Annotated in this window: 46 protein-coding genes and 1 pseudogene; 21 read left to right on the top strand and 26 right to left on the bottom strand. The window is 45.4% G+C overall.

The genetic code is table 11. The features are described from left to right. Positions 1-131 precede the first annotated feature (131 nt). From WKT20_RS07280 to argR, 5 genes are all read right to left on the bottom strand, one after another. Complete coding sequence (locus tag WKT20_RS07280; RefSeq protein ID WP_340417107.1) at positions 132-1,256, bottom strand: aspartate aminotransferase family protein; 1,125 nt, start codon at positions 1,254-1,256, stop codon at positions 132-134. 87 nt (positions 1,257-1,343) lie between these two features. After that, the gene (gene argC, locus WKT20_RS07285) at positions 1,344-2,312 is read right to left on the bottom strand and encodes an N-acetyl-gamma-glutamyl-phosphate reductase (protein WP_007564378.1); all 969 of its coding nucleotides are present in this window, start codon (positions 2,310-2,312) and stop codon (positions 1,344-1,346) included. Further along, positions 2,309-3,517 carry an argininosuccinate synthase gene (locus WKT20_RS07290; RefSeq protein WP_007564380.1) on the bottom strand — a complete coding sequence of 403 codons (1,209 nt, stop codon included), beginning with the start codon at positions 3,515-3,517 and terminating at the stop codon, positions 2,309-2,311. Before WKT20_RS07290 ends, argC begins: the two co-directional genes overlap by 4 nt. A 77-nt stretch (positions 3,518-3,594) precedes the next feature. Next, positions 3,595-4,164, bottom strand: coding sequence for a GNAT family N-acetyltransferase (locus tag WKT20_RS07295; RefSeq protein WP_117670237.1), 570 nt, complete (start codon positions 4,162-4,164; stop codon positions 3,595-3,597). A 16-nt stretch (positions 4,165-4,180) separates the two neighbouring features. Continuing rightward, positions 4,181-4,663: an arginine repressor gene (argR, locus tag WKT20_RS07300; RefSeq protein ID WP_007564383.1), complete on the bottom strand. Its 483-nt coding sequence runs from the start codon at positions 4,661-4,663 to the stop codon at positions 4,181-4,183. A gap of 172 nt (positions 4,664-4,835) precedes the next feature. Here argR and WKT20_RS07305 point away from each other — a divergent pair, with 172 nt between their 5' ends. After that, positions 4,836-5,561 carry a class I SAM-dependent methyltransferase gene (locus WKT20_RS07305; RefSeq protein WP_117702643.1) on the top strand — a complete coding sequence of 242 codons (726 nt, stop codon included), beginning with the start codon at positions 4,836-4,838 and terminating at the stop codon, positions 5,559-5,561. Here the strand turns inward: WKT20_RS07305 and WKT20_RS07310 are convergent. The 12 genes from WKT20_RS07310 to WKT20_RS07365 all read right to left on the bottom strand — a co-directional run bounded on the left by WKT20_RS07310 (position 5,551) and on the right by WKT20_RS07365 (position 25,517). After that, positions 5,551-6,675: a PepSY-associated TM helix domain-containing protein gene (locus WKT20_RS07310; RefSeq protein ID WP_118441350.1), complete on the bottom strand. Its 1,125-nt coding sequence runs from the start codon at positions 6,673-6,675 to the stop codon at positions 5,551-5,553. The two genes, WKT20_RS07305 and WKT20_RS07310, sit on opposite strands and share 11 nt — an antisense overlap. A 9-nt stretch (positions 6,676-6,684) precedes the next feature. After that, the gene (locus tag WKT20_RS07315; protein ID WP_118244085.1) at positions 6,685-8,106 is read right to left on the bottom strand and encodes a DUF4374 domain-containing protein; all 1,422 of its coding nucleotides are present in this window, start codon (positions 8,104-8,106) and stop codon (positions 6,685-6,687) included. 29 nt (positions 8,107-8,135) lie between these two features. Then, positions 8,136-10,559 carry a TonB-dependent receptor gene (locus tag WKT20_RS07320; protein WP_182425043.1) on the bottom strand — a complete coding sequence of 808 codons (2,424 nt, stop codon included), beginning with the start codon at positions 10,557-10,559 and terminating at the stop codon, positions 8,136-8,138. A 179-nt stretch (positions 10,560-10,738) separates the two neighbouring features. After that, the gene (locus WKT20_RS07325; RefSeq protein ID WP_340417108.1) at positions 10,739-11,521 is read right to left on the bottom strand and encodes a Cof-type HAD-IIB family hydrolase; all 783 of its coding nucleotides are present in this window, start codon (positions 11,519-11,521) and stop codon (positions 10,739-10,741) included. 84 nt (positions 11,522-11,605) lie between these two features. Next, positions 11,606-13,354, bottom strand: coding sequence for a DUF6377 domain-containing protein (locus tag WKT20_RS07330; RefSeq protein ID WP_340417109.1), 1,749 nt, complete (start codon positions 13,352-13,354; stop codon positions 11,606-11,608). Between the two features lie 180 nt (positions 13,355-13,534). After that, complete coding sequence (locus tag WKT20_RS07335) at positions 13,535-15,775, bottom strand: glycoside hydrolase family 3 N-terminal domain-containing protein (protein WP_340417110.1); 2,241 nt, start codon at positions 15,773-15,775, stop codon at positions 13,535-13,537. 32 nt (positions 15,776-15,807) lie between these two features. Then, the gene (locus tag WKT20_RS07340; protein WP_340417111.1) at positions 15,808-17,325 is read right to left on the bottom strand and encodes a fimbrillin family protein; all 1,518 of its coding nucleotides are present in this window, start codon (positions 17,323-17,325) and stop codon (positions 15,808-15,810) included. A 12-nt stretch (positions 17,326-17,337) separates the two neighbouring features. Continuing rightward, positions 17,338-19,137, bottom strand: a complete 1,800-nt coding sequence (locus WKT20_RS07345) for a fimbrillin family protein (protein ID WP_340417112.1) — start codon at positions 19,135-19,137, stop codon at positions 17,338-17,340. A 12-nt stretch (positions 19,138-19,149) separates the two neighbouring features. Continuing rightward, a complete protein-coding gene (locus WKT20_RS07350; protein ID WP_340417113.1) occupies positions 19,150-20,058 on the bottom strand; it encodes a hypothetical protein in 909 nt (302 codons plus the stop codon). A 19-nt stretch (positions 20,059-20,077) separates the two neighbouring features. Further along, complete coding sequence (locus tag WKT20_RS07355) at positions 20,078-21,028, bottom strand: glycoside hydrolase family 16 protein (protein ID WP_340417114.1); 951 nt, start codon at positions 21,026-21,028, stop codon at positions 20,078-20,080. A gap of 11 nt (positions 21,029-21,039) precedes the next feature. Then, positions 21,040-22,356, bottom strand: a complete 1,317-nt coding sequence (locus WKT20_RS07360) for a carbohydrate binding domain-containing protein (RefSeq protein WP_340417115.1) — start codon at positions 22,354-22,356, stop codon at positions 21,040-21,042. 29 nt (positions 22,357-22,385) lie between these two features. After that, entirely contained in the window at positions 22,386-25,517 is a 3,132-nt protein-coding gene (locus tag WKT20_RS07365; protein WP_340417116.1) for a glycoside hydrolase family 2 TIM barrel-domain containing protein, read from the bottom strand. A gap of 813 nt (positions 25,518-26,330) precedes the next feature. Between WKT20_RS07365 and proB the strand changes: the two genes are divergently transcribed. Then, positions 26,331-27,422 (top strand): glutamate 5-kinase, encoded by a 1,092-nt coding sequence (gene proB / locus WKT20_RS07370; RefSeq protein WP_007564403.1) that lies wholly within the window; start codon positions 26,331-26,333, stop codon positions 27,420-27,422. 11 nt (positions 27,423-27,433) lie between these two features. Here proB and WKT20_RS07375 read toward each other — a convergent pair whose 3' ends face one another. Both WKT20_RS07375 and WKT20_RS07380 read right to left on the bottom strand, forming a co-directional pair. Beyond that, a complete protein-coding gene (locus WKT20_RS07375; protein WP_278454618.1) occupies positions 27,434-28,570 on the bottom strand; it encodes a Gfo/Idh/MocA family protein in 1,137 nt (378 codons plus the stop codon). 34 nt (positions 28,571-28,604) lie between these two features. Beyond that, positions 28,605-28,994 (bottom strand): hypothetical protein, encoded by a 390-nt coding sequence (locus WKT20_RS07380; RefSeq protein ID WP_118243723.1) that lies wholly within the window; start codon positions 28,992-28,994, stop codon positions 28,605-28,607. A 93-nt stretch (positions 28,995-29,087) separates the two neighbouring features. Here WKT20_RS07380 and WKT20_RS07385 point away from each other — a divergent pair, with 93 nt between their 5' ends. Beyond that, positions 29,088-29,642, top strand: coding sequence for a helix-turn-helix domain-containing protein (locus tag WKT20_RS07385; RefSeq protein WP_118243722.1), 555 nt, complete (start codon positions 29,088-29,090; stop codon positions 29,640-29,642). Between the two features lie 21 nt (positions 29,643-29,663). After that, positions 29,664-31,319 (top strand): AMP-binding protein, encoded by a 1,656-nt coding sequence (locus WKT20_RS07390; protein WP_117702630.1) that lies wholly within the window; start codon positions 29,664-29,666, stop codon positions 31,317-31,319. Positions 31,320-31,399: 80 nt separating this feature from the next. On the opposite strand, the gene WKT20_RS07395 is transcribed toward WKT20_RS07390, so the two are convergent. Next, entirely contained in the window at positions 31,400-32,284 is an 885-nt protein-coding gene (locus WKT20_RS07395; RefSeq protein ID WP_022054607.1) for an NAD kinase, read from the bottom strand. Between the two features lie 108 nt (positions 32,285-32,392). On the opposite strand from WKT20_RS07395, the gene WKT20_RS07400 reads away from it, so the two are divergent. The 8 genes and pseudogenes from WKT20_RS07400 to WKT20_RS07435 all read left to right on the top strand — a co-directional run bounded on the left by WKT20_RS07400 (position 32,393) and on the right by WKT20_RS07435 (position 41,076). Next, entirely contained in the window at positions 32,393-33,106 is a 714-nt protein-coding gene (locus WKT20_RS07400) for a pyridoxine 5'-phosphate synthase (protein ID WP_007564416.1), read from the top strand. Positions 33,107-33,109: 3 nt separating this feature from the next. Further along, positions 33,110-33,829 carry a MotA/TolQ/ExbB proton channel family protein gene (locus tag WKT20_RS07405; RefSeq protein WP_007564418.1) on the top strand — a complete coding sequence of 240 codons (720 nt, stop codon included), beginning with the start codon at positions 33,110-33,112 and terminating at the stop codon, positions 33,827-33,829. Between the two features lie 6 nt (positions 33,830-33,835). Further along, positions 33,836-34,252, top strand: a complete 417-nt coding sequence (locus WKT20_RS07410; RefSeq protein ID WP_072541576.1) for an ExbD/TolR family protein — start codon at positions 33,836-33,838, stop codon at positions 34,250-34,252. Between the two features lie 12 nt (positions 34,253-34,264). Beyond that, positions 34,265-35,104 carry a TonB family protein gene (locus WKT20_RS07415; protein ID WP_340417117.1) on the top strand — a complete coding sequence of 280 codons (840 nt, stop codon included), beginning with the start codon at positions 34,265-34,267 and terminating at the stop codon, positions 35,102-35,104. Between the two features lie 26 nt (positions 35,105-35,130). Beyond that, positions 35,131-35,679: a DJ-1 family glyoxalase III gene (locus WKT20_RS07420; protein WP_022054611.1), complete on the top strand. Its 549-nt coding sequence runs from the start codon at positions 35,131-35,133 to the stop codon at positions 35,677-35,679. Then, a complete protein-coding gene (locus WKT20_RS07425; protein WP_340417118.1) occupies positions 35,679-36,347 on the top strand; it encodes a 2-C-methyl-D-erythritol 4-phosphate cytidylyltransferase in 669 nt (222 codons plus the stop codon). The genes WKT20_RS07420 and WKT20_RS07425 overlap by 1 nt, the downstream gene beginning before the upstream one ends. Further along, entirely contained in the window at positions 36,347-38,446 is a 2,100-nt protein-coding gene (gene recG / locus WKT20_RS07430) for an ATP-dependent DNA helicase RecG (RefSeq protein ID WP_340417119.1), read from the top strand. The genes WKT20_RS07425 and recG overlap by 1 nt, the downstream gene beginning before the upstream one ends. A 336-nt stretch (positions 38,447-38,782) precedes the next feature. Then, positions 38,783-41,076: pseudogene (locus WKT20_RS07435) on the top strand (beta-galactosidase). 73 nt (positions 41,077-41,149) lie between these two features. On the opposite strand, the gene WKT20_RS07440 reads toward WKT20_RS07435, so the two are convergent. Continuing rightward, the gene (locus WKT20_RS07440; RefSeq protein WP_118026423.1) at positions 41,150-41,632 is read right to left on the bottom strand and encodes a GNAT family N-acetyltransferase; all 483 of its coding nucleotides are present in this window, start codon (positions 41,630-41,632) and stop codon (positions 41,150-41,152) included. A gap of 1 nt (position 41,633) precedes the next feature. Beyond that, complete coding sequence (gene menA / locus WKT20_RS07445; RefSeq protein WP_340417120.1) at positions 41,634-42,524, bottom strand: 1,4-dihydroxy-2-naphthoate octaprenyltransferase; 891 nt, start codon at positions 42,522-42,524, stop codon at positions 41,634-41,636. 88 nt (positions 42,525-42,612) lie between these two features. Between menA and WKT20_RS07450 the strand changes: the two genes are divergently transcribed. After that, a complete protein-coding gene (locus WKT20_RS07450) occupies positions 42,613-43,452 on the top strand; it encodes a metallophosphoesterase (RefSeq protein ID WP_445323270.1) in 840 nt (279 codons plus the stop codon). Here the strand turns inward: WKT20_RS07450 and nadD are convergent, their stop codons facing one another. From nadD to WKT20_RS07470, 4 genes are read right to left on the bottom strand one after another with little or no spacing between them, the layout of a single operon-like run. Continuing rightward, the gene (nadD, locus tag WKT20_RS07455; RefSeq protein ID WP_340417122.1) at positions 43,453-44,046 is read right to left on the bottom strand and encodes a nicotinate (nicotinamide) nucleotide adenylyltransferase; all 594 of its coding nucleotides are present in this window, start codon (positions 44,044-44,046) and stop codon (positions 43,453-43,455) included. It lies immediately after the preceding gene. After that, positions 44,025-44,210, bottom strand: coding sequence for a hypothetical protein (locus tag WKT20_RS07460; RefSeq protein WP_040313381.1), 186 nt, complete (start codon positions 44,208-44,210; stop codon positions 44,025-44,027). The genes nadD and WKT20_RS07460 overlap by 22 nt, the downstream gene beginning before the upstream one ends. 10 nt (positions 44,211-44,220) lie before the next feature. Beyond that, positions 44,221-44,787 (bottom strand): guanylate kinase, encoded by a 567-nt coding sequence (gmk, locus tag WKT20_RS07465; RefSeq protein WP_304210413.1) that lies wholly within the window; start codon positions 44,785-44,787, stop codon positions 44,221-44,223. An 8-nt stretch (positions 44,788-44,795) separates the two neighbouring features. After that, complete coding sequence (locus tag WKT20_RS07470; protein ID WP_007564443.1) at positions 44,796-45,671, bottom strand: YicC/YloC family endoribonuclease; 876 nt, start codon at positions 45,669-45,671, stop codon at positions 44,796-44,798. A gap of 205 nt (positions 45,672-45,876) precedes the next feature. Here WKT20_RS07470 and tsaB point away from each other — a divergent pair, with 205 nt between their 5' ends. From tsaB to WKT20_RS07510, 8 genes are all read left to right on the top strand, one after another. Beyond that, on the top strand, positions 45,877-46,566 hold the full coding sequence (tsaB, locus tag WKT20_RS07475; RefSeq protein ID WP_117702623.1) for a tRNA (adenosine(37)-N6)-threonylcarbamoyltransferase complex dimerization subunit type 1 TsaB: 690 nt from the start codon (positions 45,877-45,879) through the stop codon (positions 46,564-46,566). 57 nt (positions 46,567-46,623) lie between these two features. Beyond that, positions 46,624-47,226: a DUF4290 domain-containing protein gene (locus tag WKT20_RS07480; protein ID WP_007564447.1), complete on the top strand. Its 603-nt coding sequence runs from the start codon at positions 46,624-46,626 to the stop codon at positions 47,224-47,226. 15 nt (positions 47,227-47,241) lie between these two features. Further along, a complete protein-coding gene (gene murA, locus WKT20_RS07485) occupies positions 47,242-48,549 on the top strand; it encodes a UDP-N-acetylglucosamine 1-carboxyvinyltransferase (protein ID WP_249087535.1) in 1,308 nt (435 codons plus the stop codon). 2 nt (positions 48,550-48,551) lie between these two features. Then, entirely contained in the window at positions 48,552-49,064 is a 513-nt protein-coding gene (gene rimM / locus WKT20_RS07490; protein ID WP_340417123.1) for a ribosome maturation factor RimM, read from the top strand. Positions 49,065-49,077: 13 nt separating this feature from the next. Next, the gene (locus WKT20_RS07495) at positions 49,078-49,935 is read left to right on the top strand and encodes a M23 family metallopeptidase (protein WP_118026429.1); all 858 of its coding nucleotides are present in this window, start codon (positions 49,078-49,080) and stop codon (positions 49,933-49,935) included. 4 nt (positions 49,936-49,939) lie between these two features. After that, the gene (locus tag WKT20_RS07500) at positions 49,940-51,097 is read left to right on the top strand and encodes a 1-deoxy-D-xylulose-5-phosphate reductoisomerase (protein ID WP_304215869.1); all 1,158 of its coding nucleotides are present in this window, start codon (positions 49,940-49,942) and stop codon (positions 51,095-51,097) included. Between the two features lie 39 nt (positions 51,098-51,136). Further along, on the top strand, positions 51,137-52,477 hold the full coding sequence (rseP, locus tag WKT20_RS07505) for an RIP metalloprotease RseP (protein ID WP_304215870.1): 1,341 nt from the start codon (positions 51,137-51,139) through the stop codon (positions 52,475-52,477). Between the two features lie 109 nt (positions 52,478-52,586). Then, positions 52,587-54,604, top strand: a 2,018-nt coding sequence (locus WKT20_RS07510) for a S9 family peptidase (protein WP_340417124.1), incomplete at its 3' end; no start/stop codon positions are given.

Consider the following 54,604-nt stretch of genomic DNA (forward strand, 5'->3'; position numbering starts at 1 on the left):
CGTTTCTCCTGAACCGGAAAAATAAAATCTCCTTTAATGGAGAAAACTTATGGGTAATAAGAAGGATAACAAAAAACGCCTTGATGTAGAAATGCATCAAGGCGTAAATGTAAAAACGTGATACGTTTTTATTATTTGATAAGCCTATGTAAGCGAGTCAGGAATTCATCTGCGTCGTTCATGCTCAGGCAGAGCGGCGGAAGCAAACGGATGACATTGGTGCCGCTGACTCCGGTAAATACTTTTTCCTCGAAAAGTAATTTCTGGCGGAGTTCTTTGATGGGTTCTTCAAATTCCATTCCAATCATCAAGCCGCGACCGCGTACTTCTTTGATACCTTTGAAGCCTTTCAATTCTTCCAATAAGTGAGCACCTACTTTTGCGGCATTTTCAACCAGATTTTCTTCTTTCATCACGTCAAGTACAGCGATAGCTGCTGCACATGCCAGATGATTTCCACCGAAAGTAGTTCCTAGCTGTCCATATACCGGAGTGAATTTCGGATTAATCAGTACACCGGCCATCGGGAATCCGTTGCCAATGCCTTTAGCTACAGTAATCATGTCAGGGCGTACGTCATTGTACTGGTGAGCAAAGAATTTACCGCTTCTTCCGTAACCCGACTGGATTTCATCCAGAATCATGACGGTATTGGTTTCGTCACATGCTTGGCGAATGGCTTTCATGAACTCTGTAGTAGGAAGCTGAATTCCTCCTACGCCCTGGATGCCTTCAATGATGACTGCACATACATCGCCTTTGGCCAGTTCGGTTTTCAGCGCTTCTGTGTCATTCAGCGGCAGGTATGTCACGTGTCCGTTGTCATTGATAGGAGCAATGATTTTCGGATTGTTGGTTACTTCTACTGCCAGTGAAGTACGTCCGTGGAAAGCTTTGGCGAAAGAAATCACACGTGTACGTCCGTTATAGAAAGATGCCAGTTTCAATGCATTTTCGTTGGCTTCTGCTCCAGAGTTGATTAAGAAAAGCTGATAGTCATCATAACCGCTGATGGCTCCCAAACGGTCGGCTACTTCCTGCTGTAACTTGTTGATTACAGAGTTGGAATAGAATCCCAATGTAGCTACTTGTTTGCTGATGGTTTCCACATAATGGGGATGTGCGTGACCGATGGAGATAACGGCATGTCCTCCATAAAGGTCAAGGTATTCCTGACCTTTGTCGTCCCATACGTGGCAGCCTTTTCCTTTTACGATGTTTACATCGAACAAAGGATATACGTCGAATAACTTCATATAATTAAGAATTAAGAATGAATAATTAAGAGCAGCAATCAAGGAGTCCTGCCTGGTTATTCATTTTCATTATTCATTATTCATTAATTAAAATGCGCTCGGTTTCAGTTTCAGTCCTACTGTTTCTTCCAGGTTGAACATCAGGTTCATATTGTGTACAGCCTGACCGCTGGCTCCTTTCAGCAGATTATCAATGCAAGAAATGATAAGCAGCTTGTCGCCATGTTTCTCCAGATGAATCAAGCATTTGTTGGTGTTGACTACCTGCTTCAGGTCGATATTCTTGTCTACGATGTGGGTGAAAGAATCTTCTGCATAGTACTCTTCGTACATTTTCACAATCTCTTCCAGTTCTACCTTGGTCTTTACTACGATAGTGGCAAAAATACCACGGGCAAAGTCACCTCGGTAAGGAATGAAATCGATTTCTGAATGGAAACTGTTCTGCAGCTGTTTCAGTGACTGTTTGATTTCTGGCACATGCTGGTGTGAGAACGGTTTATAGATGCTGAGATTGTTGTTGCGCCAGCTGAAATGACTCGTAGCTCCCGGTTTTACACCTGCTCCGGTACTTCCGGTAATGGCGTTTACCATCACGTCGTCGTTCAACAGCAAATGCTTGGCCAATGGCAGAAGTCCGAGCTGGATACATGTAGCAAAGCATCCCGGGTTAGCCACGTGCTTGCTTTGGCAGATAGTCCGGCGGTTCAGTTCCGGCAGACCATATACAAAGTCATGGTCGTCCGATTTGATGCGGTAGTCCATGGACAGGTCGATGATTTTCAAATCTTCCGGTACATTGTGACTCTCCATGAATTTCTTTGTATCACCATGAGCTGTACAGAAGAATAATACATCGATGGTATCGAGTGGAAGCTCATCTGTAAACACTAAATCGGTTTCTCCGTACAGGCCTTCGTGTACGTCAGTAATCTTGTTGCCCGCATTGCTGGAGCTGTTGATAAATGCAATCTCTACATCCGGATGATTAAGCAGCAGGCGAATCAGCTCGCCTGCCGTATATCCTGCGCCTCCTATAATTCCTGCCTTTATCATACGTCAGCTTCGTCTTTATGGTTTGCATAATAGGCGCGAAGCGGAGTAGACAACACCTTGATGAAGCCTTTAGCGTCTTCTGCAGTCCATCCTTTCTGCATTTCTCCGTATTCGCCGAACTTGTTCTTCACAAGGTCATCTTTCGATTCTACTCCTACAGTAGAGAATCCGTACGGGCGAAGTTCCAGAATAGCTGTACCATTGACGTTACGCTGTGATTCGGTCAGCATGGCTTCGATGTCGCGCATTACCGGTTCCAGGTACTGGCTTTCGTGAAGGAACATGCCGTACCAGTTGGCTACCTGGTCTTTCCAGTATTGCTGCCATTTACTCAGTGTATATTTTTCCAGGAAGCGGTGAGCGCCGATAATCAGCATCGGAGCAGCAGCTTCGAATCCTACACGGCCTTTGATACCGATGATCGTATCACCCACATGCATATCACGACCGATACCGTAGGCTGCACCAATCTCTTCTACTTTCTGGATAGCCTTAATCTTGTCGTCGAACACTTCACCGTTTACGGCATACAACTCACCTTTCTTGAATTCCAGTTTCAGTTGTTCGCTGCCAGTTTTGGTTACCTGTTTCAGGTAAGCGCTTTCCGGCAATCCCTGTGCAGAATCCAGAATTTCACCACCGCAGATAGAAGTTCCCCAGATACCTACGTTGTATGAGTATTTCAGTTTAGTGAAATCTGCCTCAAAGCCATTTTCCTTCAGGTAGTTGATTTCATATTCACGGCTCAACGCCATGTCACGTGTCAGGGTAATGATTTCCACTCCCGGAGCCATTACCAGGAAAGTCATGTCAAAACGCACCTGGTCGTTGCCGGCACCAGTAGAACCGTGAGCAATGGCATGAGCTCCGATTTCGTTGGCATAACGGGCGATGGCCAATGCCTGGAAGATACGTTCAGAACTTACAGAAATAGGGTAAGTACCGTTACGCAGTACGTTCCCGAATACCATGTATTTCAGGCTCTTTTCGTAGTATTCCTGTGTTACGTCAAGAGTCACATATTTCACAGCTCCCAGTTTATACGCATTTTCTTCGTTCTTTTTTAACTGTTCCGGGCTGAAACCACCGGTATTGGCACATGCTGCATATACTTCATATCCTTTTTCCTTTGCCAGATACATTACGGTAAAGGAAGTGTCCAATCCGCCGCTGAAAGCAACGACAACTTTTTTCTTTTCTTCCATGGTGCTTTTCTTTATATCGTGAAGCTTTTCGCCTGCATAAGTTCAGGAGAAAACCTCGCTTGAGATTATTTTTGTATTTAGAAATTGTTTATTTTATCGTCTGTGTGCAAAGCCGGATCGTAAAGCATGGCTGTGCAGATACAGAATTTACGGTTTTTCGCCATCAGGATTTCGTGGTTGATACATCCTTCACATCCTTTCCAGAATGAGTCATCGTCGGTCAACTCGTTGAAAGTGACAGGTACGTATCCCAGCTCTGTATTCATTTTCATGACCGCAGCTCCTGAAGTCAGACTGAAGATTTTGGCTTTCGGCCATCGCAGACGAGCCAAAGTAAAAGAGGCATGCTTGATACGCTTAGCCAGTCCGCATCCTCTGTATTTTGGATGGACAATCAGTCCGGAAGTAGCTACGTACTGCTTGTTTCCCCATGATTCGATGTAAGTAAATCCGGCAAAATCATCTCCGCACAGTGCGATGATGGCTTTTCCTTCTTTCATCTTGGTAGCTACGTATTCGTGTGTACGTTCGGCAATACCCGTACCGCGAACTTTGGCTGCTTCTCTAATCGTGTCCAATATTGTGTCAACATAAACCTCGTGTGAGGCGTCGGCTACCATTACATCAATTTGTTTAGTAGGTTCCATTTTTTGTTCTTATCAGTTAGAGTTGGTTTATATTCGGGATAATGTTGGCAAGTGCATGCTTGACTTCTGTTCGCGTGCAATTTTCGCGAATCACCAGCATGATGGTGTCATCGCCGGCAATGGTACCGATGATTTCATGGAAATTGTGCATGTCAATGTCGTATGCCAGGCTGCTGGCATATCCCGGACGAGTCTTGATGACAGCGATGTTGTGGGAGAATTCAATGGAGATGAAGCCGTTGTGACGCAGCATTTCGCTGGCCTTTTGCGGTTCTGTCATGCGCTTGTACATGGTATTGTTGGGTAGTACATATACATAGTTCCCGTTCATGCTGGCAGCTTTGGCTACCTTCAGTTGCTTCAAGTCGCGCGACAGGGTGGCTTGTGTCAATTGGAATCCTTCTTTTGTCAACTCCTGCAAGAGTTCGTCCTGACTTCCAATCTCTTTGCTGGAGATAATCATTTTGATTGAATCAAGTCTGCTATTCTTGTTCTTCATTGTATAATTATTCTTTTACGGCTGCAAAAATACGGATATATTTTGAATGTCATGCATAAATTCTTACTTTTTTGTGTGTTTATTCTGAAAAATGCATGAATATAATGAATAAATAACCATTGTGAATTTTATTTTGTATTTTTGTGCACGTTAATTACAGAGACAAAGAATCATGAAGACCACATGGCTACAGGCAGAAAAGGATCCGATGGGAGCTGCCATATACGATTACTTCAAGAATGGAAAGGCTGGAAAGTTAAGAGTTTTTTCTTCGCAGTTTGAGGAAGATGAAATTCCAGTGAGTGAATTATTCCGTACGTATGAACACATGCCCTTGCTGGAACAGACTGCATTGGATATGGCTCAGGGAAAGATTTTAGATGTAGGAGCAGGCAGTGGCTGTCATTCCTTGGCTTTAAAGCAAATGGGAAAAAAGTCTGTGGCTATTGATATTTCTCCTCTGTCTGTAGAAGTCATGCAGGTACGTGGACTGGATGCCCGTCTGGTTAATTTGTTCGACACGCATTTCGTCGAACGCTTCGATACCATTCTGATGCTGATGAACGGCTCGGGAATTATCGGTCGGGTAGAGAATTTCGGTGATTTCTTTCAGCGGATGAAGCTGTTGTTAAATCCTGGTGGTTGTATCTTAATGGATTCAAGTGATTTGAGATACCTGTTTGAAGAGGAAGACGGAAGTTTTGTCGTTGATTTGGCGGGCGATTATTACGGTCAACTGGATTTCCAGATGCAATATAAACAAATAAAAGGAGAAGCATTCGACTGGTTGTATGTGGATTTCAACACCCTGAGTCTGTATGCTTCTCAATATGGATTCAAAGCAGAACTGGTGAAGGAAGGCAGTCATTATGACTATTTGGCTAAACTTACCTTGTAGCTCTTTGTTTCTTCTTCAACCATAAATAATACCCGCTGAGTGGAAGTACGCCTCCGATAAAAGCTGCCAGAAAATAAAGTATCTTTGTATAGATACCTCCCCAGCTTCCGGTGTGGAAGGCATAGAACCAGCCTTTCAGTTTCTGTGCGCGAGGCACTTCCGCATAGGTTGTGGCTTCTGTAATCTCTCCGCTTTTCGGATTGAATTTCAGGGTATCCGTACGGCGTAATTGCTGTCCCTGGATAACTTGTATCTTTTTCTCTTCTATACGGAGCGAAGTGTAGTCGGTGTATTTTGTCTGTACTTCCTGAACTGCCTTGTCCCAAGCCGTATAATCGGTTTGTTTCTTTTCTCCTTTCTTGGCACGTGCATCGTTTTCCTTTTGTGGGAGAGAAGTTTCGTGAGTTTGGGCCTGCTTCGAAGTGTTTCCTCCAAAAAGCCCGTAAGCAAACGAGCGATACCAGCCAAACGACCAGGTGAGCCCGGTAAGTGCCATGATCAGCAGGAAGAGGGTAGAATAAAAGCCCAAAGCTACATGGCTGTCATACCAGAAACGGCGCCATCCTTTGCGGCATGAAACCTTCAGCCGGTTATTTAACGCTTTTCGAGTTCGGGGCCACCAGATAACAAGGCCACTGACAAGAATCACGACCATCAGCAGGGTGGAGATGCCGACTATCATTTTCCCTACAGAGGAAGCTCCTTTCTGCGGTGGAGGATTCAGTAACCAGCGATGCAGTTTCCGCATGGTTTGAAAAAAAGCGTTTCCCTCTATCCATCCGTTCACCTCTCCCGTGTACGGATTCACACTCAGACTTTTTCTGCCTGCGTTTTTGAAAGTCACCGTAGCTGCCTCATCGGCTTTTCCCGAATATTGCAGTGAGGTTAGCTTGAGTGAATCGGCGGTCTGCTCTTTTATGCGTGCAATCAGCTGCGAAGGTGGAAGAACGGCAGCGTTCCCTTCCGGAACGCTTACCTTATATAAATGGGGCTTACATGCCTGAGTGATTTCCTTTTCGAATACCAGTGCAGCTCCCGAGAAACAAATAATGGAAAGAATAATTCCCACTGGAATAGAAAGCCAGAGGTGTATTTTCCCGAATAATTTTCTCATTTTCAAATGTTATTGTTGAGTTAATGCAATTTTACCTACTGTTGTAATTTCATCGGCTTCCACTTCCAGTCCTTTTACAGCTTCTCCTGTTTGAGGATTGATTTTATAGAATGTGGGAGTAGCACCTTCTTCGGTAGTTAGTACCGGAATATAAAAATATTGATTTTCCAGATAAGGAGAATTTCCGAAAGAAGAAATCAGGTTCATGTCAGGCAATCCTGTAATAGGAATCAGCTTCTTTTCGCTGGCTTTGAATATCACTAGCTCATTTTTAGGTGCATTGGTTCCCAGTGTGGCTACCTCTTCAATGCTGCATCCGTAATTATTGAGCAGGAAATAATCACTACCTACGTGCCAGCAGCGGAACAACGGATGGCCGCTCGCACCGCTCATCGTTTCCAGGTTGCAATAATATTCATCGAAGGTAGTACTTCCGGCAGGGATGCGCACGACGCCAGAAGGAAGTGTACCTTGTACCTTTGCCTTTAAGTTGGCATCAGCCGCAGGCTGGGTAGCCGTACGTCCATATCCTCCTGAAAATACATACAAGTTTCCGTCATCGTCGCTCCAAATGGTCTGATAGTACTGAGAACGCATGCGTCCGCAGGCAAAACCAATCTTGTCTGTTGTCGCAATAACCGGTTCTTCATCAAAGTTGCTGCCGCTATAAATGGCAATATAAGCATTATCCGGATATTGGGTAGAAGGAATCTGTCCGGCAGTATATTTACCGCTTCCTGAGCCGCCGGTACCGGTTGCTACATAGTCTTGACTCAACACTTTGTCGGGCCAGGTGTTCACTCCATAGTGACTCATACCCATGGGAATAATAGAGGTGTAGAGCTTTCCGTTGGCTTCCACAAATCCGGCCATAGTTACCTTTTCACCATTTCCTAAAAAGTTCTCGGCCAAAATATCCTGTTGGTTGGTACTGGTAGTACCATCTTTCGCATTCAAGTAGTTAAATAAAAAACCTTGTGCCGCATTACCCTGACTGTCCGTCTGCTTGGTGTCTCCGGTAGATACGGTAATCACATTGTCACCCCATGTGCCGTAGGTCGTAAAACGGTTGAATGTATAAGTGTATTTTTTCTGCGGCACATTGTTGGCATCCAGATAGTAACATCCTCCGGTGCCTTGTGAGCCGTCGTTATATTTGATTCCGAAAAAATAATTCTGGTCGTAGAAAATCCAGTAAGAAATCTGGTCCTGAAATTCTTTCCCGTTTTCAATGACTGAGATTTTGCCTTCGTTCAGACTTTCGGCCGTAAGCAGATAAGAAGTACCTCCTGCGGTAACCGGAATGACGTAGTTTCCCTTGAAGTTGTTGTGATTGCTGAAGGTTGGGTCATTTTCTTCGTTCTGACACCCCATGAACAGGCCTCCCATGCAGAAAGCACCCAGTCCTAACATAAAGTTCTTTTTATTCATATACTTGTATTTATATTTTTATTGGTTTATTACTTTCCAAAATACACTCGAAATTTTCCATAAAATGCCCGTCCGGCTTTTTGCAGACTAAAGTTGTCATACAGTTTCTCATCGGTGAGATTCCGGCATTCAAATGAAATGTTGTAACGTCCGTTTCGGATACTGTACCCTAAAGAGAGATTGTGCGAAATCTGCTGCGGTACCCGAATCTTAGTAGACGGGTCACCAAAGTTTTCCCAATACAAAGGGAAGTCATGCTGGTAGAAACAATCCCATCCGAATGTGAGGGTATTCCCTTTCGCAAACAGATTATGCCAGTAGAAGTTCATGTCTACGTTTGCATACTGGTAAGGAATGTTCGGGATACGTTGTCCGTATGTCAGTGCATTCTGTCCGCTGCTTGCTGCCCGTTTCTTTTCCTTGTCGCGGGTGTCAAGGTTGTTGAACGTACCTCCCATATTGAACCAGTTGCTGTAACTGTATCGCAAAGACACATTGAATCCTTTTGTCTCTACCCGGCCATGATTGGTGTAGCTTCCATAGCTGGTACCTCCTACGGTCGACAGGTCACGTTTGATGTAGTCTTGGGTGTTACGGTAAATGATTCCTCCTTCCACATACAATCCGTGTTTGCCTAACTGCTTGTTGTAGCTGGCACTCAGGTTTACGTTGTCACTACGTTCAGGTTTCAAGTCAGCTTTTCCTGCTTCAAGGTCACCGTCACCAAACAGTTCCTGGGTGCTGGGCATGCGCAGTGCCTTTTCGTAAGAGAGTTTCAACTGAATGGCTTTCCCTAAGAAATAGGTTCCGGCAGCTCCATATCCGAAAGAGCTGACACTTTGCGACACTCTCGTGTCACTTCCTACATTGTTGTCGCTCAGCTGTACCGTTCCTTCACTGTAAGAATTGTAGTGCTTGCCGAAGACCGACAGATTCCATTTTTCAGAAGGCATCAGGCGATAAGATAACCCTGCAATGTTCTTCCGGCTTTTGGTAGGTTCATCATAATCTTCCAGTACGGAATTTTTCTCAATCAGACTTCGCCCTGTACGACGAAAAGTACTGAATACATTATTAAATGTAAACGAGTGCATTTTGCCCAGTCGGTATACCGCAGTAAGTGTGGTATTCCAGTTTGTATTGATTTGTTCACTGAACTGGTGATTCTGTTCGCCGGCAGTCGATCTGGGGATACGGTCACCCAGCCAGTTATATTTGTACATCGCTGTATCCACGTTTGTCGTCAGGTTGTGGTTGTAATTGGCCGTGACCGTCACATCCAATCCTTTGGTGAAAAGATTCTGCTTGCGATATTCTACCGAAGGAACGATGGAATAGCCGTGACGATGTTTCTCGCCGAATACGATTTCCTGGTACACTCCGTTCTGTATTTCTTTGTAGAAATGCGAGTAGGCCACATTAAACATCAGCCGGTCGGCCCAGCTTTTTCCGGTAATCCCGATTTTTCCGATGACCGCTTCGTTGTGGAATGTATCATTGAATCGTTTTACGCGCTGTATATTACTTTCATCGCTGACAGACGTATTGTTTTCGTGGTTGAACTCTTCCACCCAGTTGTTGATATAGTAATTATTGTCAGAGTAATTCTGATACGCATTGATTTCGTATGTCAGTCCGTTTTTGAAACTCTGCCCGAAGTTTACATACGATTTATGCGTGTTGAACGAACCGTATGAGTATGACGCATCCAGAAACCAGTTGCGTTTCTGTTTGTTGGTTACAATGTTGATAACTCCCCCTAAGGCATCGGTACCGAATCCTACGGGTACCACACCTTTATATACCTCAATGCGCTCGGCAAAGTTGACCGGAATGTTATTCAGGTCGAAAGCTGTTCCTGCCCCTTCCTGTGGCACCCCGTCGATAAATACCTTTACATGCTTGCCACTGAAGCCGTCGAGCATCAGCTGCATGTCCGAACCCACACCTCCAGACTCGCGCAGTTTCATTCCCGGAAGCTTCTGTAACGCTTCACTCAAGTTTTTGGTGGAATTCTGCAGTTCACGCGTATCTACAGCCACGGCATTAAAGGCCGAGCGCTTGATACGTCCGACTCCGTTGGAAACGACAACGACTTCATCCAGTTCGGTGACTGACGGCTTCAAGATTACATTTTGTTTGCTACGTCCGTCTGCCAGAATTTCCACTTCTTTTTCTACCGTTTCAAACCCGATGGCAGAAACGGTCAGTGTGTATTTCCCGGCGGGTGCTTTCAGATGATACAAGCCTTTTTCGTTGGTTGTACAGCCATATTGCGTACCTTTCAGGTACACCGTGGCGAAGTCAATGACACCCTTGTCCGAAGAAAGAACTTTTCCAGATAGTAGTGAACGGCCTTGTGCAGAAAGAGATAAGACACAAGCACCCAATAATATAAAAAGTACACCCCACTTCAAATTTTCGCTTCCCCGCGAAAAAGATAAATTTCTCATTTACTGTAACTCGTATTTTTTGTTCAGGACTAATTTTCTGTGTGCAAAATTAAGGCGATTGTCCGGGTGGGGCAATCGCCAAATATGGGTAATTTAGACTATGTATAAATACCTATTTGTAGGTATTCTGTAGTTTGTCCTATGAAATGTAACGAGTTACAGTTAGAGAATTTGGACTGTTACAGGAGATGGAAGTGCTTCAATGCCTTCATGATACCTTCCTCATCCACTGAGGTGGTGATATAATCGGCCGCAGCTTGTATGTGAGGAGCTGCGTTTCCCATGGCAATTCCCATACCTACATGTTTCAACATCGGAATGTCGTTGCCGCCATCGCCGAAAGCCATGGTATCTTTCAGGTCAATGCCGTAGTAAGCCAACATCTGGTCGATACCGTGACTTTTGCTGTTTCCCCGTGCAATGATGTCGGCAAAGAGCGGATGCCAGCGCATGGGTTCACAATGAGTCAGCACCTTCCCAAATATTTCTTCGTCTTTCTCTTCGGGGAAATATCCCATGATTTGCAGAATTTCTTTCTCTCTTGCAGTTTCTATGGGACGGATTTCCGGAATGTCAATTTGAATCAGACGGGCAATCTCTCTGACAGCCTCATCCTCATGTGTCAGGAACCAGGTATTGTCGTGTACAAAAACAAACGGTATTCCCGGATGGTCATGCTGGTACTGAATGAGTCGTTCAATGTCTTCCTGCGGCACACAACCCTTGTAAATGTCTTCATGATTTGCTGTGAAGCAATGTGCTCCGTTCAGCGTGACATAACCGTCGAAATCCAGGTCACCCACGGCATCCATCATCAATGTCTTTGGACGGCCGGTAGCAATGAATACCTTAATACCTTTTTCTCTCAAAAGTCGCAGGGCTTCGCGGGTAGACTCCGGCACGGTGTGAGTCTGGAAAGAAACTAATGTTCCATCAATATCAAAGAATATCGCTTTTACCATTTTTCGTGTATTAAAAGTCCGTGCAAAGATAATGAATAAAAGAGACTGGGGAAGAACAACTCTTCCTATTTATATTACGAAGTACTAACACTCTTTTCCGATATTCTGTACTAACTTCAGGAAGTCGTCCTTAGGAACAATCAGCTTGTTTCGTGTTTTCAGGCGTATGTTGTAAACCGTCTGAGTTGAGCAGTGCAAAAAGTCTGCAATCTTTACACTTTCACTAATTCCCAATCGTACAAGGGCATAAATACGTAGCGTGGTATTTAGTTTTTCATCTTCTGTCAGGACAATCCGTTCCTCCGGGACAAGTAACTGATTGAATTCTTCCACGAAAGAAGGATACACATGAAGAAAAATGGTATCAAAAGTGCGGTAGAACTCTTTTAGTTCGCTTTGTGTCATAGCTTGGTTGCTGGTTAAAGCTAAGGCCTCCTCATATTGATGTACTTTGAGCTTACATTTGAGTTTTCCTCTGAATTCATCGAGCAGGCTGATATAGTTGGAACAAATGGAGAGTACATAAGCGATGTATTCTTCCTTCAACTGGTTGGATGCCTGTAATTTTAGATTGGCTTCTTTTAAGCTGGTGTTTAGTTGCTGTTCTTTTTGATGGGCATGTTCCAGGTCTTTGTGTACTTTTGCCATCTCAGCAGCTTGTTCATTTAATTGTTTGTTCGCTTGGTTTATCTGGATACGTGAACTGTTTATTTTACCAATCTGTTTCCATAATATGAAAATAGTAATAATCAGTGCCAATGCGAGGAGGCCCAATAGTAATACAGAGGTCCTTAGTTTGGATTTCTGGGCTTTGTCGAGACTTTGATAGGCGGTCAATATATCATGCTGTGTCTTGGAAATACTCACCAGACGGACTCGGTTGCAATATGACTGGGCAAGCTCCAGACACTTGGAAATATAAAGGTATGCACGCTCAATATTTCCTTCCTGAAATTCTATCTGTGCCAGTTCTTCTAATGAGGCTATATCTTGATTAGCTGATTTTACATCTGCCAAAGCAGATAAAACAAGATAATATTTGGCTTTATCCTTGACTCCCTGTTTCTGATAGATTTTAGATAGCATATAGGCATTCATGGCATCGTGACGTGTGTCCATCTGTGACTGGCGGACTGCTGTTTCCAATGTATCTTTAATACAAGAAAGGTTATCCGAGTTAAACAGTGCCAAACCTTGGTACCACAGGGACATTTGTTCTTTCTCTGTTTGTAAACATAAAGCAAGTGAATCTCGGTACAATTGTTCTTGCCGGGCATAATAGTCCACTTGTTCACGTACTTCACGTACGCTTTGAGGAACGTGTTTGCTCCAGTCAATGGGAGCTGCCGAATATTGCAGTATGTGCCCGGCCAGGAAAATCTGGTGAGCATAATATTCTATTTTCAGGTTAGGTGTGGTAACGTACGGACGTAGCTGTGCCAAATCGTTGGATGCACTTAATACCAGTCCGGTGGAGGCAGCCATATACGTCTTATAGATTTTCCATAAGGTTTCTCGTTCTTTGTTTCCCATTTTTTGAGATAGCTCCAGATTTTTTTGTGCATAAATCAGAGCAGAATCTGCTTCAAAAGAGTTGTAGGCCTCGTAAAGCAGTTTGTTTATCCAGTATTTCTGCTCGTTGTCTCTGGTAGATGCTTCATATTTATGAAGTTCAAGAATCTGGGCCTTTTTCTGCTGTACATACTTGGGATATTTTAATAAAGCAGCATCCAATTCACGAAGGAGCTGCTCCTCATCTTGAATTTGAGGTTCAGAAAAGCAGGGAATAGTCCCTACGAAAAGTAGGGTGAACAAGATGAGGTATATTTTCATGTAGTATGGCATAGCGTAGGTTTGAACAGAGGCTAAAGTTACACAGATTTCTTGTAAGGCAAGAGGTTTTACGAGAAAAAGAATAAAAACGCTGTTTAAACATACTTGGAAGGCAGTTTAAACAGCGTGATAATGAGCTTTAATTCAGCTTTATGATAAACCTATGAAACCATTAGCAGATTATAACGCAGACACAGAGAAGTCTTTTGTCAACCCTTCTGCACTATTGGTCCCCACCCAAAGTGTGAAGTCCCCTGGCTCTACAGTATAATTCATATCGTATCCCCAGAAGGCAAGCTCAGAGACTGGAAGACTCAATGATACCTGTGTAGATTCTCCTGCTTTCAGTGTGACACGCAGGAAGCGTTTGAGTTCCTTCACCGGACGGGTGACTGACCCAACCTTATCCTGTACATAAAGTTGAACCACTTCCGTTCCATCGTATTTGCCCGTATTTTTTAGAGTGAAACTGATGGATAGAGTATCCTGTGCGGTTAATTTGTCTGATGCGAGACTCAGATTGCTGTATTCAAAAGTTGTATAGGAGAGACCGTAACCAAAGGGGAAGAGAGGTGAATTGCCTGCATCCAGATAGAAAGAGCGACATCCTACGGAGGTCTGTCCTGCTTCTACAGGAATTTCATCAATCAGCATTTCAGTCGGATTGGCAGGACGGCCTGTCTTGTGCTGTGCATAATAGATAGGCACTTGTCCACTCATACGGGGGAAAGTTACCGGAGTTTTTCCGCTTGGGTTTACTTTTCCGAAAAGAATATCGGCTATAGCCGGACCGCCCATTGTGCCCGGATGGAAACTGTAGAGCATTGCATCCGAAACTTTCACTTCATCGGCAATGACCAGCTGACGTCCGGCCATTACTACCGTAACAACTGGTTTCCCTGTGGCAGCCAGTTCTTTGATAAGCTGACTTTGGGCTCCCTGCAGATTCAGATTGGCCAGGGAATGTGCTTCACCGGAAAGAATCGATTCTTCTCCGACAAATACCACCACAGCATCGGCCTGACGGACTGCACTTACCGCGCGAGCGATACCTGCCGTGTTCTTGTCGCGACTGTAGTCGAGTCCTTTTTCAAAGATTACCTTAACTTTATTGCCATACATTTCTTTGATGGCAGTCAAAGGTGTTTGTGTATGTTCTTTTTCTCCGTCGAATACCCAGGTACCCATCTGCTCATAGGGCGCATCTGCCATAGGACCGATGATGGCCAGTGTTTTTATCTTATCGGTAAACGGTAATGTCTGGTTCTCATTTTTCAAAAGTATGACTGACTGCTCAGCGGCTGTTTTAGCTGTTTGCAGATGCTTCTCGGCGTATTTTACAGTTTGTGGAGTTACTACATAAGGATTGTCGAACAAACCTAAACGGAATTTCAGGCGTAGAATGTTTCGTACGGCATTGTCAATTGTCTCCATTGACACCTTGTTCTCGGCTATGGATTGTTTGAGGTTCTGGATAAATGTTTCACTCACCATTTCCATATCTACGCCCGCATTGACAGACTTTTCGGCAGCGTCTTTTCCGTCCACACAAAAGCCGTGGTTTACCATTTCAAGTGTAGAACTCCAGTCGGTTACCACCATTCCATCGTATTTCCATTCCTTGCGAAGCACATCCTTCAGTACAAAGCTGTTGGCTGTAGAGGGTACTCCGTCATTGTCATTGAATGAAGTCATGAAAGTGGCACATCCGGCATCTGCTGCCGCCTTGAAAGGAGGAAGATATACGTTTCTCAGCACGCGCTCAGGTATGAAGGTGGAGTTGTAGTCTCTGCCGCCTTCTGCTGCTCCGTATGCAACGAAGTGCTTCGCGCAGGCCGCAATAGCCGTAGGGTCATTCAGAGAATCTCCCTGATAGCCTTTTATCATGACCGTTCCCATTATGGCATTCAGGTAAGGATCTTCTCCACAACTTTCTGCAATACGGCCCCAGCGAGGATCACGCGCCACATCAATCATCGGGGCAAAGGTCCAGCGGATTCCATCAGCTGAGGCTTCAATGGCTGCTACACGAGCTCCTTCTTTTACGATTTCAGGATTGAAGGTGGCTGCCTGTCCCAGTGGAATAGGGAAGATGGTTTTGTAGCCATGAATAACGTCACGGGAAACAATCAATGGAATCCCCAGGCGTGACTCCTCTACAGCAATCTTCTGAATCTTGTTTACTTCTTCTGGATTTACTACATTCAGAATAGAACCTACTTCTCCTTTGCGTACACGCTTGGCCAGGTCTTCAAAATCCCATGGGCTGAGCTGGTTCATCTGACCTAATTTTTCTTCTAAGGTCATTTTATGAAGCAAGGTTTCCACCTTGTTTTCTATCTCTGTATTTTTGTCCTGTGGCTGACTGCATCCCATGAGGGAAGCAGCCAGAACCACGGCGTATAAAAGGTTCTTTTTCATTGTATGTGAGGTGTTAGTTTGTGAATAATTTTTTAGAAGGCGCAGATGGGGCGGAATGGTTCATTGGCAAGAGTAGTGCTCCAGGTACCGTTTGCATTGCCACCATTAGCTATTTCTGTCATTGCTATTATAAATTTTTCTCCAATAGTAAGTGACGTTATGTTTTGTTTAGTTCCCCAGTCTTTACCTGCTTTGGCCACTTGGTTTATTATCATATTCAGCCCGTTCTGAGATGAATTACTCATGCCGCTTCCCCATACCAAGTGTTTCAATTCTTGGAACGACGGAGCATACCATGTTGTGGCACCTACCAGTTGATTCTCAGTATAGCCATTCAAACCGGTAAAAGACCAACCTGTTTTTGTACCGTTAATTATAGCCTGAGTCAACTTATATCCATTCATCACATCTTGTGCTTTATAACTGCTTTCTTCAATGCCGGCAGTTGTGTATATGCCGGTAATGGTTGCTGCATCCGGTTCTGTACCATCATAAAAAGAGCCTCCTGCACTAAATCCGATTACTAATCCGTGCTTCTTATCCGAATCATCGCCATAGCCCGGATATTTATTATCTGCATTATCAATTCCGTTGGTTGTGCAGAAGCTAGAGAAATCATCCAGATAATGGAACACGATTCCGTGGCAAGTCAGTCCTTCCGGGAGGCTTGTGGCTGCTCCGGGGAAGATGACCACTTCGTTGCTTGTATTGGTGCAATAGAAGTCACCGGGGGCAGGTTGTGGAGTAAATGTGCCCTTTATCTCACAGAGGAATGTGTATTTCTTTCCGCTTACCATGGTAAGTTCCGAAGTCAATGCTTTCACGTACGCATTTCCTCCCAAAGTGTAGAAATAACGGAAGTTATTTGCCGGAATTTTTTCTCCTTCCTTCATCAGGAGCGAGTAAGTGCCGTTGAGGTTACACGGTGTATAAGTCTTGTCTCCTGAAACAATTTGGAAGTCCTCCAACTCCGCATTGTACTTGTAACCCTTGAAATCCAGTTCACTTGACTTGAACTGAATGAGTGAAAATGCATGGCTTAATGTAATTTCCAGTTTGCGCTTCGGTGCTGTAATCTCACTTATCAACAAGTCATTTTTCTTGAAGTCTTCCAGACTGCTTTGGTCTTCGGTGAGGGAGATGGCATTTTTCAACGCTTCTACTGAATTGACATCGTTGGCAAGAGTTTCATTGTAAGGGAAGTAAGCTATTATTTTCTTCACGTCACCGGATAAGTACTCTGCATTTCCATCTTGCGTCCATTTATTCTCATTGGCATTGTATGTAAAGCTGATGTGGCTCTTTCTTGTGTTATCTTCTTTTAGCAAGATAAGCCCCAACTTGTCATTTTGGACAAACACCGTGGCGGCATCCTGATTGTAGGAAGCGCGTGACGGGTTTTCAGCATCGAAATCTTTTAAGGTTACGTTCTCAAGTGTTAGCGGCATCGGCTCGTTGTCCTCGTTGCCGTAGTCCGGCATTTCCTCCTTGCTACAAGAGAATAGCAAGAGGGAGGAAACCGCCAGTCCGTATAATAAAGAATGTTTCATAATCTTCAGTGTTTAGAATGTTAGTATAAAAATTAGTTTGGCAGCATCCATATCCCAGCCACCTGATGCCGTTTTTGCTTTTATATTATATCGGAGAGCCCATGAATGGTTATCTGTAGCCCCCCATTTATTTTCTTCGGAATTGCTTGAATAAAAGATATTCGATGAGCAATAATTTCCATCCTCAAAGGTCACCTGGTCTGTAATATTAGCATTAGCAATTTCTTCTAATTGTGGAATAGAAGGTATATACCATCCGGAAGTACCATCTGGAGTTTCTAAATTTAGTTCAGTAAAGGCTTTCCAAATAGGGAAATTGTCGATTGTTGCATTCTGAAGTTTTGTTCTTATAGCCTGAGTATATATATATCCATGGTAGCTTTCACCAGCTTTTCTTTCGGCATTGTCCTCCCATGTAGCAAATTCTGTCGGGTTATTCTCTGTAGTCCATTTAAACTCTCCTTTCGGCAAATCAGCACCCACATACAACATATATCCGGTGATTGTGCTTAACAGATTATTGTTATCTGTACCTTTATAGTTATCTGGAGTATCTGTATCACTTGCTCCCATCTTATAAACTAAACCTACGGTCTTCCAACCTTCTGGATTTGGATTCGTACCGAAAGTACCGTTATCGTACAAGTATTTGCCTACCGCTATATAATTTTTGTCATACGTAATCTTGATGTCGGAAGCCACTTTCGAGATGGTGTATTTATGAACTGATCCTTCACCATTTGCTCGTGACAGGGAGGCAGACTGCACATTCGTCTCACGTTTCACTTCGCAATTACCCTCGATGTCCAGTCCTCCGTTCCCGGTTTCGGTATAAGAGATGGAGAAGCTCTTGTCTTCACCGGTTATCTCACCGGTCTCAGTGTTGATGCCTTCGTAGGTGAATTGAATGTCACTACCGTCTTCTACTTTAGGCAAACTGGTAAAGTAGTTCCCGTCTTTGATTCCCGCAACGGTTTCATCTTCCCAACCCACAGAAGATGATTCCATTGAAACTTCAATGCCTTTCTTACTTACCTTTAAATAATACCTCTGGTTGTATCCTTCTTTTAAGACTCCGGTCTGTCGTTCTTCGTCAGTAGCAACAGTATGCTTGGGTGTATATACATACGTATCTCCACCGATAACTACTTTTATGAAAGGTTTGTCCCACATCTCCCCAGGTACCAAAATGACCTCTCCGTGTCTGTCATCTATTTTACGAGGCAAAATTTCGAAGTTGGGCTCTCCTTCTTTATCTATAATGCCTTCCGTATATTTGATACTTGAATGGCCATAATATGAAATGACTGCATTATTGGCTTCTTCATCTGTATAACCAGGGAATTGCTGGAGTTCATACCACACCCGTGTCATTTTATGCTTGAAAGTAAGTTGCACGGATTTGGCATTGACGGTTGTATTACATTCCAACAAATCGCAGGCAAACATCTTTTCTGCATCCGATTGGTTGGTCAAAGAGATACTTTTGTCTGTGTAAGGGCTCCATGCATGCAACTGATATTCTCCTGATGTCCATGTATAAGGCTCATCGTCGGTAACCATTGCACCGGTTGCCGCATCTGAAATACGGTATGTCTTAACCGATTCACCCACTTGCATTCCTATCAATTCGCCACCTGTCCAACTGTTATCACCTCGACGGCTTGCCTGTCCAATGTTTGCTGAAAAGACTACTCCGTCAGTATCTGTCATGTCTATATCGGCTTCACGGGTACATGACATTCCACCCATACAGCTTAGAAGAATTAATCCGAAGCCGTAGTTCCGTATATTTGATGTTATTTTATTCATGGTTAAAAAAGTTTATTGCATTTCTGCGTCCACAAGTCCTTTATCTGAATCTGATGAACCGTTGTCTGTCCATTGCTCGAAACCGGATGTAACAGTTACCATATCCACATTAAAGCTTTTTTTGCTTACATGTAAATAATATCGCTGCCAGGCCCCTGGAACAAGAATTCCGGTTTTCTTTTCCACATCATTGGTATTGGTTTTACTTGGAGTGTATTCGAATTCATCGTTACCTATTTTCACCCTGATGAGTGGTTTTTCCCACATTTCGCCCGGCACCATCATGGCCTGGCCTTCCCAATAATAATCTCCTTTCCAGCAGAAGGTGTGTATCTCTTGATTTGCATCACCTTGTGGCTTGACTTCACCATCTTCAAATTTTACAGAGCCATATCCCAGGAAGGTGACTTTAGCTCCATTAATCTCTTCTGTTGTATATCCAGATGTCTCTGGGGTAATTTGAAGTTCCCACCACATCCTTGTCATCTGATGATTGAAGACAAGTCGTACACTTTTTGATTCTACTTTTGCCGAGCTTGCCAGTAAATCACAATCAAAGAATTTTTCGTCGGTAGTCTGGTCTGTCAAATTTATCGTTTCCGTTGTCAGAGGAGACCAGGCTTTTATTTCGTATTCGGTACCCTCCCAACGAAATGGAGTATCTTCTGTGGACATAGTTCCATCTGTAGCTACTTTGTAAGTCTTGACCGTTTCACCTGATTTTATTCCAATCAGTTCATCGCCATCCCAGGCACTTTCTGTCACTCTGCTATTGGAGGTATCTACTGATGCAAAGAACAACACGTTGTCATCTGTGTTTTGCAGGTCAGCTTCGTTGGAACAGGAAAGCAGGCTGACACATGCTGCAACGGCAATACCTAAACGGCATTTCTGTATAGTTACGATATTTGTTGTTTTCATTTTGCTTATAGTTTTTCAATTATTTCCTATCAAGTTCTAAAAGTCCTTTATCAGAATCTTCTCCATTAAAATCCCATTCGTTCACCAAGCCTCCTGAAGGAATGTCGCCATAGTTCGCACTCGGGTCTATGTCCGATTCTTTTTGATAAACTCTTACATAATCCACGTACATGCTTTGAGGAAAGTAGGTATTATCTGTTGGATTTCCGCCGAATGTTCCTCCTACAGCTACATTTAGGATGATGAAGAAAGGATGGTCAAATTTCCATTCTCCATCTGTCACTGCGCTTTTTTCCACCCGGTGATAGAGGGTACCGTTTACGGTAAAATCAATCTTTTCTTTATCCCATTCTACCGCAAACACATGAAAATCTGTATCGAATCGTTGGTCGGGGTATCCGAAAGTGCTGGTGACAGGATTACCTCCTGAACGTCCGGGCATGTGCAATGCGCTTGAAACAATATTGGGCTGATACCCTTTGTTCTCCATGATGTCTATTTCGCCACATGCAGGCCATGCGTTGGTCGTATAATCGGCGCCGAGCATCCAGAATGCAGGCCAGAGTCCTATACCATACGGAAGAACCAGACGGGCTTCAGCACGTCCGTATTGAAACTCAAACAATCCTTCTGTCTTGATACGTGCGGAAGAATAGGTTGCTCCGTCACCATCTTTCAAGGCTGTTATCTTCAGGCATCCTTCACCATTGTAAGTGGTATATGATGCATTTTTTTCTTTGTTCGTATAATTCTGCAATTCACCGTTACCGAATCCCGATGCTCCCAGTTCGTATGTCCATTTTGAAGGGTCGGGGCGATTATCTTCTGTAGGGGTATTGAATTCATCTGACCAGACCAGCACCCATCCGTTGTTTTCAGGATTGCCGCTGCCTTCAAGTGAATCTTCTTTTCCACAGCTTCCAAAGGACAATGCCAGAAAGCCGAGCAATATCGTTTTATAATGTTTCATGAGTCCGCTTTTTAATAGAAATAAATATTATCTACAAGTAAGTTCTGATATGCTATTGTATTTTCGGTTATAGCTAGTTGTAACTGATGTATAACGGTATAACCATTAAGGGGGATATCTACAGAAACCCATTCTCCTGTTTTTAGATTCACAGTCTCTTTTCCAGCTGGATCTCCGTTTGCATTGATGTCTGCAGAAATGTCGATTTGAGGATTGCCTTCTACATCATCTTGTAATAGAATATCTATATGCACGTATGTTTTGTCTGTAGTGTCTGCATCCTCGTCAAGTACGATACCGACAAAGTTGAAATTACCATAATGCATGATGTGATGATTTTCGCTTAATGTTATCTCATCGTTTGTTGTTGTCTGATATGGGGCCCAGTATCCGTTAAAAGGTGAGGACAGGGTGTTGGTGTAATTGTCGCAATATAAAGAAATTACATCTGCTTCATCTTTGTCCGGTTCTGGAGCGAAATCATACACGCCTGTGATTGTGATGCTTCCTTCAGCTTCCTTTGGAGTAAGTACAGCCCGATTTTTTATTCCATGGAAAGAGATTATGTTTCCTTCTACCGTTGCTACTTCCGGATTGGATGAATCGAAGGTGAAGTATTTAGAGGAAACAGTCATTTCTTGGTTTACACCATTGGGGAGATTAACGTATGCTGTGAGTTCATCTATTTCAATATTTCCGGTAGGGAACCCTGCCATGTTGACGTCTTTGATTCGCGTATGTGCTAAAGTGCCAAGTTTTTCATATTTGACTTCGTCAATCCAAAGTGTATATGCCTGCCCTCCTGTATCGTTTGTTCCGGCAGAGAAATTGAATAATCCCTTTTCAGCTGTCAGTTTTGACGGGTTAGGAATAGGAACAATCACTTTCCTCCAGTTGACATCGGCAGTTACGCCTGCTAAAGTTGCTGCATATTCTGCGTCGCCATAACTTCCTAATCCTACCTCAATTTTAGTTGAAGCGGAAGACTTTACGTAGAACGTCAAAGCATCATAATCGGACAGGTCTCTTCCTGCTTCCGTAAAGAATACTCCACCTGTCCAGTTGTCCAGAAAATCATCAGGTGTAGGTACTTCTATCTTCAAGGAGGTTGTGCCACTGTATTTGGTTTCATTGTCCTGGCTAAGAGCGGTGGTTTTACCCCATGCCTGAAAATCGACACCTGCTGCAAACTCATCAAGGAAGACTTCGGCCACTTTGGGGCTTGTGGCTAATACATATGTACTTATTTCTCTCTCACATCCAGCCAAAGTAACTAAGGCTGCCGAGAAAAAAAGACCTTTTGCTGTATTTAATATATGTTTGTTCATAAATCGCTTGTTAAATAGTTTGTAGGTAATTAGAAAAGACTGAAGCTGATATAAGTTCTTATTTCCCATTCATTTCCTTGGGGTGCACCGATAATATCCGTGCTTTCTGTGAACCCACCGTTTCCGTCGGATACATATCCGGCAAGATAGCGGTTGGAATATTGGTCTAGCGTACGGTATGTACCCCTGATTCCTACGCGTGTGGATAACGGACCGAGCCATTTGGGTTTGAAAAGATTAGTCGACAAGTCTACCATGCACTGGAACGGGAATGTCAGATTGAAATCTCTGTGATAGTCGTACGGCCCCCAGTCATTAAATTTCAGTGCGGCATTCAATCTGATTTTCTTATAAATCATCTGAAGGTCACCTCCTCCACGTCTGATGAGACGTTCATCGTCACCGTTGGCTTGTGCCGTACCAAGATAAGCACTGGCAATCAGTCCGAAGTCTTTTGTTACTCTGGATGTTATCTTCAAATTGCTTTCCCATAAATCATGTGCAGGAGCAGATGAAGCAAAAGCAAAGGTAGAACGTCCGTCAGCCAGAATACCAATGGCGGCATCTTGGGCAGTAGGAAGATGACGGTAAACAAAACCGAGTGAAGCGGCAAACGGAGCATCTTCTGTTTCATCGTTGTCCCAGTCATACATCCATGTGCCGGGAGTAGGGTCATAGGTCAGCAACAGCTCACCGGCTGTTGTTTCACGGTTGCTTCTTACGGCAAACGGATCATCCAGTATGTTTCTCAGTCTTCCCGGAGCATCGACACCGTTAGGCATCGGACCTACGAGAGGTTTCTGCCACAAGAAGTTTGGTGCAATCTGGAAGTTGCCTATCTGATAAGTGAATCCGGCCAGTACGTTCTGCTGGTTTCCGCTTCCGCTATCCTTTAAACTCCATCCGGTCAGGGTTTGTGTGTTGTCTGCACCACCGCTTGCCACTACTCCCATGATGGCGCCTTGTGCGTATGCGTTGAAATTGCCTCCGCTATATATCATTTTCAATTTACCCCCGAAGGTATCTGATGTCTTCACTCTGTCTTGGTAGACGGTAGCTGTAGGGCTATACTCTGTAGTAGCCTGAAATTCTCTGCCTACTAAGGTCGTTCCCGACCAAAGTCCTCCTAATGTGATGTCGAAACGTCCGAATTTTCTTTCTACCATTAAAGACGCACGGGTATTCTTTGGTAATGGAATAGCGAAAGAAGTGACAGTCTCTCTGCGTTGGTCAATGTCATAATGGAAAATACCTCCTAAATTCCATTTACCGAATGTGCGGTAGTATTTCACGAGTAATGCCGGATTGGCGCCCCACCACAATTCGGGCCCGAACGCTAATTTCAGTCCGGAGAACAATTTCTTTCCTTCAATCTCGCATCCCAACGGGGCCTCACCTCCGTAAATGTCCATGTTGTCGCCATAGCTTGCTTCTTGGTACAAACCAAAGAAGTCTCCTTCATATCCCCAGTGGTAGTGGGGTTTACGGAAAAATGCATTAAGATTGAAAAGGCTTCCGTCCCAATTAAAGCTGGCACTATAGACTTTCACACGTTCCAGTGGGCCTAAATCAATGTATTCTCCATTCTCGTTGATGTAGTTTGTGCGTCCTCTGTTTTCATAGAAGATTTCATCAATCGGATTTTCTGCTACGTTTCCGAGTACGTTCATTGTCACTTCCGCATGTACATTTTCTGCCGGTTTGGATTCTACACCTACATAGAAGGATTCCATGTGGTCAAATCCTTTTGAGCTCGGGAAACTTGTAGGAGCATCTGCTCTTGTTTCGGGAGTGCTTGTATGTTTTGCTCCTGTATAGAACGTGGTGAAATCACCTCTCAATTGACTCAGACCGATTAGCTTGGTTTTCTCTCCTTGTAAAGCAGCTTTGTTACTTCTTGCAGACAAGACAGAGGACATTACATTGACACCAGATACCTGACTTATGATGGACGAGGTTGTGCTGCCCGCAGCATACGGGTTGATTTTGTGAACGTCTTTCAATACATAATATGCGGCACGTGGATAAAGTTCATATATCCCTCTTGCGTCTGGAGTACCTTTTGCACATATACCGAACCATTCCTCATTCATGTTGTTGGCTCCTTCTACATAATCGAACTTGTAGCCCCCATTACTCCATGAAGCTCGTGTATCGTGAATGCTGAGATTTGTGCTCTGTCCTGTTTTCCACCATCCGTCTGTCCATTGGAAGGTGAATCCTCCGATGGCGTTTCCGTTGTTTCCAAGTCCTGCGGCATTCAGATAGATTTCCGTCCAGTTATGCAGTAAAATATCAGCCTGTTCTTTCTGGGCTTCTCCTTGGGTTACAGCATTGAATGCGTCTGAACCGAACTCTGTGAACAATACAGGTTTACCGTATTCCGTTTTTACTCTGCTGAATAAATCTCCGAACGATTCACCGCGATAGCAGTTTATCCCCAATATATCCACATTCTTACATTCTTTGGCGATGATGTCAAGAAACAGCAAGTCACCGTTGCAGATGGCTACCGGGCACGAAATATTCATTTGCTTCATTTCAACTGCTGCCTCATTGAAAATCCGGTACAGATGAATAGCCTGTTTGGTCGATTTCCGGTCTTCAATAGGGATGTCTTCTGCTTCCGCTCCTTGCCAGAATAAGCCATAGTTGTTCTCGTTTCCTAAAAGGTAAAGAAGTACCCCGGGAGTACCGTTGAACTTTTTCACCATGTTACGCGCTTCTGCAAGTAGGGCTTTCTGAACTTTCGGATCCGAATAGTCTGTATTACCTACCCAAGCTCCATTGATGGTCAGTCCGTAACGTCCGAACGTGGTATTGACCATGGTATAGATACCATATTGCTCATAAATGTAGCGTACCCATTGGGCTGGTACATCCGCATATAATCGGATGGCGTTAATTCCCATGTTTTTTAGTAAAGGCATATCTTGATCTAAGGCTGCCTTGATTACGTCATCTGATTGTGTCCATAAAGAGTAGGAGTAATTGGTCCCGATGGGGAAATAATCCCAGTTCATACCATTTACCATGAAAGGTTTTCCATTCACAATCAACCTGGACCCAGACTGGTCGTTGATTACTGAGACCTTTTTCTGCTGTGCCCATAGAGGAGCAGCTAACAGCAAAAATAGAAATACTTGTATTATATTTTTCATATATGTAGGAGTTATTAATTACATCGGATTAAAGACTTAGCCGACAGGGCTTAGGACAATCACATTGTGTGTTTGGTTATTCCATAAGGTTATGTTTTCATATTCATGTAAAATTAATGTTGTTGGGTTAGATTTATGTACACAAAAGTTTTAATATCAGGTGTTGTAAAAATTTCGTATAGCAAAGATATATTCTTTATTTATAAGGTGAATCTGTCGGTAAAGATGTAAAGTAAGATTGGGAAATATTTAATTTATTGATAATCAATTTATATATACTATCATAAAGTAAGTTTTATGTTTTGAAAAGTGAGTAAAAACGCATGCTTTCATTATGGGTTTATCCTAATTCCTGGGCAGATGTATTAGCCCTTATTGACCAGCTTCTTTTTTCACTTTACCTATTTCTGTATTCTTTTGCACATTCTTCCATACATCCTTTCATATTCTTCTGAACTCCACAAACAATTCTCTGTTTCACAGTGCGGGATTTGTATCCCACAGTGTGAAATATGTATCCCACACTGTGGTTTTTGTATTTCACAGTGTGAAACAGAGAATTTGCTTTGGAATTTCTCTTTTTATATCATGCGGATGATAAGAAATAGGTGCTGCTATTTTACTTTTATTTGTTTTTCATTTTGTGGATATAAAGAGCGGAAAAAGTTTTGTTTTGAATAAGAATGTGCATATAATTGTGATAAATTGTTTTGTTTCTGTGCGGTATTTATTACATTTGCCACTGAATATGATTAAATAATGTGTATTTGAAAGATTTTTCAGGTGTTCCCTGTGCAAAAGTGAGAGTGAATCATGGAAAACAAAACGTATCAGTATAAAAGAATCACGGTAAAGATAGGTAGTAACGTGCTGACTCGCCGTGACGGCACACTGGATATAACCCGCATGTCAGCATTGGTGGACCAGGTGGCCGAGTTGCATAAAGCAGGAGTGGAAATCGTACTGGTATCTTCCGGAGCGGTAGCTTCAGGAAGAAGCGAGTTGAAACCCTTGCGGAAACTGGACAGTGTGGACCAGCGGCAACTTTTTTCGGCAGTGGGACAGGCTAAGTTGATAAACCGTTATTATGAACTGTTTCGTGAGCACGGCATTACCGTAGGTCAGGTACTCACGACTAAGGAGAGTTTTTCTACCCGTCGGCATTACCTGAACCAACGTAATTGCATGAAGGTGATGTTGGAGAACGGGGTGATTCCTATCGTGAATGAAAATGATACGATTTCGGTGACCGAGCTGATGTTTACCGACAACGATGAACTATCGGGTATGATTGCTTCGATGATGGACATGCAGGCATTGATTATCCTTAGTAACATTGACGGCATTTACAACGGTTCACCTTCGCAGCCGGGTACTTCTGTGATACGTACGGTGGAGCGTGGAAAGGATTTGTCGGATTACATTCAGACGGAAAAGTCCGGATTCGGACGGGGAGGGATGCTTACCAAAAGCACCATTGCCCGTAAGGTGGCCGATGAAGGTATTGCCGTGATTATCGCCAATGGCAAGAAAGAGAACATCCTGTCGGATTTGTTGTGTCATCCGGATACGACAGTCTGTACCCGTTTCCTTCCAGCTATGGAGGGAGTGTCGAGTATGAAGAAGTGGATTGCGCACAGTGAAGGCTTTGCCAAAGGGGAACTTCATCTGAACCGTCAGGCAGTAGAGGCCGTCAGAGGAGTGAAGGCTACCAGCATTCTTCCGGTGGGAGTGACGCGAGTTGTAGGGGATTTTGAGAAAGATGACCTCGTGCGCGTGATGGACGAGCAGGGACGGCAGATTGGAGTGGGCCGTGTATCAGCCGACTCGGCAGAAGCACTTTCCATGGTGGGACAGCACGGGCAGAAACCGCTGGTACATTACGATTATCTGTATTTGGAATAAACCGGAATGGTTTACTCCATCGGTACGGTGCGTTGTTCTGCCACGGATTGTATGGACAGAGGGGTAACCGAAGTCCAAAGAGCCAGGTCGTGTATATCGGCCGGGTAAGGTATCTCCTGTTTCATTTCGGCTTCTAATGCTTTGAGCATGATGTAGTCCATTCCCTCATGGTGCGTGTCGATGCGCAGTGCTTCTTCTCCCCATTGTTGCCAATAAAGGTGTTCGTATTTTTGCAGGTAAGCGGTATCTGTCTCCCATGTTTCGTGCGGACTTTTTCCTTCCAGGTAAATGCGTCGCTGTTCTCCCTGCCAGATTCCTTTGGTGCCTTGTATTTCGAAGTCCAGGCTTCTGGGGCGGGGAAGAGTGGTGTCGTGAGTCAAAGAAACCAAGGTTCCGGAAGCCGTCTCCAGCTGGGTGACGGTTACATCTCCCTGCGTGACAGGCACGTGAGGATTTCCTCCTAATTCACGGATACGCTGGTATAGGCCTGCAGGTTTGGAAGAAAAGGTGGTCAGGCGTACAAAACGGTCTTTGCGGGGAATGCCAGCGATGAGGCAGAGAGGAGCCAGTCCGTGAGTAGGATAAAGGTCGCCATTTTCCTGCTGGTAGAATTTGCTTCGCCAGATGCTTTCCGTCTTTTTCCGGTTGCCCAGATTACCCTGGTCGTCCAATAGAAGATTGCGCAAGTCGTGACGGTAACCTCCTCGCATGTATACCACTTCACCTAATTCACCGGCACTGACCAGGTTGTGCATGGCCAGAATTTCCTGCCGGAAAAGCGTGTTCTCCAGCGGAAAGATTTTTTTCTTTCCGGCTTCTGCCGCTTCAATCAGCGGCTGGTACTCATGCAGGTAAAGTCCTCCTTTGATTTCCAGTGCCACATGGCAGCCCTGTTGTATACAGTACAGGGCATGGGTTACGTGCAACTGCCATGGAGAAGCAATGAAAACCAGTTGCGGGGCATGAAGGGCAATCATTCTTTGATAATCATCTCCTCCCTGGTTGTAGCAAGGCACGTCGTAGTCGGCTTCCCGGGCTTCCGGGTCGGCAATGGCAGTCACCTGGAAGTAAGGAATGTGTCGGGTCAGGGCAAGCAGTTGCTTTCCCCGGTATCCCATACCGATATAGGCTATTTTCAGTGTATTCATGGTTAGCAGGTTCGTTTTATTCCGTCGATGAACATCAGTTCCTTGATTCCAAAAACTGAATCAGCAGGTTGCGGGGTAGGGAATAGGTATTTCCATGTTCCTGCACGTATTTCAGCAGGTAGAGCCCTTCCTGGCGAAGTCGGGCTTTAGGCACGAGGTTTTCGGTGTCTTCCGCCATTTTTAGCAGCATCATGGCGGCTAATTCGGTCTTCTCCATCCCATCTTTTTCCTGACTGTATTTTTCCAGTATGGTTTGGCCGTCCATTTCTTCCAGCTGTTGGGGAGTGACCTCCAGCACTTGCCGTGCCGTACTTTCATATTCCTCCCAGTCCGACTTGCTGATATGCTTCCGGCGGAGAATCAGGTTAGCTATTGCGGCAAATATTTCCTGAATCATGCGTATGATGTAATCCTGTCTGATCATGGTTTTTAATTTTTCGGTTACAAAGTTCGAAATATTTTTCTTGGTTTTTCATAATCTTTCGTAATTTTGAGCGAATAACTAAAAAATTGCACTATGGACGAACAAATAAGACAAATAGGAGAACGTATCCGCGGATTGCGCGATGCGCTGGATTTAAGTGTGGAGGACATGGCCGGACAATGTGGTTTACCGGTGGATAGGTACCAGCAGATTGAGTCGGGCGAGTGTGACATTGCGGTCAGTACGCTACAGCAGATAGGACGGAAGTGCAATGTGCCACTTGATGTATTGATGTTTGGTGAAGAGCCTAAAATGAATGCTTATTTCCTGACGCGCTGGGGAACCGGTATTTCGGTGGAGCGTACGAAGGCATATAAATACCAGTCGCTGGCTTCGGGGTTCCGCAACCGCAAGGCCGATCCTTTCCTGGTAACGGTAGAGCCCAAGCCGGAGGATACACCTATTTATTACAATACGCACTACGGACAGGAATTCAATCTGGTGATTGAGGGCCGGATGCTGTTGAGCATAAACGGAAAAGATCTGATTCTGGAGCAGGGAGACAGTTTGTATTTCGATTCTTCACTACCTCACGGAATGAAGGCGCTCGACGAAAAAGCGGTGAAGTTCCTCGCCATCGTTATGTAGTAATTAATTTTGAAAAGAAATATGCTAGAAAGATTTGTTGAACAAACTCACTTTACCTCACAAGAGGATTTCATTGCGAATTTTAAAGTGAAGGTGCCGGAAAATTTTAATTTCGGTTATGATGTGGTAGATGCCTGGGCGGCTGAACAGCCCGATAAAAATGCGTTGCTGTGGACAAACGATAAAGGAGCACATATACAGTTTACGTATGCGGACTTGAAGAAATATACCGATATGACCGCCTCTTATTTCCAGAGCCTGGGAATCGGTCATGGAGATAAGGTCATGCTGATTTTGAAACGCCGGTATGAATTCTGGTTCTCTATCATTGCTCTGCACAAGTTGGGAGCAGTGGTCATCCCGGCTACACACTTGCTGACAAAGAAAGATATTGTGTATCGTTGTCAGGCTGCCGGTATCAAGATGATTGTGGCTGCCGGTGAACCGGTCATCACAGAACATATTTTGGCGGCCATGCCTGATTCTCCTACGGTAGAACGTCTGGTGAGTGTTGGTCCGGAATATCCGGAAGGTTTTGAAGATTTCCATAAGGGTATGGAAGCTGCCGTTCCTTTTGTACGTCCGGAACATGTGAATACCAACGAGGATATTTCACTGATGTACTTTACTTCGGGAACTACCGGGGAACCGAAGATGGTGGCACACGACTTTACTTATCCGCTCGGACATATTGCTACCGGATGCTTCTGGCATAATCTGCATGAAAACAGTCTGCACCTGACCATTGCGGATACCGGATGGGGAAAGGCTGTATGGGGAAAACTGTACGGACAGATGATTGCCGGTGCCAATATCTTTGTATACGACCATGAGAAGTTTACTCCGGCAGATATTCTGCAAAAGATTCATGATTATCACATCACTTCGTTGTGTGCACCTCCTACGATTTATCGTTTCCTGATTCGGGAAGACTTGTCGAAATATGATTTGTCTTCATTGGAATATTGCACGACGGCGGGTGAGGCGTTGAATTATTCTGTATATGAGACTTTCAAACGCATTACGGGTATTCGTCTGATGGAAGGATTTGGACAGACAGAAACAGCATTGACTCTGGCTACTTTCCCCTGGATGGAACCGAAACCGGGAAGTATGGGCGTGCCTAATCCGCAGTATGACATTGACTTGCTGAAACCTGACGGCCGTTCGGCAGAAGATGGAGAACAGGGACAGATTGTGGTACGTACGGATAAAGGTAAACCGCTTGGCTTGTTCAAGGAATATTATCGTGATGCTGAACTTACCCGTGAGGCTTGGCACGATGGTATCTATTACACGGGCGATGTGGCTTGGCGTGACGAAGACGGTTATTACTGGTTCGTAGGACGTGCCGACGATGTCATCAAGAGCTCAGGTTACCGTATCGGCCCGTTCGAAGTGGAAAGTGCCTTGATGACGCATCCGGCAGTAGTGGAATGTGCCATTACCGGTGTGCCCGATGAAATCCGCGGTCAGGTGGTAAAAGCCACTATCGTATTGGCAAAGGACTACAAGCAGAAGGCCGGACCGGAACTGATCAAGGAATTGCAGGACCATGTGAAACGGGTGACAGCTCCTTACAAGTATCCGCGTGTCATTGAGTTTGTGGATGAACTGCCGAAAACCATCAGTGGAAAAATCCGCCGTGTAGAAATTCGTCAGAAGGACAATCATTAAATACCTTTTTGATAATAGATAAAAAAGCCGGAGTATTCAGACTGAAACTCCGGCTTTTTGTGTATCTGTGTGATGGATAGTTAGTTACGTGAATCGGCTCCCCACATCATTTTCTCACGTAAGGTGTTGAAGAAGGAGTGGTGGCAGCGCTTGACAATACGGATGAAGTATTCTCCTCTTCGGATAGTAAGTCGAGTACCTTCACGGAACGTTTCACTCCGTCCGTCAATGGCAATCAGAAAATTATGACTGCGGCTTTCTACTTCCAATGTGACTTCCCACTCATCGCGAATGACAATGGGGCGTACGTTTAAGCTGTGTGGAGCTACAGGAGTCAGGCTGATGGTACCGCTCTGAGGTACTAAAATCGGACCGCCTACACTGAGGGAGTAGCCTGTAGAGCCGGTAGGGGTAGCCACAATTAGCCCGTCTGCCTGATACACATTCAACAGTTCACCGTTGATATAGGCACGGATGGTAATCATGGAAGAACTGTCGCGTTTCAGAATGGCGATTTCATTCAGCCCGTAAGGATAGCCTTTCAGCACCTGACCGTTGCAGGTAAGTTTCAGTACCCTTCGTGGTTCTGCCAGGTACATTCCCTGATAAATCTCATCGAAGGTTTCTTCCATCTGGTCGGGTGAAATATCGGCCAGGAATCCCAAACGTCCGGTATTGATACCTAGTATGGGAATTTCTTTGTTACCAACTAAGCTGGCTGTTTTCAGAAATGTACCGTCCCCTCCCACACTGAGTGCCATGTCGGCGGTAAAGTCATGTCCGTTGAAAATCTCTAAATTGGTTAAATCTGCGTTTGTGTGCAGGCGAAGGAACTCATAAAACTCACGGTGGATACAGATGTGTGCCTCCTTGCGCCGGAGGATTTCCAGCAGATGAGTTACATGGGCCGATTTATGCTCCTGATACGTATTTCCAAAGAGGGCAAATTTCATCTTCCGCTGCATAGAATGTGTCTTTTTTATCAATCTTTTTAAGAATAAACATGTCAAGTTTCTCGTAAAACCTGCTAACTTTGCACGTTGTTGATGCAAAGATAACGAAATTCATGAAATATGACTAAATTAAGTGTGAATATAAATAAGGTGGCTACGCTTCGTAATGCACGAGGTGGGAATAACCCTGATGTAGAGAAAGTAGCACTGGACTGCGAGCAGTTCGGGGCGGAAGGTATCACGGTTCATCCGCGTCCGGATGAACGTCATATCCGGTATGCGGATGTATATGCCTTACGCCCGGTGTTGAAAACTGAATTCAATATTGAAGGATATCCTTCAAAAGAGTTTATTGACTTGGTGCTGAGAGTAAAACCTACGCAAGTGACTTTGGTTCCGGATGCTCCTGACCAGATTACTTCGAATTGTGGATGGGACACCAAAACGCATCAGGCTTTCCTGACAGAATTGATGGATACGTTCGGTGAAGCAGGCATACGTACCTCTATTTTTGTAGGTACCGATCTGGAACTGATTGAGTATGCGGCCAAGACAGGAGCCGACCGTGTGGAATTGTACACGGAACCTTATGCCTCACTCTATCCCAAGAATCCGGAAGCAGCCGTGGCTCCTTTTATAGAAGCGGCTGAGAGAGTACATAAACTGGGAATGGGGTTGAATGCCGGACACGATTTGAGTCTGGTGAACTTGAAGTATTTCCATGATAATATCCCTTGGCTGGATGAAGTTTCTATTGGTCACGCACTGATTTGTGACGCACTTTATTTAGGATTAAAGAAAACCATTGAAGAATATAAAAATTGCCTTCGTTAAATTATGATGACATTAACTTTACTGGCTGCCGCACAAGCTGTAGCCGATACAATGGCCGGAGCAAATCCGGTGTTGACTCCGGTTGCTTCGGGTGAACCGCAGATGAATCTTTGGGACATGGCCTGCAAAGGAGGCTGGATTATGATTGTACTGGCTTTGATGTCGGTAATTGCTTTCTATATTTTCTTTGAACGTGCGGTGGCTATCCGCAAGGCTGGAAAGGATGATCCTTTGTTTATGGACCGTATCCGTGATTATATCAAATCGGGAGAAATCAAATCGGCTATCAACTATTGCCGCATTACGAACACTCCTTCTGCACGTATGATTGAGAAAGGTATTACTCGTATGGGACGTCCGGTTGCCGATGTGCAGGCTGCCATTGAAAATACTGGAAACATTGAAGTGGCCAAGCTGGAAAATGGTTTGTCTATTATGGCTACCATTTCAAGTGGGGCACCGATGTTGGGATTCTTGGGTACGGTAACCGGTATGGTACGTGCCTTTTGGAATATGGCTAATGCCGGAAATAATATTGATATTACTCTTTTGTCAAGTGGTATTTATGAGGCCATGATTACTACAGTGGGCGGACTGGTAGTGGGTATTGCTACGATGTTTGCTTATAATCATCTGGTGTATCGTGTAGATAAGGTAGTAAGTCAGATGGAAGCACGTACGCTGGCTTTCATGGACTTGCTGAATGAACCGACTGAAAAATAATCGCGTATGGCTTTAAAGAGAAGACAGAAAATATCACCCAGCTTCAGCATGTCGTCTATGACCGACTTGATTTTCCTGCTGCTGATATTTTTTATGATTACTTCCACCATGGTATCGCCGAATGCCATCAAGGTGCTTCTGCCGCAAGGTTCGGAGCAGACTTCGGCCAAACCCATGGCACGGGTGATTATAGACAAGGATTTAAATTATTACGGAGCTTTTGGCAATGAAGATGAAATGCCGCTGGCTATTGATGAGGTGGCTGCATTTCTTCAGGAATGTGCTCGGAAAGAACCGGAAATGTATGTGGCATTGTATGCCGATGAATCGATTCCTTATCGGGAAATCGTGCGGGTGCTGAATATTGCGAACGAGAATCATTTTAAGATGGTCCTGGCGACTCGCCGTCCGGATAAAAACTAAAACAGAGTAACGTTGAAAAAAAATAAGGTAATCGGAATTGTATGTACGGTGGCTTTGCATGTGCTGGTGCTGCTGTTGCTGTTTCTTCTGAAGCTGACCGTTCCGGCAGAACAGGAGGAAGGCGGTGTGCCCGTCATGTTAGGCAATACGGAACTGGCCGCAGGTGATGCCGACCCTTATACGATGACCGAGGTGGATGTCATGCCGTCGGAAGCTCCTTCTTCTGCACCGGAAGCAGCAGTGGAGCCAGAGGTGGAACAGCCTATGATTACGCAGCAGGATGAACCTTCTTTGCAGGTGAAGAAAGAAAAACCTAAAACAGAAACGAAGAAGGAACAACCTAAAAAGACACCGGTAAAAACTGAAACGCAGAAAGTGAATAAGCCGAAGGAGAAAACAGAGGCTGAAAAACGGGCGGAAGCAGAAAAAGCAGCTGCTCAGGCGGCAGCTAATACCATTGCCGGGGCATTTGGAAAAGGTTCTCAGATGGGGAGCAAAGGAAATGCCGCCGGAGCCGGACTGCAGGGTAGTCCTACGGGCAACTCTTCTACGGGAAAGACGAGTGGTGTAGGTGCTCGGGATGAATTCGACCTGAACGGACGAACAGTGAGAGGTGGACAACTTCCGAAGCCGATCTACAATGGTCGAGAAGAAGGGCGTGTGGTTATTACTATTCGGGTGAATCCGGATGGAGAGGTTGTTGGTATCAGCTTTAATAAAAAGAGGTCGAATACATCGGATCCGGCATTGCGAAGAGCGGCAGAAGAGGCAGCTCGAAAAGCACGCTTTAATGCGGTAGATGGAGTGGATGATCAGTTCGGTACCATTACGTATAATTTTAAGTTGAAATAAAACTTTTAATTCTAAATAATAGATTTATGAAAGCAGTTTGTATCTTTTTGGCTGAAGGTTTCGAGGAAATGGAAGCCATGTTTCCGTTGGATATTATGCGCAGAGGCGGATTGAACGTAAAAACGGTGTCTGTCACTGGAAACAAGACGGTCATCAGTTCTCATCAGGTACCCATTGTGGCTGATTTGTTGTTCGAAGAGCTGAAGGAGGAAGATGTAGAAATGATTGTTCTTCCTGGTGGACTGCCGGGTGCTACTAACCTGGATGCACATGCCGGACTGGACAAACTGATTATGAGCTTTGCGGCTGCCGGAAAACCGTTGGCTGCCATTTGTGCTGCTCCGATGGTATATGGTAAGCGCGGTTTGCTGAAAGGCAAGAAAGCTACCTGCTATCCGGGTTTCGACAAATTCCTGGAAGGAGCAGAATATACAGGAAATATGGTAGAAGTAGTCGACAACTTCATTTTGGGTAAAGGTCCGGGTGCCGCACCTGCCTTTGGCTTTACTATCCTGGAGAAATTTGCAGGAGCAGAAAAAGCACTCGAAGTGAAAAAAGGAATGTTGCTGGCTTAATGAAGAAATATGTGATAGTGGTAGCGGGAGGAAAAGGCCTGCGTATGGGGGGAGAGATTCCCAAACAATTCATTCCGGTAAAAGGAAAGCCGGTATTGATGCGTACGCTGGAAACTTTTCATGCCTGTGACCCGAACATTGAACTGATTGTGGTGCTTCCGGTGGAACAGTGTTCCTACTGGGAGCACCTTTGTGCTGAATATGGCTTTACGTTGCCTCACCGTATTGCGGCAGGTGGAGAAACCCGTTTCCATTCCGTAAAGAACGGACTGGCACTGGTGGCAGAAGACGGTGTGGTCGGTGTGCACGACGGGGTACGTCCTTTCGTTTCTGCCGAAGTCATTACGAATTGTTATGCGCAGGCAGCCACTTTGCAGGCTGTGGTTCCGGTAACAGATGTAGTGGAAACAGTCCGTCATTTGTTGCCTGAAGGAGGAAGTGAGACTGTATCACGCAATGATTACAAGCTGGTGCAGACTCCTCAAGTCTTCACCTTGGAGTTGTTGAAACGGGCCTATGCGCAGGATTACAAGCCCTTCTTTACTGACGATGCTTCGGTGGTGGAGGCATTGGGACAGCCGGTACATCTGGTATCCGGCAACCGGGAGAATATCAAACTCACCACACCTTTTGACTTGAAAGTAGCAGAATCTCTTATTGACGACTAATGTTTGACTTATCCACACGCGATGTGAAATATTTGCCAGGGGTAGGGCCGCAGCGGGCGGCCATACTGAATAAGGAATTGAACATCTATTCCTTACGCGACCTGTTGTATTATTTCCCATACAAGTATGTGGACCGCAGTCGTCTGTATTACATCCATGAGATAGACGGTAACATGCCTTACATTCAGTTGCGCGGACGGATTCTGAGCTTTGAAATGTTCGGAGAAGGTCGTCAGCGCCGATTGGTGGGACATTTCTCCGATGGTACGGGAGTGGTGGACTTAGTGTGGTTTCAAGGATTGAAGTATATCACCGGAAAGTACAAAGCCAACGAAGAATACATCGTGTTCGGTAAGCCCACGGTTTTCAACGGGCGTATCAACGTGGCGCATCCCGATATTGACCCGGCACAGGAACTGACCCTTTCTACCATGGGGCTTCAACCTTATTACAACACTACGGAAAAGATGAAGCGTACCAGCCTGAATTCTCATGCACTGGAAAAGCTGATGAAGAATCTTTTTCAGGCTTTGCAGAAGGAGAGTTTTGAGGAAACGCTAAGTCCTTCTTTAATCGCGGCACATCAGTTGATGCCCCTGACCGATGCGTTGTATAATATTCATTTCCCGCAGAATCCGGAACTTCTCCGCAAGGCACAGTATCGCTTGAAATTTGAGGAACTGTTTTACGTACAGCTCAATATTCTCCGTTATACCAAAGAGCGTCGTAACAAATTCCGTGGATTGGTATTTGAACGGGTGGGTGAAATTTTCAATACCTTTTATGCACATCACCTGCCTTTCCAGTTGACGGGGGCACAGAAACGTGTAATCAAGGAAATGCGTCGTGATATGGGAAGCGGACGACAGATGAACCGCCTGTTGCAGGGCGATGTGGGGAGTGGAAAAACATTAGTAGCCCTGATGACCATGCTGATAGCCTTGGATAACGGATTCCAGGCCTGTATGATGGCTCCGACAGAAATTCTTGCCACACAGCATTATGAAACCATCCGTCGCTTTCTGAATGGGATGCCCGTGCGGGTGGAGCTGTTGACCGGCAACGTGAAAGGCAAACGCCGTGAAACGATTCTCCGCGACTTATTAACAGGGGATGTGCATATCCTGATTGGTACGCATGCCGTGATTGAAGACACCGTCAACTTCTCTTCTTTGGGGCTGGTGGTGATTGACGAACAACACCGTTTTGGAGTGGCCCAGCGAGCCAAGTTGTGGGCTAAGAACACCCGTCCTCCTCATGTATTGGTTATGACGGCCACTCCGATTCCCCGTACACTGGCCATGACTTTGTATGGCGACCTGGATGTATCAGTCATTGATGAGTTGCCTCCCGGCAGAAAGCCTATTCAGACCATTCATCAATTTGACAACCGTCGGAAAAGCATGTACGAATTCATGCGGAAACAGATTCAGGAAGGACGTCAGGTATACATCGTGTATCCGTTGATACAGGAGAGCGAAAAGATGGACATCAAGAACCTGGAAGAGGGTTACATGCACATCTGTGAGGAGTTCCCAGAATACAAGGTCAGCAAGGTGCACGGTAAGATGAAACCGGCCGAGAAAGAGGAAGAAATGCAGCGTTTCTTGGCTAACGAAACCCAGATTATGGTGGCTACTACCGTGATAGAAGTCGGCGTGAATGTGCCCAATGCCTCGGTGATGGCTATTGAGAATGCCGAACGTTTCGGACTTTCCCAGCTCCATCAGTTACGTGGGCGAGTAGGTCGTGGTGCCGATCAGTCCTATTGTATTTTAGTGACCGGATACAAGTTGACGGAAGAAACCCGCAAGCGCATTGAAATCATGGTGCAGACCAATGACGGTTTTGAAATTGCCGAAGCCGACCTGAAACTACGTGGTCCCGGCGATTTGGAAGGTACCCAGCAGAGCGGGGTAGCCTTCGATTTGAAAATTGCCGACATTACCAAAGACGGCCAGTTGTTACAGTATGTCCGTGAAATGGCTGAACGCCTGCTGGATGACGATCCCGAAGGCATGAAACCGGAAAATCAAATTATCTGGCAACAGTTGAAAGAACTTCGTAAGAAGAATGTGAACTGGTCTGTAATATCCTGATTATTAAGTTTATATAATCTGTTTGGGCGTAGCCGGAAAACGCAAGTACGTTTGGAGGTAAACGCCTTTACGTTTGTACTTAAACGTACTTGTGTTTCAGGTAAAATGTACTTACGTTCCGTTTGAAATGTACTTGCGTTTGGGGAAGGATATAAAAACTTTTCGTGTATCTTGTTGAAACGGGATAGTAAGGTCGCAAAAAATTACATGTATTCCGTAAAAGATTCCATTTTTTTGTGTATTTTGAGGCAGTACTTTTGAATTGGAGATGTTGTATCTCATTTTTTACTTTAACTAGGAAAAACAATGAATCGATTTGCGGGAACAATCATATGTATGATGGCTGGAGTGCTGGCTATGGCACAGCAGGTGTATGAACTGGATATGCCTGTCAAGGAAAAGACAATTTATAGTGGGCACCTGAAGCTGGGAGGAAGTAATCCTTCCGGTGAGCGTATTGAGGTAAACAGCTATTATATGTCGGTTGGGGGAAAGCCGGTTATTCCAGTAATGGGAGAGTTTCATTATAGCCGTTATCCGGAATGCCAGTGGGAAGAAGAAATCCTGAAAATGAAGGCAGGAGGAGTAACGGTGATTCCTACGTATGTATTCTGGAGTATCCACGAAGAAAAGGAAGGCGTATTTAATTGGGAAGGGAACCGGAATCTTCGTAAGTTTTTATCATTGTGTCAGAAACATAATATGTGGACGGTGGTACGAATAGGCCCTTTCTGTCATGGGGAAATACGAAACGGAGGACTTCCCGACTGGTTGTTTGCCAAGCCCTTGGAAATACGTTCGAACGATGCGAACTACCTGAAGTATGTGAAACGCCTTTATGAAGAGATTGGCCGACAGTTGGAAGGATTGTATTATAAAGACGGTGGAACGATTATCGGCACGCAGATAGAAAATGAACACCAGCATTCGGCGGCTCCTTGGGGAATTACGTATCCGGGCGAACCGAAGGACATGACGTCGGCCACTTATGATGCCAATATTACGATGATAGGAGTGAGTGTACAGGATAAGAAAATCACGACGGCCGATTTGGGTGACCTGCACATGAAAACACTGAAAAAGATGGCCGAAGAAGCCGGAATCCAGACACCTTTGTACACGGCTACCGGATGGGGCAATGCGGCTGTAATCGGAGAGGAAGCCATTCCTGTGACGGCTGCCTATACGTATCCTTTCTGGGCCAAACCGGGTATGTCTCCTTTTTGCATGTTCAAGGATATTCAGAAGAATCCCGATTATGCACCGGTGCGTTATGACACCGAGAAGTACCCTTCCTTCTGTGCAGAAATGGGAGTCGGCATTCAGATGATTTATACCCGCCGCCCTATTGTCACGGCTAAGGCCGCAGAGGCGTTGATGGTGCGTACGCTGGGGGCATCGGGTATTATATGTATCATGGAGGTTCTACTCCGAAAATGGGACCTACGGCCTTTTTCAGCGATGAACCGATGGGAATGCCCAAGATATCGTATGATTTTCAGGCTCCCTTGGGAGAATTTGGTTTGGAGCATGGTTCTTATCGTGCGTTGCGCCTGTTGCATCTGTTCCTGAACGATTTCTCCAGTCAGCTGGCACCGATGGAAACGGTGCTTCCGAAGGGATATGAACAAATGACTCCGGATAACCGGGAAACGTTGCGATATGCAGCGCGGGTAAAAGGAAAATCGGGTTTCGTGTTTATGGTGAACTTTCAAGACCACGATACTGCTCGGGTAGACCAGAAAGATTTGTGCTTACGGTTGAAGTTTGCGGATGAGACACTTCGTATTCCTTCGCAAGGTACGTTTACTCTGCCGAAAGATGAGAGCCTGATTCTGCCGTTTAATTTTCAGATGGAGGATGCCTTGTTGAAGTATGCCACCGCCCAGTTATTGCTGAAACTGGATGACAAGGGGATGGACCATTACTTTTTCTTTGTGCCGGGAGGTATTCGTCCGAAATTTGTGTTTGACAAGACTACGGTAGCCGGAAAACATTGTTATACTCCGGAAGCAGGCTTAAAAAGTACGTTTATGGTGAAGACATCTGGTGGAAAACGGTTTAAAGTAACCACACTGACTCGCGAACAGGCTTTGAATGCTTGTAAGGTCGACGGTAAGTTGCTGATTACTTCTTCCATGGTGTTGCCGGAAGCAGGAAGAGTACGGTTGCTGAATATGGGAGACCCGGTGTTCCGTTATGTAGAATATCCTTCGGCAAAAGGCTTTAAGGAACAGATGAAAGAAGTTCCTTCCGTACAGCCCGAATATACCTTCCGTAAGGTTGGAAGCCGTCGGCTGGCAGTTCGTTTTTCCGGAAAGGAATATCCTCAGGTAAATGATTACTTCTTGCAGCTGGATTATACAGGCGACGTGGCCATGGCTTTCTTGAAGGGTGAGCTGGTGCTGGATCACTTTTATTATGGAGCTCCCTGGAAGATTAGTCTGAAACGTTTCCAGCAGGAACTGACTGATGAGGAACTGAGTTTTTACATTCGTCCGTTGTGGAAAAATGCACCTTTCCTGTCTGATTTGCCGGGAGAAGCTGTTCCTGATTTTTCCAAAGGTTCAGTAGCTCGGGTCGACTCAGTGCAGGTTGTTCCGCAATATGTGACTACATTGTCATGGTAAAGCGAAAAACAGACAGGGCGATACCTGAGAAATAAAGGTATCGCCCTGTTTGTTTTTATAATACTATACTATCTTATAGAATTAGTTCATAATCTACGATTCCTAACCACTTCCCGAATTTACGGCCTACTTCCCGAAAATAAGAAACCTTTTCAAACCCTAACTTTTCGTGCAGGGCGTAGCTGGCTTCGTTACCTTCGGTGATGCAGGCTATCAGGGCATGCAGTCCGTAGCGGCGGCATTCTTCTATTAAATGCAGCATCAGTTCTTTTCCGATACCTTTCCCGGTATGCGAAGGAGCCAGGTAGATGGTGGTCTCTGCACTTTGGTTGTAAGCAGCCTTTTCTTTCCATCCGTGCACGTAGCAGTAGCCGGCAATCTGCCCTTCCGTCTCATATACAAAGTACGGATACTTCTCACTGATGTGCTGGATACGTGTCCACATTTCCTCTTCGCTCACCGGTTCCAGTTCAAAGGTGATGGTGGTGTGGGCGATGTAATGATTATAGATGGCAGTGATGGCCGGTGTATCTTCTTTGCGTACCTTTCGAATCATATTAAAGTATTAAGCCAAGGGTGAGTAATAATCCAAAAATAAGCATGTTGCGGGAGGTTTCTCCCAAGATTCCGTTCAGGGCTTTTCCGCGGTAGATACGGGCCATGTGCTGGGTGGTCAGAATGTGTGGAATCAGGTACAGCTGGGGTAGCAGTACGGCATAGATTTTACCGATTTCCAGGAAGTAGAAGCAGCACCAGCAGGCCGCCAGTCCTAACAGAAAGTAAAGAATCAGTCCAGCTTTGGCTCCCAGGCGTACTATAATGGTTTTCTTGCCGCTGATAGCATCCTGTTCACGGTCGCGGAAGTTATTAATCATCAGCAGGGTGTCGATGATGAGGCCGCAGGCCAGTGAAGCCATGGTGACAGACATGTTCCAGTCGTGTGCCATGACATAGTAGGTACATCCCACAGGTACGAAGCCGAAGAAAACAAGTACCAGCAAGTCGCCCCATCCGTGATAAGCCAGCGGATACGGTCCGGCGGTATAGAGGAAGGCAAAAATCATACAGGCAATACCAATCGGAATCATTTCCAGTCCTCCGTAGTAAAGCAGGCAAAGTCCGGTGATTCCTGCTAACAGGGTGGTACAGGCAATTCCGGCTTTCATGGCCTTGGCGCTGATCCATCCTTGTGCACAGGCGCGTTCCGGTCCCAGCCGGTCTTCGCGGTCGCTGCCTTTCAGAAAATCAAACAAGTCGTTGATGAAGTTGGCGTCAATTTGCATCAGAAACGCAAACAGAAAGCAAAGCAGGGCAGGCGTTAATTGAAAATGACCGTAAATAAAGGCCAGCGCACAGCCCAGCATGACGGGTATGGCAGCACCGGTCAGTGTCTTAGGGCGGGCAGCCAACAACCAGGCTTTTATGGAATTGGTTTTGACGTTTGTCATTGTGGATTGATTTTTAGTTTTTCGTCCGGCAAAGTTAGGCATTTTTTTACGACCTTTGTCACGACCGGATAGTTATATGTATTTTAAAATGATGAAACGATTAAACTTGCTGGCAGGTTGCCTGGTGGTGCTATGTGTCCTGCTTTCTTCTTGTGCTACGGCTTCTTTTTCCAAATATAAAGGTGTGGGGCGTGTAAAGCGCTATGATTTCTACAGTGCCCAGTTGCCCGATTCTTTCGATGGTTTCCGTGTGGCTTTTGCTTCCGATTTTCATTACGAGAGTCGGTTTACCGCCCGTCGTTTACCGGGCATGTGCCAGGCACTTCGTTCGCTGGATGCGGATGTGTTGCTCCTGGGAGGTGACTATCGGGGACGCAACGGAGGAGATGTGACGCAACTCTTTCAGGCGCTGAAGACGGTGGAGACACCCTGTGGAACGTATGCCGTGATGGGAAACCATGAGCGTGGGCAGGCTGACTCGCTGGCACGGAAGGCCATGCAGGAAACTGGGGTACACTTACTGGAGCACAAGGTGGATACCTTGTGGAGAGGAAAGGAGTACATTTTGTTGTGCGGCATTCGTAACCCGTTTGACCTGAAACAGAACGGGGGGTCACCTACCTTGGCATTGCGGGAAGAAGATTTCGTACTGATGTTGGTACATACACCCGATTACGTGGAGGATGTGAATGTGGCGCACACCGATTTAGCACTGGCCGGACATACGCACGGGGGACAAGTCAGTTTGTTCCGCCGATGGACACCGGCGCATTTTTCCAAATACGGTAACCGTTTCCTGACAGGATTGAAGTATAACAGTGCGGGTATTCCGGTTATTATTACCAATGGACTGGGCACCTCCCGCAAGGATGTGCGCTTGTTTACACCGAGTGAGGTGGTGCTGGTGGTACTGCACAAAAAGAAATGATTACCGGTACAATCCTTTTTCCTGAATAATTCTGAATACTTCCGGATGCAGGAAATAGCGCAGGTCTTTTCCTTCCCGGATGCCTTTGCGGATAAAGGTCGAACTGATTTCGATGAGGGGAGCTTGTACGACTCTGACATGAGGAGGCAGACTGGCTGTATCCTCCAAGGGATAGCCCTGGCGCGGATAGACCAGAATGTGGTGGCGGCGGATGATTTCTTCGGGCGACCGCCAGCGGTCGAAAGCCTGCCAGTTGTCGGCACCGATAATCAGGTGAAACTCCCGGTCAGGATAACACTCGGCCAGTTTATCAAGGGTATGGATAGTGTATGAGGGACGTGGAAGCTGGAACTCAAAGTCGGATGCGCGGAAACGGGGGTATCCTGCCACGGCAGCTTCTACCATTTTCAGGCGCAGATGGTCGTCGAGCAACGTCTCGTTCTGTTTGAACGGGTTCTGAGGGGTAACCAAAAACCATACCTCCTCCAGTCCCCCATATTCACACAGGTAGTTGGCAAGTGCCAGGTGGCCTGTATGGATAGGGTTGAAGGAACCTCCGAAAAGTCCGGTTTTTATTTGAGGCTTTTCTTCCATTGTCTGTAGTTGAGTATCTGCCAGGCAGCTACCAGCAGCATGGCTACGGCAATGATGTATTCTTCTTTTGCTACGGCCACCACCCCTACGGCAATGGCTGCCAGCCCGATGACGATACAAAGTATGGTCATCATGAACATGATTTTCTTTGGGTCTTTAGGCATATCAGCAAATTTATTGTTTAATAAAATCGCGAATGGTCTTCAAGGCTTCTGCTTGAGCCTTTTCCAAATTGTCGTTGACAATCACTACATCGAATTTTTCGGCATAGCTCAGCTCGAAGGTAGCTTTTGCCAGACGGCTTTCGATAACTTCGGGTGCGTCGGTTCCACGACCGGTCAGGCGCTTGCGGAGCTCTTCGAGTGAAGGCGGCTGGATAAATACAGACAGTGCGCGGTCGCCGTAGAATTTCTTGATATTGCATCCGCCTACTACGTCGACATCGAAAATTACATTCTGTCCGGCTGCCAGCTGTTTTTCTACCTGTGCTTTCAGTGTGCCATAGAAACGGTCCTTGTACACTTCTTCGTATTCCAGAAACTCATCGTTGGCGATACGCTGCTTGAATTCCTCTGGTGTCAGGAAGAAGTATTCCACTCCGTTCTGCTCTGTGCCACGGGGCGCGCGGCTGGTGGCAGAGATGGAGAAGGCCAAATTCAGGTTCTGTGTCAGCAAGTAATTGATGATGGTGGATTTACCAGAGCCGGAGGGGGCTGAAAAAATAATAAGTTTGCCTGCCATATTCTTTTTTACATTACGTTCAACACTTGTTCCTTAATCTGTTCCAGTTCGTCTTTCATCTGTACCACGATGTTCTGCATTTCGGCATGGTTCGACTTGCTGCCGGTGGTATTGATTTCACGTCCCATTTCCTGAGCGATGAATCCCAGCTTCTTGCCTTGTCCGTGTCCGCCTGCCATGGTTTCGCGGAAATATTTCAGGTGGTTGGCCAGACGCTGCTTCTCTTCGTTGATGTCCAGCTTTTCGATGTAATAAATCAACTCCTGCTCCAGACGGTTCTTGTCATAGTCGATGCTCAGCGTTTTTTCCAGTGCATCGGTAATGCGCTCCCGTATCTTGGCCACACGTTCCTTCTCGTAAGGCTCGATGGATTTCATCAACCGTTCGATGTTGTCGATTTTTTCTGTAAACTTCTTTTCGAGAGCTGCACCTTCCTGCTTGCGGAAGTCAACCAGATGTTGCAGAGCGGTTTCGATGGTTTGTTTGGCTGCAGCCCATTCTTCGTCCGACAGTTCCTGCACGTCTACGCGGGTCAGCACGTCGGGCATGCGCAACAAAGTGGCAAACCAGTCTTCCGGCAACGGAATATGGCAAGTTTCAGAAATGGTTTTTATTTGGTTGTAATAGTTTTCTACCAAGGCTGTATTGATGGGAGTAGCCGATTCGGCGGCGTCTTTTTCCACCCATATAGAGAAGTCCACTTTCCCGCGTTCCAGTGTCTGGGCAATCAGGTTGCGGATTTCCATTTCTTTTTCACGATACAATGGAGCGATGCGTGTGGATAAGTCCATTGCTTTGCTGTTCAACGATTTGATTTCCACGTTGATTTTTTTGTCTCCGAACACAGTGACTGCTTTTCCGTATCCGGTCATTGACTGTATCATAACTCCTTCTGTTTTTTGATAATTTGGATACAAAGGTAGGAAAAATCTAAATAAAGAATAAGCGGCTGTTAAAAAAAACGTGCGAAATACCTTTGACTCTGACGGATGGAACAGAGTTTCGGCAAACTTTCTGCTTCTTTTTTCATGAGATAGTGAGAAGAAAAGTGTATATTTGCAGACTATAATAATTGTATCGAGTTTAATTATGTCATGCATTTTACATATTGAAACATCTACGGAAGTTTGTTCTGTGGCTGTAAGCCAGGATGGAGCTTCCATTTTCTCGAAAGAAGATTTTAACGGCCCTTCGCATGCTACTGTGTTAGGGGTATTTGTGGATGAAGCCTTGTCGTTCATTGATAGCCATGCCATTCCGTTGGATGCGGTGGCAGTGAGCTGTGGTCCTGGTTCGTATACGGGGCTGCGTATCGGTGTGTCGATGGCGAAAGGTATCTGTTACGGACGGAACATTCCGCTGATAGGATTGCCCACACTGGAGGTGATGTGTGTGCCGGTGCTGCTTGCGCACGACCTGCCGGAAGATGCTTTGCTTTGTCCGATGATTGATGCCCGCCGTATGGAAGTATATGCGGCCGTGTATGACCGTGCTTTGAAGGTGCAGCGTGCCATCGGAGCAGATATTATTGACGAAAATTCGTATGCCGAATATTTGGAGAAACATCCGGTGTATTTCTTTGGTAACGGAGCAGCCAAGTGCAAGGAAAAACTTTCGCATCCCAACGCACACTTCATTGAGAATATTCATCCGGTAGCCAAATGGATGTTCCCGCTGGCCGAGAAAGCCATGGCAGTGGAAGATTTCAAGGATGTGGCCTATTTTGAGCCGTTCTATCTGAAGGAATTTGTGGCTTCCACTCCGAAGAAACTGCTGTAAGGGCGTATGGCCGGTGAGGCGTAAAAAGATTTGATTTGTAGAATAACAGAATTTTATATGGAATATAATACCCAGCAACGAAAATTGCCACTTCCGGAGTATGGACGAAGTGTGCAGAACATGGTAGACCATGCATTGACCATCGAAGACCGTGAAGAGCGTCAGCGGTGTGCCAATACGATTGTAAACATAATGGGAGGCATGTTTCCGCAATTACGCGACATGGAGGATTTCCGTCATAAGCTGTGGGATCATCTGGCCATTATGTCCGACTTCAAACTGGATATTGACTATCCGGTGGAAATTGTAAAGAAGGAAAGTTTGGAAGTGAAACCGGACAGAATTCCCTATTCTCCGAACGTCATTCGTTTCCGTCATTACGGACGGTTCATTCAGGACTTGATTAAGATAGCAGTAGACTATCCGGAAGGTGATGAGAAAAAACAGCTGATAAAATATATCGCCAACCACATGAAGAAGGATTACATCAACTTCAACAAGGACGGGGTGGAAGACCAGAAAATCCTGGAGGATTTGTGCGAGCTGTCAGAAGGACGTATCAAGCTGACGACGGATGACTTGAAGCTGGTGGAACAGCGTTCGTTCGGTCCGCGTCGTCGTCAGATGAACAATAACAATCAGCAGAAAAAGAAATATTAATCAAAATCGGATACTATGGCTTCATTTGTAATCGAAGGAGGACACAAACTGCATGGCGAGATTGTGCCTCAGGGTGCTAAAAACGAAGTATTACAGGTACTTTGTGCCACATTGCTGACAGATGAGGAAGTGACTATTGAAAACATTCCGAACATTCTGGATGTGAACAACCTGATACAGTTACTTCGCGACATGGGGGTGAAGGTCTCTAAGTCGGGAAGTGACACCTACACTTTTCAGGCAGATAATCTGAATCTGGCTTACCTGGAGAGTGATGACTTCTTGAACCGTTGCTCTAAATTGCGTGGTTCGGTGATGCTGGTAGGTCCTCTGGTAGCTCGCTTCGGAAAGGCAATGATTTCGAAACCGGGTGGTGATAAAATCGGACGCCGCCGTCTGGATACGCACTTCCTGGGTATTCAGAAACTGGGTGCCTCGTTTGAATATGATGCCGTGAATGGTCGTTTTTGCATTAATGCCGAGAAGCTGAAAGGCGCTTATATGTTGCTGGATGAGGCTTCTGTGACCGGTACGGCCAATATTGTGATGGCAGCTGTACTGGCCGAAGGGGTGACAACGATTTACAATGCAGCCTGTGAACCTTATTTGCAGCAGTTGTGCCGGATGCTGAATCGCATGGGAGCCAAGATTTCGGGTATCGCATCGAACTTGCTTACCATCGAAGGCGTATCCAGCTTGAAAGGCTGTTCACATCGGGTGCTTCCAGATATGATTGAAGTCGGCAGTTTCATCGGAATGGCTGCCATGACGGGAAGTGAAATTACCATCAAGGATGTGTCTTATGAAAATCTGGGAATCATTCCTGACAGTTTCCGTCGTCTGGGTATCCGTTTGGAACAACGAGGTGACGATATATTTGTGCCCGCACAGGAGCATTACCAGATAGAGTCGTTTATTGACGGCTCCATTATGACCATTGCCGATGCACCGTGGCCGGGATTGACTCCTGACTTGCTGAGTGTGATGCTCGTTGTGGCTACTCAGGCTAAGGGTAGTGTGTTGATTCATCAGAAGATGTTTGAAAGCCGTCTGTTCTTTGTGGACAAATTGATTGATATGGGGGCACAGATTATTTTATGCGACCCTCACCGTGCGGTGGTAATCGGTCACGACCGCAATTTCTGTTTGCGGGGCGGCAATATGACTTCGCCGGATATTCGTGCCGGTATTGCCTTGCTGATTGCGGCACTGGGAGCAGAAGGAAACAGCCGTATCCATAACATTGAGCAGATTGACCGAGGATACCAGCATATCGAACAGCGATTGACTGCACTCGGTGCACGTATCACGCGTATTGAATAAGTATGATTAGAAAAGAAGAAGTATTTAAAATAGGAATCATCAACAAGCCCCACGGAGTGAAGGGTGAGGTGTCGTTTACGTTTACCGATGATATTTTCGACCGGGTGGACTGCGACTACCTGATTCTGTTGCTCGACGGGATTCTGGTTCCATTCTTTATTGAAGAATATCGCTTTCGCTCCGACAATGCAGCGCTGGTGAAATTCGAAGAGATAGACACGGCTGAGAAGGCACGTAGTTTTACCAATGTGGAAGTGTATTTCCCGAAGAAGTATATGGAAGAACAGGATGAAATCACTTCCTGGAATTTCTTTGTCGGATTCAAGGTGCACGACGTGCATCATGGCGACTTGGGTGAAGTGGTGGATGTGGATGATGCAACGATGAATGTGCTGTTTGTCATTGAGAAGGAGGGAGAGGAACTGCTGCTTCCGGCTCACGAAGAATTTATACTGGATATTGACAAGGCACAGAAAGTGTTGACGGTGGATATTCCTGAGGGATTGTTGGATTAAAACCAGATTAGGTATGAAAAAGAAAGGTCGTAAAGCATTTTGGCGGAACATTAAGTTTAAGTATAAGCTGACCGTCATTAATGAGAACACACTGGAAGAGGTAATTGGCATTCATGTGTCGAAACTGAACGGTTTTTCGGTGTTGCTGGCTGCTTGTACGGTAATCTTTCTTTTGGCTGCCATCATTATTGTGTTTACTCCCTTGCGGAACTACTTGCCGGGATATATGAACAGTGAGGTGCGTTCGCAGGTGGTGACCAATGCACTGAAAGCCGATTCGTTGGTTGAGGCACTGGAACGCCAGAACCGCTATATCATGAATATTCAGGATATTTTCAGCGGGAAGGTGAATGTGGATACGGTACAGTCGATTGACTCGCTGACTACCATCCGTACGGAGGAGCTGATGAATCGCTCCAAGGAGGAAGATGATTTTCGCCGGAAGTACGAAGAACGGGAACGGGCGGCAGCAATGGCGGGAACGGATGATCATACATTGCCGGATTTGTTGTTCTTCCGTCCTACGCGTGGAATGGTGGTGAAGGATTTTGCACCTTCGCGTCATCATTATGGAGTGGATATGGCAGCCTCCGTCGATGAGAGTGTACTGGCGGCTCTGGATGGTACGGTGATGCTGGTGGTGCAGACTGCCGACAGCGGGGTACTTATTCAAATTCAGCATGAACAGAATTTTATATCCGTATATAAACATTGTGGCCCTTCCCGGAAAAAAGAAGGGGACCAGGTGAAAGGGGGAGAAGTAATCGCATTGGCCGGAACATCGGACGAGGGTAAGCATGTGTCGCATGTGCATTTCGAACTGTGGCATGATGGCACTCCGATTGACCCGGCGAAATATGTTGTATTTTAAGCTTATGAAGAAACAGATTGCCATATTAGGTTCTACCGGATCAATCGGTACTCAGGCTCTTCAGGTAATAGAGGAGCATCCTGATTTGTATGAGGTATATGCCCTTACAGCGAACAATAAAGTGGATTTGCTGGCCGAACAGGCTCGTAAGTTCCAACCGGAAGTGGTGGTTATAGCCAATGAGGATAAGTATGGAATTTTGAAGGAAGCGCTGGCTGATTTGCCGATTAAGGTGTATGCCGGGGCTGAAGCTTTGTGTCAGGTGGTAGAGGCACAGCCTATTGATATTGTGCTGACCGCGATGGTGGGCTATGCCGGTCTGAAGCCGACCATCAATGCCATCAAAGCTCGAAAAACCATAGCATTGGCCAATAAGGAAACATTGGTGGTGGCTGGTGAACTGATTACTGCCTTGGCCAGTCAGTATCAGACACCGATTTTACCGGTAGATTCTGAGCATTCGGCTATTTTCCAGTGTCTGGAAATGAACAACCCTGTGCATAAGGTGATTCTGACTGCATCGGGAGGTCCTTTCCGTACCTTTACCATGGAACAGCTTCAAACAGTGACCAAAGAACAGGCTTTGAAGCATCCCAACTGGTCGATGGGAGCGAAGATTACCATCGATTCTGCTTCCATGATGAACAAGGGGTTTGAGGTGATGGAAGCTAAATGGCTGTTTGGAGTTATTCCGGAACAGATTGAAGTGGTGGTGCATCCGCAGTCGGTCATTCACTCTATGGTGGAGTTCGAAGACGGAGCAGTAAAGGCTCAGTTGGGCGTACCCGATATGCGTCTGCCTATTCAGTATGCTTTTTCTTATCCGAAACGGGAATCGCTTTCGGGCGAGCGGCTGGATTTTGCCAAGTATAATACTTTGACATTTGAAAAGCCGGATATGACACGCTTCCGTAACCTGGCTCTGGCCTACGAAGCCCTGCACCAGGGAGGAAACATGCCTTGTATTGTCAATGCGGCGAATGAAGTCGTAGTAGCTGCATTCTTGAAAGACCAGATTTCTTTCTTAGGTATGAGTGAGGTGATTGAAAAATCTATGGCGAAGGTTCCTTTTATAAAGGCACCTACTTACGGAGATTATGTATCGACCGATGCGGAAACCCGTCGTATTGCAGCAGAACTGGTGATTAATGGAATGAAATAAACAAAGTCTAATTATAAAAAAGTAAGAAGTAAAGTAGAAATGGAAACATTTTTGATTCGTGCCCTTCAGTTGATTCTCAGCTTGTCGCTGCTGGTCATCATTCACGAAGGAGGACATTTTTTCTTCGCCCGTCTGTTTAAGATTCGCGTAGAAAAGTTTTATATATTTTTCGACCCTTGGTTCTCGCTGTTCAAATATAAACCCAAGAACAGTGATACGGAATACGGAGTAGGCTGGTTGCCCTTAGGAGGATACTGCAAAATCTCGGGAATGATTGATGAGTCAATGGATACCGAGCAGATGAAACAGCCTGCTCAGCCGTGGGAGTTCCGTTCCAAACCGGCCTGGCAGCGTCTGCTGGTAATGGTGGGAGGAGTATTGATGAATTTCCTGCTGGCTCTGTTCATCTATTCCATGATTCTCTTTACATGGGGAGACCATTACACGACCTTGAGCGACATGACAATGGGTATGAAGTTTAATGAGCATGCGCAGGAAATCGGTTTCCGCGACGGCGATATTCTGAAGAGTGCCGATGGCAAGGAACTGACTCGCTTCAATATGGATATGATTCGTAGCATCGTAGAAGCTCGTGAGGTGACTGTCTTGCGTCAGGGAGAAGAGAAAAAGATTTTGCTGCCTGAGTTAAGCTTGTTGGATGTGGCAAAAGAAGACCCAATGTTTGTGGATGTGTTCTATCCGAATGTGGTCGATTCTGTACTTCCGGACGGTGGATTCGCGAAAGTGGGTATTCAGAAAGGAGACTCTTTGGTTGCATTTAATGGCAAAGAGATGACTTCATGGAATGAATTTCTGGACAACATGGCTGAGTTGAAGGCAAAGGCTGAGTTGGATAAGAAGACTTCGGCTGCCTTTACGCTGGTTTACTCACGTGCAGGAGTGCGTGATACCGTAGATGTGCAGACGGATGATAAATTCAAGGTTGCCGTAATAGGTGGACTGGTGGACTATAAGCAACGTACGTTGAGCTATGGCTTCTTTGAATCTTTCCCGGCAGGGGTAGCATTGGGCGTCAATACATTGAAAGGCTATGTCAATGACATGAAATATGTGTTTACCAAGGAAGGAGCCAAGAGTGTGGGCGGATTTGCTACTATTGGAAGTATCTTCCCGAAAGTCTGGGATTGGCAGCGTTTCTGGGAAATGACCGCATTCTTGTCTATTATTCTGGCCTTCATGAATATCTTGCCGATACCGGCACTTGACGGAGGACATGTGTTGTTCTTGCTTTATGAGATTATAGCCCGTCGGAAACCAAGTGACAAGTTCCTGGAATATGCGCAGATGGTAGGTATGTTCCTGCTGTTTGGTCTGCTTATCTGGGCAAACTTCAATGATGTACTGAGGTTCTTGTTCTGATGAATTTATAGAAGAATAGTATAAATGGCACAAGGAAGTACAAAGCTGGCTTGCCGGCTTTGTCTCCTTGTGTCTTTTTTGTTTAATCGATAAATAAAAAGAAAATATGATGAAAAAAATCCTATTGGCTGTAGTGTTGTGTGGCGGTTTCGGATTGACGTCTGTTTCTGCCCAGCAGGCGGAAGGACGTCTGCCAGGCTACTTACAGGCCGAAAAGTTTACCAAGAGTAAGCTGGACAAAATGTTGTTTTCTACTACTGTGGACCCGCACTGGTTTCAACAGGGAAACAATTTCTGGTTTGAGTATAAGACCAGTGAAGGAAAGTTCTGGTATGTGGTGAATCCTTCAGCTAAGCGTAAAGAGTTATTGTTCGACCGTGAACGGCTGGCTTCACAGCTTACCGAGATTGTACAAGACCCTTTTGAAGCACGTCAGTTGCCTATCGCAGACCTGAAGGCTGGAGAAGACGGACGTACCTTTACGTTTAAAGTGGTCTCAAAGGCTGATTCTACATTTTATTTCTCGTACGACTATCCGTCTCGTAAATTGACACATTTGAAAGACAAAAAGAAGGAACTGGACAGACCAAGCTGGGCCTCTGTTTCGCCTGATGGACAGCGGGTGATTTATGCCAAGGATTGCGATTTGTACTATATGAGTATCGCCGATTATCAGAAGGCTCGCAAGGATGAGAAAGATAGTACGATTGTAGAAGTCCGTCTGACAACGGATGGTACACCGGATTTCGGGTATGGCATTCCGTATAGTACCCTGAATACAGATACATTGTGCAATGGAAAACGTCGTGGAGTATGGGGATACTGGTCGCCTGATTCCAAATATTTTGCTACGATTATTGCGGACCAGCGGAATGTGAAACCGTTGTGGGTGATTAACTCTATTGCGGAGCCACGTCCTACTCTGGAAACTTATAAGTATGAGATGCCGGGAGAGACAGGTATGCCGGAATATCATCTGTATTTGTTCGATGTGCAGGCAGGTACACGGAAAGAAATCAAGACAGCGGCGTGGAAAAATCAGTCGATTGACTTGGAAGGTAAACCCTTTGAACAGAAACAGCGCGATATGGATCTGATTCCAAGAATCTGGCAAGGGGATAACAACCGTTTCTTTCTGACACGCAGCAGTCGTGACTTGCATCGTATTGATGTATGTACTTATACATTGGGGGCTGATTCCATTGTACCTATAGTAAAGGAAAGAATGAACACCTACCAGGAAACACGTCCTATTCATGTGCTGAAGGGAGGAAAAGAGTTTATCCAATGGAGCGAACGTGACGGCTGGGCGCACCTTTATTTATATGATGATAAAGGAAACTTGAAAAATCGTATCACAGAAGGTCCCTGGCATGTGGAGCGTGTGGTAAAAGTAGATGAGGTTGCACGGACAGTCTATTTTGTGGCCAATGGACGGGAGGCAGGTGAAAATCCATATTACGAACATTTCTATAAAGTAAATGTGGATGGAAGCGGATTGAAACAGCTTACGCATGGTGAATTCTTCCATGATGTAGAACTGGATGACGATGCCCGTTTCTTTGTCGATAACTATTCACGTGCCAATACCGTTCCTTGTACTGACCTGCTGGACAATAACGGGAAAAAGGTGATGACCATACAGGAAAGTGATTTCTCTTCCCTGAAAGCAGCCGGTTACAAATTCCCGGAACCTTTCAGGGTGAAAGCCGCCGATGGAGTGACTGATTTGTATGGAGTGATGTACAAACCTTTCGATTTTGACTCTACCAAGGTATATCCCATCATAGATTATGTATATCCGGGGCCTCAGGTAGAGGCAGTGGATTATCCGTTCCGACGCATGAGTGTCCGGACAGACCGTCTGGCACAAGCCGGATTTATCGTGATTACGGTAGGACAGCGAGGTGGGCATCCCAGCCGCTCCAAATGGTACCATAACTACGGATATGGAAATATGCGGGATTACCCGTTGGCCGACCATAAGGCAGCAGTAGAGCAACTGGCCGACCGTTATTCTTTTATCGATATTACGCGTGTGGGAATCCACGGGCATTCGGGAGGTGGATTTATGTCAACAGCAGCAATCTGTCAGTATCCTGATTTCTACAAGGCTGCAGTTTCTTG

The sequence above is a fragment of the Phocaeicola sp. ICN-14070 genome (assembly GCF_037892625.1).
GTDB classification, from domain to species: domain Bacteria; phylum Bacteroidota; class Bacteroidia; order Bacteroidales; family Bacteroidaceae; genus Phocaeicola; species Phocaeicola plebeius.

Coding starts and splice junctions, on each gene's coding strand:
- WKT20_RS07280 (WP_340417107.1), bottom strand. CDS start 1,256: ATGAAGTTATTCGACGTATATCCTTTGTTCGATGTAAACATCGTAAAA.
- argC (WP_007564378.1), bottom strand. CDS start 2,312: ATGATAAAGGCAGGAATTATAGGAGGCGCAGGATATACGGCAGGCGAG.
- WKT20_RS07290 (WP_007564380.1), bottom strand. CDS start 3,517: ATGGAAGAAAAGAAAAAAGTTGTCGTTGCTTTCAGCGGCGGATTGGAC.
- WKT20_RS07295 (WP_117670237.1), bottom strand. CDS start 4,164: ATGGAACCTACTAAACAAATTGATGTAATGGTAGCCGACGCCTCACAC.
- argR (WP_007564383.1), bottom strand. CDS start 4,663: ATGAAGAACAAGAATAGCAGACTTGATTCAATCAAAATGATTATCTCC.
- WKT20_RS07305 (WP_117702643.1), top strand. CDS start 4,836: ATGAAGACCACATGGCTACAGGCAGAAAAGGATCCGATGGGAGCTGCC.
- WKT20_RS07310 (WP_118441350.1), bottom strand. CDS start 6,675: ATGAGAAAATTATTCGGGAAAATACACCTCTGGCTTTCTATTCCAGTG.
- WKT20_RS07315 (WP_118244085.1), bottom strand. CDS start 8,106: ATGAATAAAAAGAACTTTATGTTAGGACTGGGTGCTTTCTGCATGGGA.
- WKT20_RS07320 (WP_182425043.1), bottom strand. CDS start 10,559: ATGAGAAATTTATCTTTTTCGCGGGGAAGCGAAAATTTGAAGTGGGGT.
- WKT20_RS07325 (WP_340417108.1), bottom strand. CDS start 11,521: ATGGTAAAAGCGATATTCTTTGATATTGATGGAACATTAGTTTCTTTC.
- WKT20_RS07330 (WP_340417109.1), bottom strand. CDS start 13,354: ATGAAAATATACCTCATCTTGTTCACCCTACTTTTCGTAGGGACTATT.
- WKT20_RS07335 (WP_340417110.1), bottom strand. CDS start 15,775: ATGAAAAAGAACCTTTTATACGCCGTGGTTCTGGCTGCTTCCCTCATG.
- WKT20_RS07340 (WP_340417111.1), bottom strand. CDS start 17,325: ATGAAACATTCTTTATTATACGGACTGGCGGTTTCCTCCCTCTTGCTA.
- WKT20_RS07345 (WP_340417112.1), bottom strand. CDS start 19,137: ATGAATAAAATAACATCAAATATACGGAACTACGGCTTCGGATTAATT.
- WKT20_RS07350 (WP_340417113.1), bottom strand. CDS start 20,058: ATGAAAACAACAAATATCGTAACTATACAGAAATGCCGTTTAGGTATT.
- WKT20_RS07355 (WP_340417114.1), bottom strand. CDS start 21,028: ATGAAACATTATAAAACGATATTGCTCGGCTTTCTGGCATTGTCCTTT.
- WKT20_RS07360 (WP_340417115.1), bottom strand. CDS start 22,356: ATGAACAAACATATATTAAATACAGCAAAAGGTCTTTTTTTCTCGGCA.
- WKT20_RS07365 (WP_340417116.1), bottom strand. CDS start 25,517: ATGAAAAATATAATACAAGTATTTCTATTTTTGCTGTTAGCTGCTCCT.
- proB (WP_007564403.1), top strand. CDS start 26,331: ATGGAAAACAAAACGTATCAGTATAAAAGAATCACGGTAAAGATAGGT.
- WKT20_RS07375 (WP_278454618.1), bottom strand. CDS start 28,570: ATGAATACACTGAAAATAGCCTATATCGGTATGGGATACCGGGGAAAG.
- WKT20_RS07380 (WP_118243723.1), bottom strand. CDS start 28,994: ATGATCAGACAGGATTACATCATACGCATGATTCAGGAAATATTTGCC.
- WKT20_RS07385 (WP_118243722.1), top strand. CDS start 29,088: ATGGACGAACAAATAAGACAAATAGGAGAACGTATCCGCGGATTGCGC.
- WKT20_RS07390 (WP_117702630.1), top strand. CDS start 29,664: ATGCTAGAAAGATTTGTTGAACAAACTCACTTTACCTCACAAGAGGAT.
- WKT20_RS07395 (WP_022054607.1), bottom strand. CDS start 32,284: ATGCAGCGGAAGATGAAATTTGCCCTCTTTGGAAATACGTATCAGGAG.
- WKT20_RS07400 (WP_007564416.1), top strand. CDS start 32,393: ATGACTAAATTAAGTGTGAATATAAATAAGGTGGCTACGCTTCGTAAT.
- WKT20_RS07405 (WP_007564418.1), top strand. CDS start 33,110: ATGATGACATTAACTTTACTGGCTGCCGCACAAGCTGTAGCCGATACA.
- WKT20_RS07410 (WP_072541576.1), top strand. CDS start 33,836: ATGGCTTTAAAGAGAAGACAGAAAATATCACCCAGCTTCAGCATGTCG.
- WKT20_RS07420 (WP_022054611.1), top strand. CDS start 35,131: ATGAAAGCAGTTTGTATCTTTTTGGCTGAAGGTTTCGAGGAAATGGAA.
- WKT20_RS07425 (WP_340417118.1), top strand. CDS start 35,679: ATGAAGAAATATGTGATAGTGGTAGCGGGAGGAAAAGGCCTGCGTATG.
- recG (WP_340417119.1), top strand. CDS start 36,347: ATGTTTGACTTATCCACACGCGATGTGAAATATTTGCCAGGGGTAGGG.
- WKT20_RS07440 (WP_118026423.1), bottom strand. CDS start 41,632: ATGATTCGAAAGGTACGCAAAGAAGATACACCGGCCATCACTGCCATC.
- menA (WP_340417120.1), bottom strand. CDS start 42,524: ATGACAAACGTCAAAACCAATTCCATAAAAGCCTGGTTGTTGGCTGCC.
- WKT20_RS07450 (WP_445323270.1), top strand. CDS start 42,613: ATGATGAAACGATTAAACTTGCTGGCAGGTTGCCTGGTGGTGCTATGT.
- nadD (WP_340417122.1), bottom strand. CDS start 44,046: ATGGAAGAAAAGCCTCAAATAAAAACCGGACTTTTCGGAGGTTCCTTC.
- WKT20_RS07460 (WP_040313381.1), bottom strand. CDS start 44,210: ATGCCTAAAGACCCAAAGAAAATCATGTTCATGATGACCATACTTTGT.
- gmk (WP_304210413.1), bottom strand. CDS start 44,787: ATGGCAGGCAAACTTATTATTTTTTCAGCCCCCTCCGGCTCTGGTAAA.
- WKT20_RS07470 (WP_007564443.1), bottom strand. CDS start 45,671: ATGATACAGTCAATGACCGGATACGGAAAAGCAGTCACTGTGTTCGGA.
- tsaB (WP_117702623.1), top strand. CDS start 45,877: ATGTCATGCATTTTACATATTGAAACATCTACGGAAGTTTGTTCTGTG.
- WKT20_RS07480 (WP_007564447.1), top strand. CDS start 46,624: ATGGAATATAATACCCAGCAACGAAAATTGCCACTTCCGGAGTATGGA.
- murA (WP_249087535.1), top strand. CDS start 47,242: ATGGCTTCATTTGTAATCGAAGGAGGACACAAACTGCATGGCGAGATT.
- rimM (WP_340417123.1), top strand. CDS start 48,552: ATGATTAGAAAAGAAGAAGTATTTAAAATAGGAATCATCAACAAGCCC.
- WKT20_RS07495 (WP_118026429.1), top strand. CDS start 49,078: ATGAAAAAGAAAGGTCGTAAAGCATTTTGGCGGAACATTAAGTTTAAG.
- WKT20_RS07500 (WP_304215869.1), top strand. CDS start 49,940: ATGAAGAAACAGATTGCCATATTAGGTTCTACCGGATCAATCGGTACT.
- rseP (WP_304215870.1), top strand. CDS start 51,137: ATGGAAACATTTTTGATTCGTGCCCTTCAGTTGATTCTCAGCTTGTCG.